The organism is Rubrobacter calidifluminis, from assembly GCF_028617075.1.
Taxonomy (GTDB): domain Bacteria; phylum Actinomycetota; class Rubrobacteria; order Rubrobacterales; family Rubrobacteraceae; genus Rubrobacter_E; species Rubrobacter_E calidifluminis.
On the sequence record NZ_JAQKGV010000009.1, the window covers coordinates 1 to 57,671 of the forward strand.

The 57,671-nt window shown below is 63.6% G+C and carries 55 protein-coding genes, 1 tRNA gene, 1 other RNA gene and 1 pseudogene (1 of these 58 running past the window's edge); 18 read left to right on the forward strand and 40 right to left on the reverse strand.

Annotated features, from left to right (window positions below):
- A pseudogene (locus tag PJB24_RS08460) lies at positions 1-203 on the forward strand (GDP-L-fucose synthase); the annotation flags it as partial.
- Here PJB24_RS08460 and PJB24_RS08465 read toward each other — a convergent pair.
- From PJB24_RS08465 to PJB24_RS08605, 29 genes are all read right to left on the reverse strand, one after another.
- Positions 194-1,744 carry a right-handed parallel beta-helix repeat-containing protein gene (locus PJB24_RS08465; protein ID WP_273844787.1) on the reverse strand — a complete coding sequence of 517 codons (1,551 nt, stop codon included), beginning with the start codon at positions 1,742-1,744 and terminating at the stop codon, positions 194-196. The pseudogene PJB24_RS08460 and the gene PJB24_RS08465 overlap by 10 nt on opposite strands.
- A 169-nt stretch (positions 1,745-1,913) precedes the next feature.
- Positions 1,914-3,005 (reverse strand): outer membrane protein assembly factor BamB family protein, encoded by a 1,092-nt coding sequence (locus tag PJB24_RS08470; protein WP_273844790.1) that lies wholly within the window; start codon positions 3,003-3,005, stop codon positions 1,914-1,916.
- A 46-nt stretch (positions 3,006-3,051) separates the two neighbouring features.
- A complete protein-coding gene (locus PJB24_RS08475) occupies positions 3,052-5,262 on the reverse strand; it encodes a WD40 repeat domain-containing protein (protein WP_273844793.1) in 2,211 nt (736 codons plus the stop codon).
- A gap of 14 nt (positions 5,263-5,276) precedes the next feature.
- Positions 5,277-6,374: an outer membrane protein assembly factor BamB family protein gene (locus PJB24_RS08480; RefSeq protein WP_273844794.1), complete on the reverse strand. Its 1,098-nt coding sequence runs from the start codon at positions 6,372-6,374 to the stop codon at positions 5,277-5,279.
- Between the two features lie 178 nt (positions 6,375-6,552).
- The gene (locus PJB24_RS08485) at positions 6,553-8,031 is read right to left on the reverse strand and encodes a right-handed parallel beta-helix repeat-containing protein (protein ID WP_273844796.1); all 1,479 of its coding nucleotides are present in this window, start codon (positions 8,029-8,031) and stop codon (positions 6,553-6,555) included.
- A 177-nt stretch (positions 8,032-8,208) separates the two neighbouring features.
- Positions 8,209-8,979 (reverse strand): glycosyltransferase family 2 protein, encoded by a 771-nt coding sequence (locus tag PJB24_RS08490; RefSeq protein WP_273844797.1) that lies wholly within the window; start codon positions 8,977-8,979, stop codon positions 8,209-8,211.
- Between the two features lie 4 nt (positions 8,980-8,983).
- Positions 8,984-10,528 carry an O-antigen ligase family protein gene (locus tag PJB24_RS08495; protein ID WP_273844798.1) on the reverse strand — a complete coding sequence of 515 codons (1,545 nt, stop codon included), beginning with the start codon at positions 10,526-10,528 and terminating at the stop codon, positions 8,984-8,986.
- A 192-nt stretch (positions 10,529-10,720) separates the two neighbouring features.
- Positions 10,721-11,443, reverse strand: coding sequence for a hypothetical protein (locus PJB24_RS08500; RefSeq protein WP_273844799.1), 723 nt, complete (start codon positions 11,441-11,443; stop codon positions 10,721-10,723).
- A gap of 19 nt (positions 11,444-11,462) precedes the next feature.
- The gene (locus tag PJB24_RS08505; protein ID WP_273844800.1) at positions 11,463-12,470 is read right to left on the reverse strand and encodes a sulfotransferase family protein; all 1,008 of its coding nucleotides are present in this window, start codon (positions 12,468-12,470) and stop codon (positions 11,463-11,465) included.
- The gene (locus PJB24_RS08510) at positions 12,471-13,343 is read right to left on the reverse strand and encodes a sulfotransferase domain-containing protein (RefSeq protein ID WP_273844801.1); all 873 of its coding nucleotides are present in this window, start codon (positions 13,341-13,343) and stop codon (positions 12,471-12,473) included. It abuts the gene before it with no gap.
- Positions 13,337-14,296 (reverse strand): sulfotransferase domain-containing protein, encoded by a 960-nt coding sequence (locus tag PJB24_RS08515; protein ID WP_273844804.1) that lies wholly within the window; start codon positions 14,294-14,296, stop codon positions 13,337-13,339. Before PJB24_RS08515 ends, PJB24_RS08510 begins: the two co-directional genes overlap by 7 nt.
- Positions 14,286-15,719 carry a lipopolysaccharide biosynthesis protein gene (locus PJB24_RS08520; protein ID WP_273844807.1) on the reverse strand — a complete coding sequence of 478 codons (1,434 nt, stop codon included), beginning with the start codon at positions 15,717-15,719 and terminating at the stop codon, positions 14,286-14,288. Before PJB24_RS08520 ends, PJB24_RS08515 begins: the two co-directional genes overlap by 11 nt.
- Before the next feature lie 4 nt (positions 15,720-15,723).
- Complete coding sequence (locus tag PJB24_RS08525) at positions 15,724-16,431, reverse strand: CpsD/CapB family tyrosine-protein kinase (RefSeq protein WP_273844809.1); 708 nt, start codon at positions 16,429-16,431, stop codon at positions 15,724-15,726.
- Between the two features lie 37 nt (positions 16,432-16,468).
- On the reverse strand, positions 16,469-17,230 hold the full coding sequence (locus PJB24_RS08530) for a YveK family protein (protein ID WP_337959013.1): 762 nt from the start codon (positions 17,228-17,230) through the stop codon (positions 16,469-16,471).
- 185 nt (positions 17,231-17,415) lie between these two features.
- Positions 17,416-19,974, reverse strand: a complete 2,559-nt coding sequence (locus PJB24_RS08535; protein WP_273844813.1) for a PA14 domain-containing protein — start codon at positions 19,972-19,974, stop codon at positions 17,416-17,418.
- Positions 19,975-20,188: 214 nt separating this feature from the next.
- On the reverse strand, positions 20,189-20,899 hold the full coding sequence (locus PJB24_RS08540; RefSeq protein WP_273844814.1) for a response regulator: 711 nt from the start codon (positions 20,897-20,899) through the stop codon (positions 20,189-20,191).
- 217 nt (positions 20,900-21,116) lie between these two features.
- The gene (locus PJB24_RS08545) at positions 21,117-21,419 is read right to left on the reverse strand and encodes a hypothetical protein (protein WP_273844816.1); all 303 of its coding nucleotides are present in this window, start codon (positions 21,417-21,419) and stop codon (positions 21,117-21,119) included.
- On the reverse strand, positions 21,416-21,901 hold the full coding sequence (locus tag PJB24_RS08550) for a hypothetical protein (RefSeq protein WP_273844819.1): 486 nt from the start codon (positions 21,899-21,901) through the stop codon (positions 21,416-21,418). Before PJB24_RS08550 ends, PJB24_RS08545 begins: the two co-directional genes overlap by 4 nt.
- A 101-nt stretch (positions 21,902-22,002) precedes the next feature.
- Positions 22,003-22,701, reverse strand: coding sequence for a response regulator transcription factor (locus PJB24_RS08555; protein ID WP_273844823.1), 699 nt, complete (start codon positions 22,699-22,701; stop codon positions 22,003-22,005).
- Between the two features lie 47 nt (positions 22,702-22,748).
- Positions 22,749-24,671 carry a PAS domain S-box protein gene (locus PJB24_RS08560; protein WP_273844826.1) on the reverse strand — a complete coding sequence of 641 codons (1,923 nt, stop codon included), beginning with the start codon at positions 24,669-24,671 and terminating at the stop codon, positions 22,749-22,751.
- 148 nt (positions 24,672-24,819) lie between these two features.
- Positions 24,820-25,677, reverse strand: coding sequence for an SRPBCC family protein (locus PJB24_RS08565; protein ID WP_273844828.1), 858 nt, complete (start codon positions 25,675-25,677; stop codon positions 24,820-24,822).
- A complete protein-coding gene (locus tag PJB24_RS08570) occupies positions 25,674-26,285 on the reverse strand; it encodes a nucleotidyltransferase family protein (protein WP_273844830.1) in 612 nt (203 codons plus the stop codon). The genes PJB24_RS08565 and PJB24_RS08570 overlap by 4 nt, the downstream gene beginning before the upstream one ends.
- Positions 26,275-27,093, reverse strand: coding sequence for an XdhC family protein (locus PJB24_RS08575; RefSeq protein ID WP_273844831.1), 819 nt, complete (start codon positions 27,091-27,093; stop codon positions 26,275-26,277). Before PJB24_RS08575 ends, PJB24_RS08570 begins: the two co-directional genes overlap by 11 nt.
- Positions 27,093-27,410, reverse strand: a complete 318-nt coding sequence (locus PJB24_RS08580; RefSeq protein WP_273844833.1) for an XdhC family protein — start codon at positions 27,408-27,410, stop codon at positions 27,093-27,095. Before PJB24_RS08580 ends, PJB24_RS08575 begins: the two co-directional genes overlap by 1 nt.
- A 171-nt stretch (positions 27,411-27,581) precedes the next feature.
- Entirely contained in the window at positions 27,582-28,706 is a 1,125-nt protein-coding gene (locus PJB24_RS08585) for a vWA domain-containing protein (protein WP_273844834.1), read from the reverse strand.
- A gap of 10 nt (positions 28,707-28,716) precedes the next feature.
- Positions 28,717-29,646 carry an AAA family ATPase gene (locus PJB24_RS08590; protein WP_273844836.1) on the reverse strand — a complete coding sequence of 310 codons (930 nt, stop codon included), beginning with the start codon at positions 29,644-29,646 and terminating at the stop codon, positions 28,717-28,719.
- Positions 29,643-30,494: an FAD binding domain-containing protein gene (locus PJB24_RS08595; protein WP_273844838.1), complete on the reverse strand. Its 852-nt coding sequence runs from the start codon at positions 30,492-30,494 to the stop codon at positions 29,643-29,645. Before PJB24_RS08595 ends, PJB24_RS08590 begins: the two co-directional genes overlap by 4 nt.
- Positions 30,494-32,923, reverse strand: a complete 2,430-nt coding sequence (locus PJB24_RS08600; protein WP_273844840.1) for a xanthine dehydrogenase family protein molybdopterin-binding subunit — start codon at positions 32,921-32,923, stop codon at positions 30,494-30,496. The genes PJB24_RS08595 and PJB24_RS08600 overlap by 1 nt, the downstream gene beginning before the upstream one ends.
- Before the next feature lie 26 nt (positions 32,924-32,949).
- Positions 32,950-33,414 carry a (2Fe-2S)-binding protein gene (locus PJB24_RS08605; RefSeq protein WP_273844842.1) on the reverse strand — a complete coding sequence of 155 codons (465 nt, stop codon included), beginning with the start codon at positions 33,412-33,414 and terminating at the stop codon, positions 32,950-32,952.
- Between the two features lie 240 nt (positions 33,415-33,654).
- Between PJB24_RS08605 and PJB24_RS08610 the strand changes: the two genes are divergently transcribed.
- Both PJB24_RS08610 and PJB24_RS08615 read left to right on the forward strand, forming a co-directional pair.
- The gene (locus PJB24_RS08610) at positions 33,655-33,990 is read left to right on the forward strand and encodes a helix-turn-helix domain-containing protein (protein ID WP_273844843.1); all 336 of its coding nucleotides are present in this window, start codon (positions 33,655-33,657) and stop codon (positions 33,988-33,990) included.
- Positions 33,980-34,195, forward strand: coding sequence for a TOBE domain-containing protein (locus PJB24_RS08615; protein ID WP_273844845.1), 216 nt, complete (start codon positions 33,980-33,982; stop codon positions 34,193-34,195). Before PJB24_RS08610 ends, PJB24_RS08615 begins: the two co-directional genes overlap by 11 nt.
- 597 nt (positions 34,196-34,792) lie before the next feature.
- On the opposite strand, the gene PJB24_RS08620 is transcribed toward PJB24_RS08615, so the two are convergent.
- From PJB24_RS08620 to rpmH, 7 genes are all read right to left on the reverse strand, one after another.
- On the reverse strand, positions 34,793-35,680 hold the full coding sequence (locus PJB24_RS08620) for a ParB/RepB/Spo0J family partition protein (RefSeq protein WP_273844847.1): 888 nt from the start codon (positions 35,678-35,680) through the stop codon (positions 34,793-34,795).
- A complete protein-coding gene (locus PJB24_RS08625) occupies positions 35,673-36,434 on the reverse strand; it encodes a ParA family protein (RefSeq protein WP_273844849.1) in 762 nt (253 codons plus the stop codon). Before PJB24_RS08625 ends, PJB24_RS08620 begins: the two co-directional genes overlap by 8 nt.
- A gap of 34 nt (positions 36,435-36,468) precedes the next feature.
- Positions 36,469-37,146 carry a 16S rRNA (guanine(527)-N(7))-methyltransferase RsmG gene (gene rsmG, locus PJB24_RS08630; protein ID WP_273844851.1) on the reverse strand — a complete coding sequence of 226 codons (678 nt, stop codon included), beginning with the start codon at positions 37,144-37,146 and terminating at the stop codon, positions 36,469-36,471.
- Positions 37,147-37,275: 129 nt separating this feature from the next.
- Positions 37,276-38,055 (reverse strand): RNA-binding cell elongation regulator Jag/EloR, encoded by a 780-nt coding sequence (gene jag, locus PJB24_RS08635; protein ID WP_273844853.1) that lies wholly within the window; start codon positions 38,053-38,055, stop codon positions 37,276-37,278.
- Positions 38,052-38,894 (reverse strand): YidC/Oxa1 family membrane protein insertase, encoded by an 843-nt coding sequence (locus PJB24_RS08640; RefSeq protein ID WP_273844854.1) that lies wholly within the window; start codon positions 38,892-38,894, stop codon positions 38,052-38,054. The genes jag and PJB24_RS08640 overlap by 4 nt, the downstream gene beginning before the upstream one ends.
- Positions 38,895-38,997: 103 nt before the next feature.
- Complete coding sequence (rnpA, locus tag PJB24_RS08645) at positions 38,998-39,348, reverse strand: ribonuclease P protein component (RefSeq protein ID WP_273844856.1); 351 nt, start codon at positions 39,346-39,348, stop codon at positions 38,998-39,000.
- Between the two features lie 51 nt (positions 39,349-39,399).
- Complete coding sequence (rpmH, locus tag PJB24_RS08650) at positions 39,400-39,534, reverse strand: 50S ribosomal protein L34 (protein ID WP_273844858.1); 135 nt, start codon at positions 39,532-39,534, stop codon at positions 39,400-39,402.
- A gap of 388 nt (positions 39,535-39,922) precedes the next feature.
- On the opposite strand from rpmH, the gene PJB24_RS08655 reads away from it, so the two are divergent.
- From PJB24_RS08655 to PJB24_RS08695, 9 genes are all read left to right on the forward strand, one after another.
- Complete coding sequence (locus tag PJB24_RS08655; protein WP_273844860.1) at positions 39,923-40,633, forward strand: ATP-binding protein; 711 nt, start codon at positions 39,923-39,925, stop codon at positions 40,631-40,633.
- A gap of 14 nt (positions 40,634-40,647) precedes the next feature.
- Positions 40,648-41,991, forward strand: coding sequence for a chromosomal replication initiator protein DnaA (gene dnaA, locus PJB24_RS08660; protein WP_273844862.1), 1,344 nt, complete (start codon positions 40,648-40,650; stop codon positions 41,989-41,991).
- 549 nt (positions 41,992-42,540) lie between these two features.
- Positions 42,541-43,674, forward strand: coding sequence for a DNA polymerase III subunit beta (gene dnaN / locus PJB24_RS08665; protein ID WP_273844865.1), 1,134 nt, complete (start codon positions 42,541-42,543; stop codon positions 43,672-43,674).
- Between the two features lie 32 nt (positions 43,675-43,706).
- The gene (locus PJB24_RS08670; RefSeq protein WP_337959016.1) at positions 43,707-43,883 is read left to right on the forward strand and encodes an RNA-binding S4 domain-containing protein; all 177 of its coding nucleotides are present in this window, start codon (positions 43,707-43,709) and stop codon (positions 43,881-43,883) included.
- Position 43,884: 1 nt separating this feature from the next.
- Complete coding sequence (recF, locus tag PJB24_RS08675; RefSeq protein WP_273844870.1) at positions 43,885-45,003, forward strand: DNA replication/repair protein RecF; 1,119 nt, start codon at positions 43,885-43,887, stop codon at positions 45,001-45,003.
- A gap of 168 nt (positions 45,004-45,171) precedes the next feature.
- On the forward strand, positions 45,172-47,109 hold the full coding sequence (gene gyrB, locus PJB24_RS08680) for a DNA topoisomerase (ATP-hydrolyzing) subunit B (RefSeq protein ID WP_273844872.1): 1,938 nt from the start codon (positions 45,172-45,174) through the stop codon (positions 47,107-47,109).
- Positions 47,102-49,660: a DNA gyrase subunit A gene (gene gyrA / locus PJB24_RS08685; protein ID WP_273844874.1), complete on the forward strand. Its 2,559-nt coding sequence runs from the start codon at positions 47,102-47,104 to the stop codon at positions 49,658-49,660. Before gyrB ends, gyrA begins: the two co-directional genes overlap by 8 nt.
- 1 nt (position 49,661) lies before the next feature.
- Entirely contained in the window at positions 49,662-50,072 is a 411-nt protein-coding gene (locus PJB24_RS08690) for a hypothetical protein (protein WP_273844876.1), read from the forward strand.
- Positions 50,073-50,133: 61 nt separating this feature from the next.
- On the forward strand, positions 50,134-51,279 hold the full coding sequence (locus PJB24_RS08695) for an NYN domain-containing protein (RefSeq protein WP_273844878.1): 1,146 nt from the start codon (positions 50,134-50,136) through the stop codon (positions 51,277-51,279).
- Between the two features lie 15 nt (positions 51,280-51,294).
- On the opposite strand, the gene PJB24_RS08700 is transcribed toward PJB24_RS08695, so the two are convergent.
- Positions 51,295-51,582 carry a hypothetical protein gene (locus tag PJB24_RS08700; protein ID WP_273844880.1) on the reverse strand — a complete coding sequence of 96 codons (288 nt, stop codon included), beginning with the start codon at positions 51,580-51,582 and terminating at the stop codon, positions 51,295-51,297.
- Positions 51,583-51,753: 171 nt separating this feature from the next.
- Here PJB24_RS08700 and PJB24_RS08705 point away from each other — a divergent pair, with 171 nt between their 5' ends.
- From PJB24_RS08705 to PJB24_RS08725, 5 genes are all read left to right on the forward strand, one after another.
- A complete protein-coding gene (locus tag PJB24_RS08705) occupies positions 51,754-52,071 on the forward strand; it encodes a hypothetical protein (protein ID WP_273844883.1) in 318 nt (105 codons plus the stop codon).
- A gap of 15 nt (positions 52,072-52,086) precedes the next feature.
- An RNA gene (gene rnpB, locus PJB24_RS08710) (RNase P RNA component class A) lies at positions 52,087-52,473 on the forward strand.
- A 149-nt stretch (positions 52,474-52,622) separates the two neighbouring features.
- Positions 52,623-53,354, forward strand: coding sequence for a hypothetical protein (locus PJB24_RS08715; RefSeq protein WP_273844885.1), 732 nt, complete (start codon positions 52,623-52,625; stop codon positions 53,352-53,354).
- Positions 53,355-53,369: 15 nt separating this feature from the next.
- On the forward strand, positions 53,370-55,145 hold the full coding sequence (locus PJB24_RS08720; RefSeq protein WP_273844887.1) for an FAD-binding protein: 1,776 nt from the start codon (positions 53,370-53,372) through the stop codon (positions 55,143-55,145).
- Complete coding sequence (locus PJB24_RS08725) at positions 55,142-55,960, forward strand: succinate dehydrogenase/fumarate reductase iron-sulfur subunit (protein WP_273844889.1); 819 nt, start codon at positions 55,142-55,144, stop codon at positions 55,958-55,960. The genes PJB24_RS08720 and PJB24_RS08725 overlap by 4 nt, the downstream gene beginning before the upstream one ends.
- 70 nt (positions 55,961-56,030) lie before the next feature.
- Here PJB24_RS08725 and PJB24_RS08730 read toward each other — a convergent pair.
- Positions 56,031-56,103: transfer RNA gene (locus PJB24_RS08730), tRNA-Gly, on the reverse strand.
- An 80-nt stretch (positions 56,104-56,183) separates the two neighbouring features.
- Between PJB24_RS08730 and PJB24_RS08735 the strand changes: the two genes are divergently transcribed.
- On the forward strand, positions 56,184-56,507 hold the full coding sequence (locus tag PJB24_RS08735) for a DUF8011 family protein (RefSeq protein WP_273844891.1): 324 nt from the start codon (positions 56,184-56,186) through the stop codon (positions 56,505-56,507).
- A 290-nt stretch (positions 56,508-56,797) separates the two neighbouring features.
- On the opposite strand, the gene PJB24_RS08740 is transcribed toward PJB24_RS08735, so the two are convergent.
- Complete coding sequence (locus PJB24_RS08740) at positions 56,798-57,286, reverse strand: hypothetical protein (protein WP_273844893.1); 489 nt, start codon at positions 57,284-57,286, stop codon at positions 56,798-56,800.
- Positions 57,287-57,571: 285 nt separating this feature from the next.
- A protein-coding gene (locus PJB24_RS08745) for a hypothetical protein (protein WP_273844895.1) crosses the window boundary here: on the reverse strand, positions 57,572-57,671 show its 3' end. It continues 470 nt past the right edge of the window; 100 of the gene's 570 nt are visible here — the last part of the coding sequence; its start codon lies beyond the right edge, outside the window; its stop codon occupies positions 57,572-57,574.

The window sequence follows — 57,671 nt, forward strand, 5'->3', positions numbered from 1 at the left end:
AGCTAGTCCGGGAGGTGGTCGGCTACGAGGGAGAGATACGCTTTGACAGCACAAAACCAGATGGCACCCCACGCAAGCTGCTCGATGTGGGCCGCCTGCACTCTCTGGGCTGGCGGGCGAGGATCCCGCTGCGGGAGGGCATCGAGCACACCTACCGGTGGTATCTGGAGCGGTACGCCGCCACCCCCAGCGTCTACCGCTGACCCTGCGGCAGGTTCGGTATCCCGGCGCCTCGGATCACGCGCCTCTCCTCCAGTGCCGAGAGGTAACGCGCCCGCTGCTCACCGGGGGTCGCGTTGAAGTCCGAGAGGTACTTGAAGTTCGAACCCCACTTGTAGCGGTAGTCCGCCCCCTCGGGAGACGAGAACCAGTAGCGGTCCTCGTACCCGTGGTTGTCGGCAGAAGGCTCGTAGATGTTACCCCCCGGGTAGGCCTTCACCCAGGCAAGCGCCGTGTGGATGCCACCGTCGGCATGATCCCTGGCTATTATGTAGTTGTCGTGCACCTTTATCCCGGTGACCCTGTCATAATTTGACCCGCCGGCCTGGGAACGATCCTGGTTCACGATCGTTATACCGTCGTTGTTCCAGGCTAGGACGTTGTCGTAGACGTCGACGTTCTGGCACGAGGAGACGAGTATGCCCGCCTGCCCGAAGCTACTCCCCCGCGAAGACCACCCGTTACGCCAGATCTTGTTGCCGAAGATCTTCGAGTGGTCGCTGATCTCAAGGTGGATACCGTTCCTCGCGTTCCCGTGGATCCTGTTGTTCGAGTAGGTCGCATCGTTACACCCGTTGTCGCACCAGAATCCCACCGGGTCGTTGCGGTACACGTCGTTGCCCGTGGCGAGCAGCCGGATCATATGGTTGTTCTTCATCCCGCCGGCCTCCCAGCGGGGATCGAAGCCCTCGGTGTTGTTGTCGTGGATCCTGTTGTCCTTCACCACGAGGTCCGCCCGGCTGCCGGTGATGCCGAGCTGCCCGCCATGGTGGATGTTGTTCCCTACGGCGAGCAGCTCCCGCGCCCCACCGAGCTGGAGATCCGCGCCGTGCGCCCAGGAAAGGTTGTTGCCCCTGACGGTCCATCCGCTGTGACCGTTGTTGGTGAGCGCCCCGGTCTGGGCGGGGTTCGCAGCATACTTCATCGTGAAGCCCTCGATGGTGACGTCGTCGGAGCGGCCAACCACCCAGTATCTCCTCACGGTCACCTCGACGGCATGCCCGGTGGGATCGTTGGCGAGGATGACGTGCCGGCCGGCGTCGAGGGCGAACTGCCCGGGCCCGGGGTTCGAGGCGACCTGCTCGAGCGGCCTCCCGTCGATGAAGACCTGCTCCGGCCAGCGGCACCGATCGGTGCCGGGCCTGCAGTACCCTCCACTCTCGAACCGCGGCACAGAAGCATAGCTCACCCACACAGAACCCTCCCTGCGCCAGCGCCGCCACACGTCGGAGCCCCGAATCTCGGCACCCGGCCCCGCCTCGAGCGTGAGCGGCTTGTTCACGACGACGGTCTCGCGGTAGACGCAACCCCCGGGCACGTGCAGGATCGCACCGGCCGGCGCGGCGTCGACCATCTTTTGCAGCGATCGTTTGCAGGTCGGTTTGGTCTCCGTCGCCCCCCGGGCCTCCCGGGCACCACAGAGCATGCAGAACGCCGCCGCGGAGAAGACCAGAGCGATGGATGCCACCATCCAGAAACCCCTCGCCCTCCGGCCGAACGCCGCCGAACTTCGCCTCAACACCATACCCCCCTCCTGCTCGTTGTCAGGGAGCTCCAGAGGAGCCTGTAACCGGCCCAGCCAGCGAACCGGTCAGGAGTGTTATCGGCGTAGAACGCCCAAGACTTTATCCCGATTCCTCAAAATAGAGCCAGAGATGCCTGGTCCCCTGTGGAACAGCACGATGAGGAGGAGATCAGTTCGAGAAGCTGGCAAACCCCTGCTGAGGCTGTCCGCCTATGGAGGTGAAGTCACCCCCTGCGTAGAGCCTCCCGCGCAGGAAATCCGGCGTGAGCTCCCACACTCCAGCATCGGCCTTCGGCGCCCAGCCAGGATCCACAGCCCCCCTTACGGGATCAATCGCGGCGAACTTGCGTCTCAGCAGACCTCCGAAATGATCGTAGTGCCCGCCAACGAAAACCTCGTCGTCGAAGACGGTCACGGCCTGACAGTCACCGTCGGCGTGCCGGCTCCACAGGACGGAACCGGTCGTCGTGTCGTACGCCGAGGCCGCACCGCCTCCGGTTCCTCCCTCGGCGGTGAAGACGTAGCCCCCGGATTCCACCAGATCTATGACGGGACGCATGATCGCTGGCCTCCAGGAGAGCAGAGTCCCCAGGGCGGGGCTCAGGGTGGCCAGGTACCTCCTCGACTGGCCGGAGACGGCAGTAAAATACCCCCCGGCGTAGATCCGGGTGCCGTCGATGGAGACGGTGAGCTTACGCACGGTGTTGTTGGCAGATGGGTGCCAGTTCGGGGCGAGGCTACCATCGATGCCGTCCACCAGGGCGAGACGGGTGCGTGCCCGTCCGTCGACGTGCAGGAAAGCTCCTCCCAGATAGACCTCGTTCCCGGCCACGGCTATGGTGCGCACCGTGCCATCAGCTCCGGCTCTCCACCCTGCAACCGCCCTGCCGGTGGTCGGGTCGAGGGCGACGAGCCTCTCGTGCGGGACGCCCCCGACGCTCGTGAAGTCCCCTCCAGCGTAGATCTTCGTGCCGTCCGGGGAAGCGGCCAGCGTATAGACCGCCCCGTTCGCCCCTGGGTTCCAGCCCCTCAGCGCGCCTGTGGCGGCATCCATGGATGCCAGTCGGGTGCGCGGGACTCCGTTCACGTGCCGGAAGTTGCCGGCGATGTAGATGCGATCCCCCCACAGCAGGATGGCTGAGACCCGACCGTCGGTCTGCACGGTGTCATACGGGCTACCGGCCGGGGCAGCCCGCGCGGGAACCTGCAGGATGAAAAGGAACGCCAGGGCCACCGCACAGCCTGCCAGGGAAACCGCCATACGATCCACATCATTCCGGCAACTCGCGCTGTCCCTCACACCCCACTCACCCCGAGAACTGCGCGAAACCCTGCTGAGAACGCCCGGAGACCTTAGTAAAATCCCCGCCCATGTAGAGGCGCTGGGTGCCGAACGCCGCCAGCGCCCACACACCGCGACCACCCTGGGTGTTGCCCCCCACGTCCGGCTGCCATCCGGGATCCAGACTGCCGGTCGCCGCGTCGAGCGCCGCAGCCTGACTCAGGCTCTGACCGCCCAACAGCTCGAAGTGCCCGCCCACATAGACTCTATCCCCCACCAGGGTTATGGCCTGGCAGTCTCCATCCGCCGCCACGCTCCAGAGAACCTGGCCGGACGTGCCGTACGCAGACACCGCTCCACCTCCCGGCCCACCCTGAGCAGCGAACACCCCGGTGCCGGAAACTGCCAGATCGAGCACCGGCCGTTTCGACGCCGGCTTCCAGAGGGGATCGAGCGCACCCGTCACCGGGTCGACGGCGACCAGATACTTCCTCGTCTGCCCGGAAAATCCCGTAAAGTCGCCCCCGACATACAGCCGCCCGCCGTCAGGTGCGAGGGCCATGGTCCTCACGATGGCACCGGCGGAAGGAGCCCAGAGGGGATCGAGCGCACCCGTCGCGGCATCCAGGAGCGCGAGGCGCGACCTGCTCTGACCGTTCACGTTGAGGAAATCACCTCCGACATAGATCCTGTTGCCGGAGACCACGATTGAGCGCACTACACCGTCCGCCGAGGGATCCCATCCGGCGTCCGCAGCGCCGGTGGTCGGGTCGAGGGCGACGAGCCTCTCGTGCGGGACGCCCCCGACGCTCGTGAAGTTCCCTCCGGCGTAGATCTTCGTGCCGTCCGGGGAAGCGGCCAGCGTATAGACCGCCCCGTTCGCCCCTGGGTTCCAGTCGGGGTCGACCGTGCCCGTCGTGGCGTCGATGGCCGCGAGGCGGGACCTCTTGACGCCGCCCACGCTGGTAAGCCCGCCTCCGGCGTAGACGAGATCCCCGTCGCTGGAGGGGGCCAGCGCGATCACCGGCCCGTTGGCGTTCGGGTTCCAGCTCGTGATGGTACCGCTGGCGGCCCGCACGGCCGCCAGGCGGTTGCGCGAAGCGTGTCCGAAGACGGTGAAGTTGCCGCCCGCGTAGACGAGAGAGCCGTCGGGCGAGAGTGCTATCGCGTTCACCGTCTTGTTCGCCCCAGGGTTCCAGGCCGTCGGGAGACCGTTGGAGGCATCTATCGCGGCGATCCTGGACCGGGCAGCACCGTTTACGCTGGTGAAATCACCACCCGCGTAGACCAGAGACCCGTCGTTCGATACCGCCAGGGTGTTCACCGCGGCGTCCGCGCCGGGGTTCCAGCCGGGGTCAACCGATCCGTCCACCGGGCTGACCTCAGCAAGGTAGCCGCGCGATATCCCGCGTACGTTCGTGAACCTCCCCCCCGCGTACAGGCGAGAACCATCGGGTGAGATCGCCAGCGCGTAGACTGTGTTGTTGGCGTTGGCGCTCCAGGAACCATCTACCGCACCGGTGACGGGGTCGAGCGATGCCAGCCGGCCGCGTGCAACACCGTTCACCGAGGTGAACGCCCCGCCCACGTATACACGGCCGCCGTCGGGCGCGATGGCGATGGCGTCCACGGTCCCGTTGGTGGACGGGGTCCATGACTGGTCCACCTCCCCGGTGGCGGCGTCGAGCGCGACCAGGTTACTCCGGGCCTCGCCGTCCACCGTAGTGAAGTTCCCTCCGGCGTAGATCTTCGTGCCGTCCGGGGAAGCGGCCAGCGCGTCGACCGTCCCATCCAGCTTGGGGTTCCAGTCCGGGTCCGTGGTGCCATCCGAGAGGACGTGGGCGATCCCGGGCCTGAAGCTGCCCCCGACCCGCTGGAACTCTCCCCCGATATACCATCCGCCAGAACCATCGGGGGTCACGGCGAGCACCCGCCCGTTCACGTTCGGGAAAGCGCCGTCCAGCGTCCCACCGCCGGAGTACAGGGCGACGCCGAAACCCGTGTTCGGCCCGACCTGCCGGAAGTTGCCCCCGATATAGATCTCATCGCCGACACGCTCGATGGCCGAGACCCGCCCGTCCGTGACCCAGGTCGTGTCGGGGATGCTGAACGGTGTGGCGAACGCCGTGGCCTGCGGCAGGAAGATTCCGAAAGCACCAAGCAGGAACAGCAGGAGTAATCGGCGAACGGATGCCGGCCCCCGGCCACTGCGGCCCCGCTGCCCCGTACCCGGCATCCGGTATCCTGCTCTCATCGCATCGAAAACCGGGCGAACCCGATCCTCTGCCGGTTGTTTATGGAGGTGAAGTCACCCCCCGCGTAGAGCCTCCCGCGCGAGGTGTCGGCCAGCAGTTCGTAGGGACCGAGCTTGTTGGCATCGGGCGCCCAGCCTCGGCTGAGGCTCCCGGATCTCGGCACTATCGCGAAAAATCCCCCGCGATGCCGGCCCCCGACCCTGTCGAAGTGTCCCCCGAAGTACACCAAGCCGCTCATCACCGCCACGGCCTGGGTGTTGCCGTTGGTATGCTGGCTCCAGACGATTCTCCCGGAGCCCGTGCTGTACGCAGAGGCGGCCCCACCCCTCAGTCCCCCCTGCGCGGCGTAGACGCGCTTTCTGGTCACCGCGAAGTCTATGACCGGCCGGCGGGGATTGGGACTCCAGGCGGCAACCCTGCCGGAGAGGGGGTGGAGGGCCTCAAGGTTGCGCCGGTACGGTCCTCTGATGGTGGAGAAAGCTCCCCCGACGTACAGACGAGATCCAACGACGTCGATCCTGCGCACGGAGCCTCTGACCCCCGCCTTCCAGTTCTCGACGAGGGCACCATCGGCGGCCCCGAGTAAGGCGATCGAGTAGCGGGTTTTGCCGTCGACCTTCCGGAAGTCTCCTCCCACGTAGATCCTCGTTCCGTAGACCTCGATGGCGCGCACCGGGGCGTCGGCGGAGGCGCGCCAGCCGCCAAGTGTTCTCCCCGTCGAGGCGTCCAGCGCTGCCAAATCATCGCGGTACGTCCCATCCGTCCGGGAGAAGTCTCCTCCCACGTAGATCCTCCTCCCGTCGGGAGAGGCCGCGAGGGCGTACACGGGCCCGTTGGTGGTCGGACTCCACGGTTTCAGCAAGCCCGTGCTCGCATCGAAGGCCGCCAGGTTCGACCTCCGGACCCCGCCGACCCTGCCAAAGCGTCCTCCCATGTAGATGGTGTTCCCGACCCTCAGGAAGCAGTAGACCGTGCCGTCGGTTTGAAAGGTGCGGTCCGGGACGTTGTTCAGAGCGGCCAGGGCGGGTGGCGCCGCGGCGAGCAGCCAGAGTACGGCACAGCACCACATCGAAATTATGATACGGAGTCTCATCATCCAGCTCCTCTCCACGAATCCAGGTGCCATGCGGTGCATACTTCCTCCACCCCCCGGACTCCCATCGGCAGGACCGCAGCCATGTAACGAGTCTGACAGATAGTGCAAGAGGTCGCATCCCCCAGATGGCACATTAAGGCAGCAACCCGGCAGGATTTTCGCGCGGTGTGTTTAACTAGAACAGCCGCGATAGCCTGGACAGGATCCCCCAGGGTTTCTGAGGGTGCCTGCTGGGGGAAGCCGGGAGGCCGTTCTGCCTCAGCAGGGCCTCCTTCTCGGCGGTGGAGAGGTAGCGGCCGCCCTTCTCGGCCGGGGTGGCGTTGAAGCCGGTGAGAGACCTGCACCGCCCCTGCCACTTGAAGCGGCAGGCGCTTTCGCGGGACCCTTCGAACCAGAAGGCGTCCCCTACGCCACCATTGTTCATCGCAGGGTTGTAAAGGCTCGGGACGCCTCGTATCGCGGAGCCGCTACCGTTCCAGAAGATGGCCGCATGGTCGGACGATCCTGGCGGCTCGCTCTGTATGATCTTGTTTGCCTGCAGCCTGACGTCTCTGACGGTGTTATAGGCCTGCTCGTGGCTTCTCCTCCTCTCCTGCTGGACCACGCCGATGCCGGATGCATTCCAGGCCAGGACGTTGTCCTTCACCACCCCGTCGCGGGAACCGTTTATGGAGATGCCCGCACCGTTGTAGGAGTTGCCCTCCCCCCAGCCGTTCTCCCACACCACGTTGTCGCGGACACTGAAGTTCTTTGTTATCTCGACCCGGATGCCGTTCCTGGGGTTGCCGTGGACCCTGTTGTGCGAGATCTCCACGTTCTTCTGCGCCGGGTTCACCACGTCCGTCCAGATGCCTATGTCCCTGTTGTCATAGACGTCGTTGCCGGAGATCACCGCATGGCGGGGCTGGGTGACCTTCATCCCCCCGGCTTCCCAGCGGGGATCGAAGCCCTCGACGTTGTTGCGGTACACCCTGTTGCCCACGATCTTTACGCTGGCATCATTGCTCCCCAGGCCCAGCTGCCCGCCGTCGTGCAGCTCGTTGTCGCGGGCGACGAGGCCGTCGCCGAGGGTGAGGGAGAGGTCTCTGGCGTGTGCCCAGGAGAGGTCGTCGTTCTCCACGGTCCAGTCCGAATAACCGCCGTTCCAGAGGCCGTCCCCCGCGGCATCCTTCATGGTTATCCCCTTCACGGTGACGCCCGGCGAGGCGCCCACTATCCAGCTCTTCCTCACGGTCACCTCGACGGCATGCCCGGCGGGATCGTTGGCGAGGATGACGTGCCGGCCGGCGTCGAGGGCGAACTGCCCGGGCCCGGGGTTCGAGGCGACCTGCTCGAGCGGCCTCCCGTTGATGAAGACCTGCTCCGGCCAGCGGCACTCCCGGCTCGATCCCTCGCAGCGATAGCGGTGATCGACGGGGAAGCGCGGCACGGAATCACGACTCACCCACACAGAACCCTCCCTGCGCCAGCGCCGCCACACATCGGAGCCCCGGATCTCACCCTTCCCTCCGCCATCGAGCGTGAGCGGCTTGTTCACGACGACGGTCTCGCGGTAGATGCAGTTCCCGGCGAGCCTGACGGTGCTGCCGGGGCGCGCCGCGTCTATCTTCTTCTGCAGGGAGTCATGGCAGGTGGGCCGGATGTTCGCCGCCATCCCGGTCTTCGCACAGGCCTGTAGCAGGAGTATGAGAGCGCATAAGCTCGCCAACACGATCCCGACCGACGACATCCTGCGGCGACGCCGGGAACCCGCGCGTCGATCCGTCCCTCCATCCGTCGGCGCCCATGTGGCGGAAACCGGGCAGCGGGGACGTCTTCCGTACACAAGCCTCTACCAGTAAGCTCCGCGAAGCAGTTTCAGCGACACGCGCAGCCCCTTGGCGGCCGCCTTCCGGGAACCCCGTCCTAGAAGCCCCCGGGCGGGGAGGTAGCGGTTGCGGATCATCGCATCCTCCCTGTCGCTGTCCTCGCGCAACCTTCTGTTCTTCTGCTCCGGGTAGTAGCGCATCCTGGACCAGGGACGCGGGACGTGGTGAGGTATGGTATGCTCGGCGAACCTGGCCCACAGATCCGCATCCATCGCCAGGTTGAACCGGGCGTCAAGCCCTCCGACCCGCTCGTAGATCCCGCGCCGCCAGAAGGTCGAAGGCTGCGGCAGGTAGTTGTAATCGTGCATCCAGACGAAGCGGTTGAAAGCTATCTCCTTCTTCGGCCGGATAGGAAGACCTTCGGCGTCGATCCACAGGCTGTCGCCGTAGACCACCTGAAGTTCCGGGCGAGACAGGAAAATCTCCGCCACCTCGCGCAGGGTATGCGGCTCGTGCAGGTCGTCGGAGCACAGCCAGCACATGATCTCCCCGGTCGACCTCTCGAAGCCCTTTATGAGGGCGTCGGTCTGCCCGCCGTCCGGCTCGCTCACCCAGTAGGCCAGCCGGTCGGCATACCGCTCGATGATCCGCACGCTGCCATCGCTCGAGCCACCGTCGATCACGATGTACTCCAGGTTGGGGTAACCCTGCTCCAGAACACTCCTGATGGTCGCCTCGATGTATCGGGCCTGGTTGAAAGAAGGGGTCACGACGGAGATCTTCGGCCAGTCCAAACCTCTATCCTCCTCCCGAACCACCGACACGAAGTTCCAGCCTCTCTGGCCGCGGTATCCCGGCGTCGTTCTCCCGCGACGGATTCCTCACCGCCATCATCCCCAGCGTCGCGAAGACGAGCATGAACGGGAACTCCAGATATTCCTGCATGAGGGCGGTGGTCACGTTCAGCAGCAGATATAAGACCATCAGGGCGAGAGCGAACCACCCCATGCGGTCGCCCCCCCGCCGCGCCCTGTGGACCACCAGCGCCATCGTGGAGACCCAGAAGACCAGGAAGAGCGCCAGACCGATCATCCCGGTATCCAGCAGTTCCTGCAAAAACCCGTTGTGGGCGGAGACCACCGGGAAACCTACGATCTCCTGCATCCGGTAGAGGTTCTCGGGATTCCAGAAGGCTGCGAATCCGACCCCGAGCAGAGGATGCTGCTCGATCTGGGGGACTATCGCTTCCCACAGGGGGATGCGGCCCGTCAGGGACATCGAAAGCTGTGTGTTGTCGCGGGTCAGATAGGGAACGATGAGCCCGAGCATGCCGCTGGAATAGGATACGTATGCGCCGAGCGCAGCCGTAACCGCCAGACCGAGCTGGAAGATCCGATCATGCACGCGTGTCCTGTAGAGCAGGTAGACGATGACGAGCGCCAGCATCGCCCACAGAAAGGGCCCACGCGTCTTCAGCACGAAGACCGGCAGGAGGAGCACGAAGACGTAGAGCCAGTCCCGTGTCCTCCACTTCCTCAACCCCACCAGAGAGGTGATGAGCAACGTGACCACGGCGGTCATCACCGGGCGCGCGACCAGGGCGGTGAAATTGCCGTTTATCTCGAGCCGCTGCGCGGGATTGAGTGGATCGATCTGCCCCCAGTGGAGGGGCAGGGGGATGAGTATCACCAGCGCCGAGAGCAACCCGGCCACCGTGATGTGCCTGAAGAACATAGCACGCCCGTCCGGGCGCGCACCGTAAAAGCCTGCACCGAGGCCGAAGCTGCCGAACGTGACGAGGACGTAGGCCACCAGGTTCCTGATGGTCAGAGGCGGGTAGACGCTCCACAGGAGGCTGGCATAGCCCCACCCCAGGTACACCGCCCAGAGGACCAGGATCCACCGGAAAGCCACATCCATACGTTTTATGGCACCCATCAGCAGGATCAGCCCGATGCCCCCGAAGGCAACTATCATGATCTGGTTCTGCAGGGAGCCTGAAGCCGTGGCCTGGGCCGCATCCTGGCCACCCACCACGCGCGGGTCGTAGAGGGAGAGCGGTGCGATCAACACGACCCACCAGAAGACCAGGAAGACCGGCACCAGCCTCCCGGCGAAGGTGCTCCGCCGGGGCGGCGAGCCGACCACAGCATCCTCCGCGATGTCCCCCCGGCGTTGGAAGTAGCCTCTCGTCGCCAGCCACAGCCCGATGCAGAAGGTGGCCGCCACCACGAGGAAGGTCGGTGCCGGCACGAAGGCAAGCCCGGCGCCCCCGGCGCACGCCAGGAGCGAGAGGGCAAGGATGGTGCCCGGACGTGCACCGGTCCGGCCAGGGAAAAACACGGACCTCACCCTCTGCCCCAGAGCCCGAAGCGGGCGTTCACGATCTCTCTCCCCGGCGGAGGACCACCGTCCCACAATCCCGTATCACCACCAGAATCCACGAGAACGAACCTCATGGGAACATGATCTTCTGGAAAGTCGTACGCGGCATCGGCTGGGTGGCACATCTTTCGGCGCACGTTTCGACCCCGGCTAAAGGGCCGGGACCGTCCGTCCGGAGACCAGCTCTCCGTAGACCGCCCGAGCACGCTCCACGAGCGGCTCGAGCGCAGGATCGCGGGCGAGCTCCTTTCTGAGCCCGGCCTTCAGCCCGGCCTTCGTGGCGGAGGGACGGGCGACTTTCTCCTCCACAAGCACGCTGTTGCGCTTCGCCCTGTGTGCCTCCTCTATACGGGCAAACACATCCTTCACGGTTTCCCCGGTGTGCTCGAAGACACCGAAGGAGGTATCGAATCTGTCGTTGACCCTCTCGATGACCGAGCCGTAATCCCGGGTGACCTCTTCGAATGTTCCAAGGACGTAGGAGTCACGGAATCCGGCCACCGCCTCGTAGAACGATATGTAGTAGCTGAGCGCCATACCGGCCGAGAACCGCGGCTCACGCAGCATCAGGGAGACCACTGCGTCCATGGGGTTCCGGATTAGCACCAGGGCCGGTATACCCAACCTGGAGGCTCGGATCACCTGCGCCGGGGCGTGGAGATGGTGGGCGATGCGCACCGGAACCTCCTGTGCCTGTCGAAACGCGAACACGGCGAAGGTATTGCCGGATCTCGGGAATCCCTCTATAACGAGCCGCGTCTGCCGGCTCACCAGCATCTCGCGGTAGCCGCTCCTCACGCCGTAGATCGCAAAGAACAGAGAGGGGTGACGCCCCACCCGGATCCTGGTCCTCTCTCTGAGTTCGGTGATCATGTACCTTCCTCCGTGTGGCCTATTTGTGTACATGGATCCGCTTCCATTCAGGCAGGGCACGCAGCTTCTCCCGCAGGATTCCGGGCTCCGAGGTGTCGTAGGCGAGCCCGTAGCAGGCCCTGAAGGCATCGGAAGCGATCCTCTTTCCGGACACGCGGAGGGATGAGAGTTCAGCCATCAGCTCTTCGTAGTCGTACCCCATGATCCTCAGCCTCTCTGCCCCGATCCAATGCAGATACCTGCGGCACCACGCTTTTCGGAAGGGGGTGTTGAGGGTCTGTCTCCACCGCTCCAGCGAACTCCTGCTGACGCCGTCGTATATCCGCGTCCCGGTCGGGTCGCCCTTGCGCCCCTTCAGCTTGATACTCCCGAAAGAGTCGAGGACGGAGCCGTCGAAGGGCAGCCCCAGATAACGGAACACGCCCCTCCAGGTGTCCTCCGGGTCGGTCACCAGGTCCTCGTAGCGCACCGCATGGGCGCGATCCCCGGCCGTCGTGTAGGTCCTGATCAGGTTCTCAAGACCCTCGAACAGGTCTATCTTGTGCCGATAGAGGTTCCATCTCCCCCCGCCCCAGGTCTCGATGATGGAGGAGACCACGGAGAGGGGGTTGCGCCAGAGAAATATGTACCTCGCCCCGGGGAATGCCGAGACTATGTCACCGGCGATGAGGTGGTAACGAGGGGTCTTGTCCAGGAAGTAGCGGACGCCTTCCGGGGCGGCTCTGCCGTACAGCCTGAGCACCATCTTGCGTATCTCGGCGAGATACTCCTCCCTGCCCCCCGGCAGCACGCTGCAGAAATCCTCGATGGCGTTGACGAGGGCGGCGTGGTTGAACTCCGCGTACACGCCACCCCTCTTCAGCGTGTAGAAGTACGGCAGGAGAAGCCAGGGCTCCGAGGCGGTGGCCACATCCTCGTGCGCGGCGAGTATCCTCTGGGCCAGCGTCGACCCGGAGCGGGGCAAAGAGAAGATGAAGACCGGTGTCGGAGCCTCACCCAACGTCGACCCGGGTATCGTCGCGGACAACTACCATCTTCTGTCCCTCTCGTAGCCGAGATCCACCAGCAGATCCCCCGCCACCTCCTTTACCGCCTCAACGTGCTCGGCAGAAAACTCCTCCCGCCAGCCACCTCTCCTGCCCCTCCGAAACGTCCGACCCGCTCCAAAGAGCCCCTCGCAGATCTCCTCCACCCTCTCATCATCCAGCCTTATCCCCAGGTGCCCGGCAACCCTCACAACCGTCCGGCGCTGGGCCTCACCGCTGCCTCCGCCTTTGGGACCCACCAGATCCTCAAAACGCACCATCAGCGCCCCACCCTCCTCCTCCCACTCCATGAATCCCCTGTAGCGCTCCTCAAGAGAGCGCATCACGTGCCGGCCGAGACGACCACCACGGATGGAGAACATGAGGCGCTCATGGTCGCCGGGAAGAGACATGTACTCCCTGTAGGCGGGGTGCCGGGGGAGGCTCTTGAGGTAGTACATGTGCGAGAGGGCGGTATCGCGGGGGTCGCGCAGGATACACACCACCCTGAATCCCTGCTCGCGCAGGATCCCGGCAAAGCCCGGGCTGTAGACGCAGTGGGCGCTCACCACCGCCCCCTCCGGCACCCGCCCCAGCCTCCCTTCCAGCCAACGGCGGCTGACGTACTCGGGGAAATCTATCCCCACCGGCACCCTCTCGGAGCCGTACGCCCTGAGCAGCCGGCGCAGCAGAGGGTGTGACCCCGACAGAACGTCGCGCCTTATTCCCTTCTGGAAGTGTTCGAACCCGAGCAGGATGAGCAGGCGCAGCAGCAGGTGCGTGCCGCTCTTGGGAATGGAGTTCGCCAGAACCCGCGTCTCGAGCCCGCGCCCGGAGACAGCCCCGGCCGGTCTCGTCCGGGAGCGGATCACCATCTTCTGTCCCTCTCGTAGCCGAGATCCACCAGCAGATCCCCCGCCACCTCCTTTACCGCCTCAACGTGCTCGGCAGAAAACTCCTCCCGCCAGCCACCTCTCCTGCCCCTCCGAAACGTCCGACCCGCTCCAAAGAGCCCCTCGCAGATCTCCTCCACCCTCTCATCATCCAGCCTTATCCCCAGGTGCCCGGCAACCCTCACAACCGTCCGGCGCTGGGCCTCACCGCTGCCTCCGCCTTTGGGACCCACCAGATCCTCAAAACGCACCATCAGCGCCCCACCCTCCTCCTCCCACTCCATGAATCCCCTGTAGCGCTCCTCAAGAGAGCGCATCACGTGCCGGCCGAGACGACCACCACGGATGGAGAACATGAGGCGCTCATGGTCGCCGGGAAGAGACATGTACTCCCTGTAGGCGGGGTGCCGGGGGAGGCTCTTGAGGTAGTGCATGTGCGAGAGGGCGGTATCACGGGGGTCGCGCAGGATACACACCACCCTGAATCCCTGCTCGCGCAGGATCCCGGCAAAGCCCGGGCTGTAGACGCAGTGGGCGCTCACCACCGCCCCCTCCGGCACCCGCCCCAGCCTCCCTTCCAGCCAACGGCGGCCGATCTCGCGCGGAAACTCGACCCCGACAGTCACCTTCTCGGGGCCGCGTGTCCTCAGGACGCGTCGCATCTGGGGGAACCTCCCGGACTCCACCAGGTGTGGCCCGATGCCGAGGAACCGTCCCGGCTCCCGCGCTCCGGTCAACCTCCTGAGCAGCTTATCCACACGCCCACTTCCGCGCTCGCCGACCGGCCTGGGTCTCAATCCCCCGAAGTCGACCAGATCGAAATCCAACAGGGTGAGCAGGCGCAGCAGCAGGTGCGTGCCACTCTTGGGAATGGAGTTCGCCAGGATCCGGGGGCCTCTTACCGGGCTCTCTATTCCTACAACCTCAGTCTCCATCTTTTCCTCTCAGATCGGGTTTGGACAACAACCTCAGGACCGGCGCGGGAGAGAGGGTCATCTGGGTGCTGATGCCGGTCTTCCTCTTGGCCGCCACGACCATGGCCAGGTTCTGGATTATCAGGACGGCAGTCCCCACCCCAGCCACCCCCAGAGCACCGTAGCTCCGCGCCGCCCACAGACACCCGACGACGAAGAGGATCCCGGTCGAGACGGAGATCCACATCATGGTCCTCTGGTGTCCGGTCATCTGCAGGGTGAGCCCGCAGGATCCGGACCACACGGCGGACACCTTGCCCAGGCTCATGATTGCCAGCACCGCCGCCCCGCTGGCGAAGTAATGCCCGTAGACGAGCCCCAGTATCGGGCCTCCGGCCACAGCGAAGAGCAACAGAGCGAGCGCGGATGGTATGCCGGCGAGCGTGGCGACGGGGCGTATGGTCCGCTCCAGCCGGTCCTTCTCACCCCGGGCGTAGAGCTCGGCGATGATGGGCGGGAGCACGGCGTTGACTATCATGAGCGGCATCGTGACGAGGGCCACGAAGCGCGAGGCGGCACCGTAGACAGCCACCTCCTGCGGCGGCTGGAAGGCGGCGAGGATCCAGACGTCGGTCTGCAGGAAGACGAAGACGCTCAGGTTGCTCACCAGCAGCGGCGCGGAAACGCCGAGAACCTCGCGCAGGGGCACCGCCCGCACTGCAGGCGCCTCCCGGCCCCCGAGACGCCTGATCCTCCCGTACAGCGACCAACCCGACGCGAGCGTGGTGACCGAGGCGGTGCCCAACATCACCAGCATGACGCTGGCAAGGCTCGAATGCCCCCAGTACGTCCACATCGGCACCAGGCAGACCAGGATCAAAACCCTCATGAGCAGCCCGGCGCTGCTGCCTCCTGTCGATGCACCCCCGAAGATCGTGGTGAGCCTCACGTCATGGAAGCCCCGGAAAATCTCGGCGACGAGATCCTGCACGGTCGACACCCCGATCCAGGCGGCAACGAGGCCGGTGACCGACAGGATCACGGCCGAGTTCCTGAACAGGCTTCCAGCAAGCAGCCCACCGAACACCAGATACAGGATGCTCGCCACCGCGGCACCGGCCACCCCCAGTGCCACCATCGTCAGGGTCACGCGTCGCGTGCGGCCTAGCTCCCCCACCCCGAGCCCCTCGGCGACGAAGCGCCAGGCCGCCCGATTGAGCCCCATCTCTCCGACCACCGTCCCGAAGGTGACGATGCTCAGGATGATGAAGTACGCGCCCAGCTCGGCCGGCGTGAGCAGCCGGGCCAGAAGGGCGTTGGAGACGATGCCGAGTACGGCGGCCGCAGCCTTGCCCCCCATGGCCCAGGCGCTCCCCGAGAGCAGCCGGCGCCTCAGCGAGGGGATGGCGGGAAGCGGGCGGTCTGCCTGGTCGCTGCGAATCAAGGCCCTACTTCGCGCCGTAACCCGGGATGTAGCCGAAGCGGTCGGAGCTCCTGGAGAGTCGTGCCTTGTTCACGACGGTGCCGATCACGTTGGCCCCGACGTTGTCGAGAACCCCCAGGGCCTGCCTCAGGGCCCTCCGGCGGGTCTCCTGTGTGTCCATCACGAGCAGCACCCCGTCCCCGTGCTTCGCGAGGACAGCGGTCTCCGAGACAGCCCGGACCGGCGGGGTATCCAGCAGAACGTAGTCGTACTCCTGGCGGGCACGGATCAGAAACTCGGTCATGCTGCGGGAGCCGAGTATCTCGGCCGGGTTGGGCGGTATGTGGCCCGCGGTCACCAGGTGCAGCCCGGGCACGGGCTCGCAGCGTACCTCCCGCAATTCGAACCGTCCGACGAGCACGTCCACCAGGCCGGGTGAGATCTGAACACAGAAGAGCTGGTGCTGGACGGGCCGGCGCAGATCACAGTCGAGGAGCAGGACCCGCTTGTCGGCCTGCGCCAGCGAGACGGCCAGGTTGGCACAGGTCACGCTCTTGCCCTCGCGCGGTGCCGCGCTGGTCACAACCACCACCCTGGGAGGGGAGTCGACGTGGGCGTAGAAGAGGTTGGTACGCAACATCCTGTACGCTTCGGAGGCCGCCCCGTATGGGTCGTGGATGACGACCAGGCTCTCCGAGACCGCCTTCGCCTTCTCTCGGTCCCCACCGACCACGGAGAAAGACTCAGGCTTATTGGGAGACAGGCTCACTTCACGTTCCTTTCTTGTTGCCGGATACAGCAAACTGCGGGATCACTCCGAAGCTGGGCACACCGGAGGCACGCTCGATGTCGTCGACGGAGCGCCAGCTGTCGTCCGCATGCTCCAGCAGGAACACCAGCCCGAGGCCGAACATGACACCGAGACCAAGCGCCAGGGCGCCGTTGCGCAGCGGCCTGGGACTGGACGGGGCGACAGGGGTGGTCGCCCGCTCCCACACCGACGCGACGATGAGGCTGCCCCCGGCCGTCGAGTCGGTTATACGCTTCGCCGAGACGTCGGCGAAGGCGTTCACGATGTCGCGCGCCCGCTCCGGGTTGGTGCCCCTGTAGTCCAGCTGGATGAACTGGGTGCTCTGTACCTGCTCGGCCTTCAGGTTGTCCAGGAGCTGCTGAGGGCTCATCCTGAGGTGCAGGTTCTTTATTACCTGCTCGGCTATCGGCTTGCTGTCCACCGCCACGGTCATCGTCTGGGTGAGCTGCTGGAGACCCTGCACATCGCTGGGGGACAGGACGCTTCCCTTGGGATCCTTGATCTGCTTCTGCCCGACCAGCAGCTGCGCGGAGGCGTCGTAGACCGGCTTCTGGAGGTAGCCGATACCCGCCGCAGCCCCGGTGAACAGCGCCGCCACCAAGACGATCACCCACAGCCTCTTCCAGATCACCCGGAATATGTCTCTTATAGAGGAATAGTACTCGTTCTCTGTCGGTGCTCTCTCATACATCTCTGATCCCCTTGTCAGGCTCGCTGCCATACACCCTGAAGGATTCGCGGTCGCCTGCGTTGCCGTTCATCACTGTGCAGATGATGGCCCCGAAAAACCCCGCGAGCATCGGCCAACCGGCACATTTTGCCCGCAGGGCCGTGAGCTCTCCGCAGAGAGAAAGATCCCCCGGAGGATTCAACCCCGGGGGATCTTCTGAGATCCGCTGTCTACGCCTACTGCACGTAGACCGTGGAGACCGCGGTGTTGGAGCTGAGCACGCCGTCGTTGACCGAGAAGTAAACCGTACGGGTCCCGGCCGTGGGGTTAGCCGCGGTGTCGTTGTAGGTCACCGTCCTCAGAACCTTCTCGTAGTCAGCCTTGGAAGCAGAGCCGTTCAGATGAAGGACACCGTTCTGAGCATCGTAGGTGGCGGTTATCCCCGTGCCCGCCGTGCTGGCGGAGAGGCTCTCCGACGCTCCGTCTGGCATGCTCGTCAGCATGACCGTGGCGGACTTGATGTTGACGTCGTCGGCGTCGGCGACCACCAGGTTGTCGGGATCGACGATGGAGACGGGGCCGCCGCCGGGATTGAAGCTGGTTGAGTAGCCCGTATCACCACCGGTGTTGTAGAGGACGCTGGATGGGACCACCTGTTCCGGCTGACCGGGGTAGGACCACTGCAGCTTGGCCACCGCACCACCGCCGTCCTCGTAGTAGTCCATCTGGATGTCGTAGCGCTGCCCGGCCTGCAGCGTGATCGTCCCAGAGTCGTCAGTCGGCGCGTGATCCCCCCAGTCGTCGATCAACTCCTGGCCATTCACGAACAACCTCACCCCATCGTCAGAAGTGGTGGTGAAGGTGTAGTCCCCGCTCACCGGCGCCTCTATCTGTCCTGTCCAGCGAGCGCTGAAGGTGTCGGGGCCTATGGCTGGATCGGGGGAGCCGTTGCCCCAGTCGAAGTTCACCGTCGGGTCCACCCGGCTCACCTGCGTCCCGGTGAAGTCCTGGTTGTCGTAGTAGGTGGCATCGAGCCCGCCGTTGTCACCGGTGTAGAGCAGGTCGTTGGAGGGCACGACCTGTTGGGACTGGCCGGGATAGGACCACTGCAGCTTGGCCACCGCACCACCGCCGTCCTCGTAGTAGTCCATCTGGATGTCGTAGCGCTGCCCGGCCTGCAGCGTGATCGTCCCAGAGTCGTCAGTCGGCGCGTGATCCCCCCAGTCGTCGATTATCTTCTGCCCGCCGATGTAGAGGCGCACACCGTCATCAGAGGTGGTGGTGAAGGTGTAGTCCCCGCTCACCGGCGCCTCTATCTGTCCTGTCCAGCGAGCGCTGAAGGTGTCGGGGCCTATGGCTGGATCGGGGGAGCCGTTGCCCCAGTCGAAGTTCACCGTCGGGTCCACCCGGCTCACCTGCGTCCCGGTGAAGTCCTGGTTGTCGTAGTAGGTGGCGTTGAGACCACCACGCTGGAGGCCGTTTCTATGCTCGAACCCGTTCAAATCTATCGTGGGGGTGGCGTAGTCGACCGCGTGGTAAGTCGGGTCGTAGGTGAAACGTGCCAGGTTGTACTGCGGCACCCCGGAGACCCCGATGAACCCCCCGCCCACGTAGAGGTAGTTGCTCGTGGTGGTCAGCGTCCAGCCACCGTTGTAGTTGGGCCGCGTCTTCTCGTCGAGGGTGGGGAGCCAGTTGCAGTCTATGGTGCCGGTGTCGGGGTTGAGCGCGGCCAGCCCCTTGAGATAACTCCCGCCGCAGACCTGCTGGTCGAGCGGGTTGATACCGAAGTGTCCCCCGATGATGAGCCTTGAACCATCGGGAGAGAAGGCGACGCTCTGCACGTTTCCGACCGTGTTGTAGCGCCATACCTCGTCTCCCGAATTGCCGTTGTCCAGCCGGAAGGCGGCGGCGTAGTTCGGCTTGTCCCCGAATCCAACGTAGAGACGGCTGCTGGTGACGGTCATGTCCCAGGCGATCATCGGGTTCTCGATCGTGCCGGCAGGTATGGCCCAGGGATCGACGTTGCCGGTGGCCGTGTCGAAACGCGCCACGCTCTGCCTGGGTGCCGTGGTGCGATCGGAACCCACCACCGAGGTGAAGCCACCGGCCGCGAAGATCGTGTTGCCGTCGGTGGAGAACTTCAGGTCGTGCACCGTACCCCCCTTGGCCTTCGGCTTCCAGGAAGTGTCGAGCGCACCCGAGGGGAGCTTGAAGGCCGCCAGGTTCTGGCGGCTCACGCCGTTTACCGAGCTGAAGGTGCCGCCGATGTACAGCTCGGTGTCGCTGGGAAGAACAGCGTAGACGGTAGAGTTGCTGGTGCCGACCGTGGCGGAGAGCGGACTCAAGGCCCCGCTGCTCTCGTCGACAGCCGCCAGGTTCTGCCTCGGCTGGCCGTTCACCGAGGTGAACCTCCCGCCTATGTAGACCTGCCCGTTCCTGACGGCGAGGGCGCGTACGACCGGTGAGAAGCTCCCGTCGCTCGCCACGTTGGGCCTCCAAGTGGATACCGGCGTCCCCGTCGCCACGTTTATGGCGGCCAGGTTGTTGACCGCGAGGGTCTGCCCACCCTGCCCCGGAGGCTTCTGGCGCAGCTGGGTGAACCTTCCACCGATGTAGAGCGTCTTGCCGTCCTCCGAGAGCGCCGAGGCGTAGACGACCCCGTTGGTCATCCACACACCCGGGTCCGGTGTAGTCTTGAGCCCGATGGTGGCGTGGGCCGGCGCGGCGCCTACCGCCGAAACCACCGATACGACCACCACGGCCAAGAGCGCCAACAGGGATGATCTTCGTCGCACGTCCTTCTCCTTGCGTGTATACCTGCTACGTCTACGGCTCTCTCCGCGAGAGCCCGGGCAGGACCCCAGCCCGGCCACGCAAAGAACGATAGCTACGTCACGGAGCACGGCACATCCACCACATGGCCTATTTCTCCGCCCCATCCACCACAGAGAACAGAGACCAGCGGTAATTAATAGAAGGAGGCCCGGCCGGGAACCAGAGAGGAGCCGTCTAGCTCCCGGAAAAGTCGATCAGGCCGACCTCCAGAGCCCGGACGACCGCCTGGGTCCGGTCGGAGACGCCCATCTTGTTGATGATGTGCTCCACGTGGTTCTTCGCGGTCCCGACGCTTATGTAGAGCTCCTCGGCGATCTGCCGGTTCGTCCGCCCAAGCTTCAGCAGCTCCAGAACCTCCAGCTCACGGGGTGTGAGCTGCTGTATGCCCGCAGAATCCGGCCGCTTTCTGGCTCCCTCTTGCGCGGCAACCTCGCTCGCCAGCCTCTTCAGGAGCCGGGTGGCGAGCTGGGAGTCGATCGGGGAGTCTCCCTCCCGAACCCGCCTGATGGCTGCGATGATCTCCTGCCGGTCGGCGTCCTTGAGGACGTAACCGGCGGCCCCGACCTTCAGCGCCTCGAGCAGGTAGTCCGGGTTGTCGTGCACGGTCAGCATAAGGACGCTTATCCTGGGGTAGCTGAGTTTGATCTCTCGCGTCGCCTCAAGTCCGTCCATCTCGGGCATGCGCACGTCCATCATCACCATGTCTGGCCGCAGTCTGCCGCACAACCTGATGGCCTCCCGCCCGTTGGACGCCTCTCCGATGACACGGATGTCGGGCAGGTCGGCCAGCAGGACCCTGATGCTCTGCCGGGCGAGCTCGTGGTCATCTACCAGAACGAGGCGCGTGGGATCCCGACCGAAGGCCCGGCTCGTATCCTGGTTCACTCCGTCGCTCCCTCCCGTAACCGGACACACCAGCAAGTGAGATGCACCGCGGCCCCTTCCACCCCTTCCCCGGTGTCATCCCGGCCAACGTGGTCGTATATTGACACCGGGCATGCGCCGAAGCAACGCCCGGCTCACGAATCGCGATCCATCACGCGAGAATTCCGACCCCGGATTCACACCCCCCTGCCCCGGGGTGTCGCCCCTACGGCGACGGTCAGAGGCGCGTAAGGGGCCGCTCCGCCCCGGCGCCCGGCGCGAAGAAGCTCCTCGATGATCTCCTCCGGCGGGTATCGTGGATGCGGGCCGGGGCCTCGCCCATCTCAGAGAGGCGGGGCTCCACGAGTCCCGGTTCGTCCGGGGCGAAGAACCGTTCGGCTTCGATCGGGAGGACGAGCTCCACCTCCCCGTCCGGGTAGCGCTCGCCAGCGGCCCTGAGGGCCTCCCCGATGCTCCTGGCTCGCACGGCCACCCAGGACCGCTCCCTCTCGTCCACCACCTCCAGAATCACCCTGATCACGACCCGCTCCCGGTCCTGCGATTGCAGGGCGAGTCCCAACGGCTGTTGCCCTCAAGGATCATCCTCTCTATCCTTTGCTTGATGTCCTCTGTCCCGCTCGGCCACCTCGCCGAATAATCCGCCGAATGTCGCGCACCCTCCGGGGGGGTACCCAGCTCGAGCACGGATATCCTTCGGTAACGCTCCTCCTCCCTGAGACGCTCCAGGAAAGTGTCTCTCAGGCCGGCATCGATGCCGGGAGCGAGAACGACCACCACCACACCCTCGAGGATGTGTACCATAAACGCCGGGTCCTGCAGAGAGCCGACCGGTACCTGTCTGATACCGTAATCGCTCCCCCTGAGAAGCAGCGCAAGGGCCTGCCCCACAACGGGATCCCCATAGACTACAGCGATGGCCGCAAGATCGCGGTCAGGGCTTTTTTTCATCTCAGACCCCTGTCTAATCCTCACAAGAAGGCTCTCTTGCCCGTTCTTCTCCATACACTCTCAGGCAATGATGGTAGAAGGGGGAGCGATGGGATACCGGCCGGGCGGCGCATATTGGGCCACCGAACGGCACATTTACGCCCCATGAGGCTTCTTCAGAGTTCCGAAGGGGAGATTATCCCAAGCTCGAACGCCTTTACGACCGCCTGGGTGCGGTCGGAGACTTCCAGCTTGGCGAAGATGTGCTCGACGTGGTTCTTGACGGTCCCGAGGCTTATGTAGAGGGTCTCGGCTATCTTGGGGTTGGTGTAACCTTTCATTAGAAGTCCGAGCACCTCCATCTCCCGCGGCGTGAGGAGTTCCTTGATCCTCTCACGCTCGGGGTTGAGGTCCACCGGCCGAGTTATCTCGGTGCTCTTCGCGAGCTGCTGCAGCAGGCTGGTGGTAAGCCTGCGGTTGAGAGAGACCTCGCCGTCGAGCACCTTCCTTATCGCGGTGGCGAGCTGCTCTTGGGGCGAATCCTTCAGGACGTACCCTGAGGCCCCTGCCCTTATTGCTTCCAGCATGTAGTCCTGGTTCTCGTGTACGGTGAGTATCAGCACGCTCGTCCTGGGATAGCGCTGCTTTATGGCCCGTGTCGCGCTGAGCCCATCCATCCTAGGCATCCTGACGTCCATGAGCACCAGATCGGGATCCTCGCGTCGGCAGACGGCGAGCGCCTCCTGCCCGTCGGAGGCCTCCCCGACGACCTCGAAATCGGGCTCTGCCGAGAGCATGGCCCTGAGCCCGGCACGCACCAGGTCGTGATCGTCGACTATAACCAGCCGGGCCGGCCGATCGGATTTTTTCTCCAATCTGTCATCCCCCCGCTCTCTCTGAAAGTCCTTCCATGAGGCCGCAGCTAGAGAATCTTAGTGCCTCGTGCGCCCGGCCGCGAGCCCTTTCCTCCAGCCAGAGACCCATCCTGCCACGCAACGGGCACCCGGGCGGTTATCGCCGTTCCCCAACCCTTCCTGCTGAGAAGGTCGAAGCTGCCGCCGAGCAGAGAGAGCCTCTCCCGCATCCCGGAAACCCCGACCCTCTCCCCCGGTCCTTCCCCTACCAGATCACCGGGATCGAACCCGCACCCCCAGTCCCTAACCCTGAGGCTTACCTCGTTCCCCTTCCGCGCGAGCTCTATCTTCACCTTTCTGGTTCCGGCGTGCTTGCGCACGTTGGTGATCGCTTCCTGGAACACCCGGTAGAGCGCGGTCTCGACCGTGGGGGAAAGTCGCTCTCCGCCGAGGTTCTCTTCATAGGATATATCCCACCCCTCCTCCCGCAGGGCCTCAGCACGGAGGCGGATGGAAGCGGCGAGGCCGAAATCGTCGAGCTCGGTGGGACGCAGCTCTGCGATGACCCGCCTGGACTCAGAGATGGTCCTGCGCACCATCTCGATCCCCTGCTCCAGGAGCCTGCTTCCGCCCCGCGCTTCCTCCGGAAGCGCCGCGTATGCCTGCAGGTGCTGGTACGCGGCGACCGCCATCTGGGTGAGGTCGTCATGCACCTCGTAGGCAATCCTGCGCCGCTCCTCCTCCTGCGCCGTGAAGAGCTTGCCGACGAGATCCTGCAGACGCTTCTCCCTCTCGGCGAGCTCCCCGTAGAGCCGGGCGTTCTCCAGAGCGCTCGCCGCCTTACTGGCCAAACTGATCAGGATCTCTACCATCTGTCCCTCGGTCAGGTCGTCCGGACCGTAGACCTCCAGCACCCCGAGGGTGTGCTCGTGTATCCTCAGCGGCAGATAGAGCGTGCTCAGCTTCTCCTCCGGATTCCGGGAGTGATGCAGCTCGATAACCCGGTGTTCCCCGCTGCGCAGGACCTCGTAGAGCGCTCGCTGGGCCTCCGGCGTGTAGCGCGCCTTGTTCCAGAGGCTCTCGAACCCTATCGCCCGCCAGACCTTGAGCCTCCCGTCCTCCGCGGGAACGCTGATGACGGCCGTGGTGAGCGTGGAGATGCGCTGCATGATCTTGAGCAACCTAGTGCCTATCTCCTCGAACTCCAGTGTGGAGCTCAGGAGCTGACTCGCCTCGTATATCGCCAGCAGGGCGTCCACGCTGCGCCTGAGCTGATCCTCCGCCCATTTCCTCTCGGTGACGTCGTAGACCACGAAGCAGAGAACCCCACGCCCGGCGTGGGAGATCACGCTGAGGCTCCCCTCGACCTTCTTGCTCGAGCCGTCCGCGAGGCGGTGGGTGTAGCCGACGGAGAGGTGCCCCTCCTGCTCGAGGCTCTCCCCGGCGAGCTTCCTGATCCGGCCGATGTCCTCCAGCTCTACGACCTCCTCCAGACCGACGCCGGAGAGATTCCCGGTCCCGTAGCCGAGCATCCGCTCGCAGGCCGGATTCGCCTCGATGATCCTCCAGCTTTCTGGCTCGACCAGGAATATGGCCTCGGCGGCCTGCTCCACCACCCGATGGTAGAGTTCTTCCTGCTCCCTGCGCCTGCGCGAATCACCTCCCTTGAGGATCCTCCAGACGGCATCCACTATCCGCTCTGGACTCCGCAGAGAAACGTAGTCCTCGGCCCCCGCTCTCATGGCTTCGACCGCAGGTCCCTCCCCGGCCTGCTCCCCGAAGGCTATCACCGGGCAGCCGGAGAGGTTGAGGCCGGCCAGTTCATGAAGATCGGGCCCGATCTCGGCAAGTACGAGATCGAACCCGCCGGATTCGGGCCCCACACCGGATCCCCCGCGAATCGAGACCCGGTGGCCAGCCTCGCGAAGCCGCTGCGCGAGGATCCCGGTCTTCTCCACGGGTGAACCAAAAACCAGGATGCGCAGGTTCATCGCCGGGAACACCTTTTTACAACCGACAAACTGGAACCGCGAGGATATTCTCGGATCACGCCACCTTCTTCCCTTCCGGCGCCCGCCACCCTCCGCCGGTTGGCGGCATTCTAACCTCCGCCACGAACCCGCGCCAGCGGGGAGACGCCTACCTCCTCGCGCGAAGGATCAGGACGATCAGCGCGATCGCCCCGATCCCGGCGGCGACCGGAACGAGACGCTTCATGAGGGCCTCCCGGCTCGCCGCACCGAGGTCGAGCGGCTCGGGCTCCTCGGGAGGCTCGCGCCGGGGGGTTTCACGGGTGGTCGAGCGCTGCTGCTCCCCGGCCTTCTCCTCCCGGGCAGCCTGTTCGGAGTGTTCGGAGACGACGGATCCGACCGTGATCGCGCCGAGTGAACTCCCAGCCGTCACCATGGGGTCTTCGCTCACGACGTTCCCGAGTGTCGAGAACCCGGCGACGGGGGCCCCGGCAGCCTCGCCGCTCGCCGGGGTTGACCCCGCGCCGCCACTCGATGACGCCCCGGAGCCACCGTCCGCTTCGGATTCGCTGGTCTCTTCTCCGCCCGCTATCTCGCGCTCGAGGCAGTCGGCGAACTGCTCGAAGATCTTCGAGGCGACGTCCTGCGCCACACCCCGGCCGAACTGGGCCGCGCGGCCCGTGAGGCGCATATCGGTCTCCACGTTCACCCGCGTGCCTCCATCGGCCTCTTCGAGGGTGGCGGTTATCGTGGCCGAAGCGGTGCCCTGCCCGCGGGCGTCCCGTCCCGTCGCCTCGAGCACGGCCCGGTGGCCGGAGTCGTCTCTCTCTTTGTAGGAGACGGTCCCTCTGTAGTTGGCCGTGATCGGACCGATCTTGACCTTCATCGTGCCCTTGTAGGTGCCGTCCTCCTGCTGCTCCTGTATGGAGGCCCCTGGAAGGCACGGCGCTATCCGCTCGAGATCGAGCATCACATTCCAAGCTCGCTCCACCGGCACACCGACGGTGAACTGGTTTTCTATCTTCATCTTCTCTCCTCCTCCTTCGATTTCGAGAGCCTCACAAGGTCTTCTTCGGTGTCCACGTCCTCCGGGCTGGCCACCTCCCCGCACTCTACATCAAAGACCATCTCCGGGTGCCGCCGCAGAAAAGGCCTCGCCCCCCTGTCGCCGGAGAGCTCCATCTCGAGTGAAGACCACACGTCCCTGCGGAACAGTACGGGGTTGCGCCGCTCCCCGCCATAGGTGGCAACAGCCACCCTTGCCCCGCGCTCGTAAGCCTCTACGAGCCTACGCACGGCCCCGGCCCCGGCGAAGGGTTGATCTCCGAGCATCACGACGGCGGCACCTACCTCCGGGCCGCACGCCGCCAGCCCCGCTCGCACCGAGGTGGACTGGCCCTCCCGCCAGTCGCGGTTCTCCACGATCCGCACCCCGTAATGCCCGCAGATCCCGCGCATCCTCCCGGCTTCGTATCCGACGACGACGATCACCTCATACACCGGCGACTTCAGCGCCTCCTCGACGACGGCGCACACGAGCGGTTTTCCACCGAAGTCGGCGAAGAGCTTCCCGCCGCCGAACCGGCTCCCCTCCCCGGCGGCAAGCACGATGGCGGCCACCGTCTCACCCGGCACGCTCTGTGGCAGCCTCCTCGTAGCGCTGCAGGTGTATCGGCCCCTTCCGCTCCGCCAGCCTCCCGCCACGATGTCCGGTCTCGAGCGCGATGATCTCGGCGGCGATGGCCACCGCCGTCTCCTCCGGAGTCCTGGCCCCTATATCCAGCCCGATGGGGCTCGAGATGCGGGAGAGCTCCTCATCGCTGACCCCCTCCTCCCTGAGCCGCGCCGTCCTCTCGTCGTGGGTGCGACGACTGCCCATCGCCCCGATGTACCCGGCCTCCGTCTGGAGTGCGGCCTTGAGCACCGGCACGTCGAACTTGGGGTCGTGCGTGAGCACGCAGATGACGGTGCGCCTGTCCACGGGAGCGCTCTTGAGGAATTCGTCCGGCCAGGCCACAACCACCTCGTCCGCCGTCGGGAAACGCTCCCGGGTGGCGAAGACCGGCCTCGCGTCGCACACAGTGACCCTGTAGCCGAGAAATTTCCCGATGCGCGCCACGGCGGAGGCGAAGTCTATCGCCCCGAAGACGTACATCGCCGGAGGAGGAGCGAACGCCTGGATGAAGACGCCCACGTCATCCATCCGGCGCTGCCCTCGAGGCCCGAAGTGGCGGGTACCCGTGACCCCGCTCGCCAGCATCCCGCGTGCCGATTCGACCACCGCGCGGTCGAGGTCATCGTTGCCTGTACCCCCCAGGTGCTCTTCCTGGAAGACGAGCATCTTCCCGCCGAGATACTCATCCGGCCCTTCTATGACGGTCGCGACGGCGACGGGGACTTCACCTTCGAGCGCCTCCTTCCAGCGTGCGAGCAGCTCGCCCATCAGAAGTCCACCCGCTCGACGAAGATGTGGATCGTGCCCCCGCAGGTGAGCCCGACCCCGAAGGCTTCGTCGTCGGAGATGCCGTAGGTCAGAAGCTTGGGCTTCCCGCTCCGGATCACGGACATCGCCTCCTCGAAGACGGCGGGCTCGACACACCCCCCGCTCACCGAACCCACCACCTCCCCGTCTTCGCTGACGGCCATCGAGGTTCCAGGACCGAGGGGACCTGACCTCTCTACCTTGACGACCGTCGCGAGCGCAGCTCTCTTTCCTTCTTCACTCCAGCCTGCGACTTTGTCTATGACCGGGTTCCGCATCTGGCCTCCTCTGCCTTTCCAGTCTTATTCTATCCGCTATCCCCCGCTCCTGGTAAGCACAGTTCCGATCCGACACCGCTCCACCAGGCTGGCGGCCTGCTCACACCCTGGCCAAGCATCGAGAGCAACAGGCACAACCGGGGCAAAGACCTACCAGGGAGCTGAAACGGGCTACGCTCCGTGGCGATCGCGCTCCGCCGCGTCGGAGATGGCTCGCGCGAGGCGGCGCAGCGACTCGAAGTTGTTGCCAGAGAGGAAGGTATCGACGTAGGGCAGCGCGGCGGCCATCCCGGCGGCGAGCGGTTGGTACCCCGGACGGGCTTTGAGCGGGTTGACCCAGATGACGTGGTAGGCGAGCCTGTGGATCCGGGCCATCTGCTCGGCGAGGACGTCCACGTCCCCGCGGTCCCACCCGTCAGAGAGTATGACGACTACCGCACCCCGGGCCATCCCTCTCTGACCCCACCGGTCGACGAACTCCTTCAGGGCGTCCCCGAGCCGCGTTCCTCCGGAGAAGTCTTCCATCGCATCCGCCGCCCTCCTGAGCGCCGCGTCCGGGTCGCGGATGGCGAGCTCCCTGGTGAGCCGGGTGAGCCGGGTGCCGAGCGAGAACGACTCGAAGGGGGCGCCGGAGATCACCCCGGCATGCAGGAACCTCAAGAGAGCCCGGCTGTAGGGGGACATCGACCCCGAGACGTCGCACAGCACCACGACCCGCCTCGGTTCGCTCCGCGCTCTCCTGAACCGGTGCCGCACGGTCTCCCCCCCGGTGCGCATCGCCCCGCGCATCGTCCGGCGCGCATCGTAGTGTCCCCTCCTGGCCGGCTCGAGGCGGCGTGTCTTCCTGAGAGCTCCCCCCAAACTCAGCTCCTCCAGCAGACGGTCCAGCTCCCGAAACTCCTCGGGCGTGTACTCCGAGAAGTCTTTGCGTCGCAGGACCTCGACGGGGCTGTAGCGGAGCGTGACCGCCTCCCGGTCTCCCTCGCGGTTGGGCCTTACGGTCTTCTTCGCCGGGAGCACGGAGTCCTTCGGGGGAGGTATCCTGAAACGCATCTTCGGCACCGGTCTCTGCCTGTACTCCCCGCCTCTCTCCCAGAATATCTCGAAGGCCCGATCATAGGTCTCGCCGTCCTCCGGCCGCGAGGTGAGCGTGACCTTCCCGGCCCAGTAGACGTCCTCCCGCCTCCCGGCGTCGAGTTCCTCAAGGGCCCGGACGAACTCCATCACCCGGTCGGGTCCAACGCTGAGACCCGCCCCGCGCAGCACCCGCCCGAAGGCGACGGCTGCGTCCACCATGGAGGGCCCTTCAGGCACCCCTTGCCCCCGCTACCAGCGCGGCGAGGCCCGCCGCGGTGGTGCGCTGCTGATCCTCGTGGTACTTCAGGACCGAACCCAGCGTGGCCTCGACCAGCCGCTCATCGAGCTCTCTGGCTCCCAGCGCGACGAGAGCCCGCGTCCAGTCTATCGTCTCCGCCACCCCAGGAGGTTTGTAGAGGTCCATCCGACGCATCCTGCCGACCGCGGCGGCGACCTGCCTCGCCAGCCGCTCCTCGGCCTCCGGCACCCGCACGCGCACTATTTCGACCTCCCGCTCGAAGCCGGGGTGCTCGATGTAGAAGTACAGGCAGCGCCTCTTCAGGGCGTCGTGCACCTCCCGGGTGCGGTTGGAGGTGAGGACGACGATGGGCGGTCTCTCGGCCCTGATCGTACCTATCTCGGGTATCGTGACCGAGAAGTCGGAGAGGATCTCTAGCAGGAACGCCTCGAACTCGTCGTCGGAGCGGTCCACCTCGTCGATGAGCAGGACCGGGGGGGTCTCCCCCTCGTGCTCCAGCGCCTGCAACAGGGGTCGGCTGATGAGGAACTCCCGGCTGTAGAGGTCACGCTCCAGGTTCTCTCTGTCCCCGCCGAGCGCCTCGGTGGCCCGGATGTGCAGCAGCTGTCTCGCGTAGTCCCACTCGTAGACCGCCTGGTAGACGTCTATGCCTTCGTAGCACTGGAGCCTTATCAGCGGGGTATCGAGGATGCGGGAGAGGACCTTCGCCACCTCGGTCTTCCCCACACCGGCCTCGCCCTCGAGAAACAGCGGCCGCCCGAGCCTGAGCGTGAGGTAGATGGCGGTGGAGAGCCCCTCGTCGGCCAGATAATCGTGCTCCCCGAGCTTTTTCTGCAGCTCCACGGCATTCGTGACGCCGGGAGGCATTGCCCCCCGGCGTCCGTTCGCACCGCTGCTCACCGCTGCAGGGCTTGTTCCACCGCTCGCCGGGTGAGCACGCGCGCCAGATGCCGCCTGAACTCGGCCGATGCGGCGACGTCGGAGGAGGGACTCGTACCCTCGTCCGCAACCCGGCAGGCCTCCTCCAGGGACCTCGTGTCCGCTCCGGCGAGCGCCTCCTCCACGGCCCGCGCCCTGAGTGGTGTGGCTCCCATGTTGGTCAGCGCCACCCGGGCTGATCCTATGGAACCGTTCGAGCGCTCGACGACCACGCAAGAGCCGACCACGGCCCAGTCCTGGGCCCGGCGGTTGAACTTCTGGTAGTCCCAGCCGGTTCCGGAGCCGAGCTTGGGAACCCGGATCTCCGTGAGCACTTCATCCGGGGCCAGATCGGTCTGCAGGTAGTCTTTGAAGAAGTCCTGCGCCCTCACGGTCCTCTCCCCGCTCGGCCCCTTCACCCTCAGTTCAGCCTCAAGCGCGAGCAGGGCGCTCGGCAGGTCCGAGGCCGCATCCCCGTGCGAGATGGAACCCCCGATGGTTCCGCGGTGGCGCACCTGCGGGTCACCGACCAGCGAGGCGGTGTAGGAGAGGAGCCCGCAGTGCTCCCTTAAGGTCTGATCCCTCTCAAGCTCACAGTGGCGGGTCATCGCGCCGATGGCGATGTGATCTCCCTCGTCGCGGATGTACCTGAGCTCGTCCACCCTGCCAAGGTCGACGAGCATCGAGGGTGCCGCCAGCCTGAGCTTCATTATCGGGATCAGGCTGTGCCCGCCGGCGAGCAGCTTCGCGTCCTCCCCGTTCTGGCGGAGGAGGTCTATCGCATGCTCCACCGACTCGGCAACCTTGTAGTCGAAGGCAACCGGTATCACTACGCCTCACCTCCTTGCTCGGTCTGGGCGGGTCTGCCCGAGAGATTCGCCTCCCGGCTGCCCGCCTCGCGCCCGCGAGCCTCCTGTATGGCCTGCCAGACCTTCCACGGCGACGCCGGCATGTCTATGTGGGTCACACCGAACGGCGCGAGCGCGTCGATGATCGAATTGATCACCGCCTGCGGTGAGCCTATCGTCCCGGCCTCGCCTACGCCCTTGACACCGAGCGCGTTGGAAGGCGAGGGCGTCACCGTACGCTCGAGGGTGTAGTTCGGGAGTTCCGGTGCCGCCGGCACGAGGTAATCGACCATCGATCCCGTTACAAGGTTCCCGTCCTCGTCGTAGACGGCCTCCTCGTAGAGGGCCTGCGCGATGCCCTGCGCGATCCCCCCATGCAGCTGACCCTCGACGATCTGCGGGTTTATGATCGGCCCGCAGTCGTCGACCGCGAAGTAGTCACGGATCCTGACCTTCCCGGTCTCGGTGTCCACCTCACTGACGCACAGGTGCGCCCCGAACGGGAAGGTGAAGTTCGGCGGATCGAAGAACTGCTCCTCACTCAACCCCGGCTCCATCCCCTCGGGGAGCCCGACGCCGAGGTAAGCCCTCCCGGCCACCTCCTGCATGGAGACGGATTTCTCCGGAGATCCTACGACGGAGAACCTGCCTCCCTCGAACTCTATGTCCCCCTCGGCGGCCTCGAGCATGTGGGCGGCAATCTTCTTGGCCTTCTCGACCACCTTCTGGGCCGCCAGATACACCGCCACCCCTCCTACGGGGAGGCTGCGCGATCCATAGGTGTCACGTCCCCAGGGTGCCGAGGCGGTGTCGCCGTGGATCACCTCGACGTCGTCCGGGGAGACGCCGAGCACGTCGGCTGCTATCTGGGACCAGCTCGTCACGTGCCCCTGGCCGTGCGGCGAGGTCCCGGTTACGACCTCGACCTTGCCGCTGGAGAGCAACCGTACCGAGGCGGCCTCCCAGCCCCCACCGCCGCCGCCGAGCGAAGCGACGACCTGCGAGGGTGCTATGCCGCAGATCTCGGTGTACGTCGAGAAACCGAGCCCGAGCTGTACCGGGTCGTTCTGCTCCCGACGGCGCCGCTGCTCTTCCCTCAGCTCTTCGTAGTTGGAGATCTCGAGCAGCTTGTCCAGCGCCCCCTGCATATTCATCGAGTCGTACTGGATACCCGCAGGGGTCGTCGTCGGCTCATCGAACGGCTCGTAGAAGTTCTTGCGCCTCACCTCGACCGGATCCATGTCGAGCCTGCGGGCGAGCGCGTCGATGATCCTCTCGCAGGCGTAGGCCGCCTCGGGACGCCCGGCTCCCCTGTAAGCGTCCGTCGGGGTCTTGTTGGTGAACACAGCAGTACAGGTGAACGAGTAGGCGTCGAAGTTGTACACCCCGGGGTACATGAAGGCGCCGAGCAGCGGCACCACGGTGGTCCCGAGCTGCAGGTAGGCCCCCATGTCCGCCAGGATCTTGACCCTCATGCCCAGTATCTTTCCGTCCGATGTGGCCGCGACCTCTATATCTTGTATCTGGTCGCGGCCGTGTATGGTCGCAAGATAGTTCTCCGAGCGGTCCTCTACCCACTTTATTGGGGTGTTGAGCCTCCTAGCGAGCGCGAGCGCGAGCGCCTCCTCGGCGTAGATGTTCAGCTTGGAGCCGAAACCTCCGCCGACGTCGGGTGCGACTACCCGCAGCTTGTTCTCGGGCACACCGGATACCGCGGAGAGCGTGATCTTGAGCAGGTGGGGAACCTGCGTCGAGGAATAGACCGTGAACCCGCCGGTCACGGGGTCGGGCTGCGCCACCACCCCTCTGGTCTCGATGGCGTTGGGGATCAGCCGCTGCTGGATGTACCGCTCCTTGACGACCACATCGGCCTTCTCGAACGCTCCCTCGACGTCCCCTACCTCAAGGGGCCACGTGTAGCACTCGTTCGTACCGAGATCCTCGTGCACCACGGGGGAGCCGTCCCTGAGGGCCTCCTCCATGTCCGTGACCACGTCCAGCGGTTCGTAGTCGACCTCGATCATGTCGACCGCGTCGCGTGCCCGGTAGCGGTCGACCGCAACCACGACCGCGACGGCGTCTCCGACGTAGTTGACCTCTTCCCTGGCGAGCGGCCAGTGATTCGGGATCCTGAGATCCTCGGTCACCTGCCAGCCGCACGGCAGCGGCGCGGCCCACTCATCGGCGAGATCGTCACCGGTGAACACCGCTACGACCCCCGGCTGCTCCTTCGCCGCCGAGGTGTCAATAGACCTTATCCTGGCGTGTGCGTAGGGGCTGCGCAGCACAGCCGCGTGCAGCATGCCGGGGAGCCGCATGTTGTCCACGTAGGTGCCCCGCCCGGTTACGAGAGCAGGGTCCTCCTTCCGCAGCACACCACCGCCGACGTACTTCTCCGGTGCCTGGGTCACCTCTATGTCCTCCTCTTTCTCCAGGTTCAGGAAGCCGCAACCTGGCGCATCTCACGAGACGCCTGCTGCACGGCCCTCACTATGTTCTCGTAGCCCGTGCACCGGCACAGATTCCCTTCGAGCGCCTCCCTGATCTCCTGCTCGGTAGGCTCGGGATTCTCCTTGAGGAGGCTTACGGAGGCCATGATCATACCCGGCGTGCAATAACCGCACTGCAGGCCATGGTTTTCGTGGAAGGCCTTCTGGACCGGATGCCACCCGCCGTCGCTCGCTATACCGCGCACGGTGGTTATCTCGCAGCCATCGGCCTGTACAGCGAGTATCGTGCAGCTTTTCACCGACTCACCGTTGAGGAGCACCGTGCAGGCCCCGCAACTGGTGGTGTCGCATCCCCAGTGGACACCACCTATCCCGAGGTTCTCCCTCAGATGGTGCAGCAGGAGAAGCCTCGGCTCCACCTCCGCCACGTGTGTGCGGCCGTCTACGGTCATCTGGATCCTTCGCACAAGCCTTCCTCCTTTCCCACCTGTCCGCCATGCTCCGTCAGAGCCATCTGGAAAACCCGGCGAAGCGAATACCTGAAGGCGATCCAACCGAAACCCTGAGGAAACGTTCGCGCACGCCTTTCCTTTCGCTCCACCGATCATTTTCAGTTTAGCACGAGGGCTTTTTCTCGTACACACGCTGAAAACTCCCCTCCGGAGACATCAGCGTATAAAATCCGCTCGGTTATGCTTGAGAGGGAACATCACCTGGCTCTCCTGGAGGAGTTGTCGTGTTCCAGGGCCCTGCTCCCGTTCCGGGGGTTGATCTCCCCGCTCGTCTCCTACGACAGGAAGCACAACAGCGACCTCGTGCGTACGTTGCGCGTCTTCTTCGAGGCTAACGCTAACGCGAGCGAGGCGGCTGAGAGACTCTTCCTGCACCGTAACAGCATGACCTACCGACTAGCGCGCATCAGCGAACTGACGGGGTTAGACTTAAAGGACCCTTCAGCTAGGCTGGCCCTGCAGCTGGGACTCCTTGCTGAGAAGCGACAGGGAAAGGAGATAAGCGATGAGAGCTAGCACCAGAAACCGACTGCCCGGCACAATAACAGAGGTGGTGAAGGGTACCGCGGCGACGAAGGTCTCCCTCCAGGTCGGCGACAACCACATGGTGGCTCTCATTACCACAGAGAGCGCCGAGGAACTCGGCCTGCGGGTGGGCCAGCATGTCACCGCCCTCGTAAAGGCCACCGACGTCATGATCCTCGCAGAAGACGGCGAATAGAGATTCCAGGACGAATCGACATATAGGGCAAGATCTGCTTTCACTCGAAGGGCAAGCCAACGAGCGAAGTAGATGTATAACCGCACGCTGCAAACCACCGGAAACTCAATGGCACCAGATCAGAGATTTGCTTTCGGGCAAGCCCAAAGAAAGGGTTCGCACGACCAGAGATGACCGCATCTTCGTAACAACGGCTGTTTGCCGGTGCCTTGCTCAGCGGTGCAATATGCCCGAGCGTTATGGCAACTGGAAGATCATCCACAAGCGATTCACTCGCCGGGTAAGGGCTGGTGTACGGGAAGAGGTCTTCGAGGTCTTGACGAGCGATCCGGATAACGGGTACACCTGATCGGCAGTTCAATCGTAAGGACTCACCGGCAGGCGGCTACAGGAAAAAGGAGACTCCAAATGAGGCTTTGGGACGTGGTCAAAGAGGTTGGAGTACCAAGGGTTACATGACGGCCAAGGCTCCGGAGCGTCAGATGCACTTCATCATAACTGCGGGTCAGGCTAGCGACTCGCCTCAAGCGGTCGTTTACTTGATGAGCTCAAAAACCGGCCACGCGATTGCAGACAAGGGCTACGACACCGAAGGATCTATCCCTGATCCTGCCCGGTGATCCTGGCGAGGAAGGATTCGAGTTCTTCTGCTCTGGAGAACCTTATCTCGATCTTCCCCCCCCTCTTCAGTGCCCTGACCCGGGTGGGTAGTGATAGTGCCCGTTGTATGTCTCGAGAAACTCTTTTATAGTCCTCTTCACGAGAGGGAGGATTGTTTTCTTCTCCCTCTCTGCCCTCCGACCCTTCTTTCTCCCGGACCTGCCCCTGGTTCAGCAGCTCTCTGGCCCGCCGTTCGGTCGCACGAACCGAGAGCTTCTCTCGCACCACCTGTTCCGCCAGACGCCTCATCTGGTCTTCGTCCTCCAGTGACAGGAGCACCCTGGCATGCCCCTCCGAGAGCTTCCTCTCCACCAGCATCGTCTTGATGGAGTCCGGTAGCTGCATCAGGCGCAGCGTGTTGGAGATTGCAGCCCGGCTCTTTCCCAGCCTCGCCGCGAGCTGTTCTTTGGTGAGCCCGAAGCTGTCCATCACGGCCTGATACGCCCCCGCCGTTTCCAGCGGGTTGAGATCTTCGCGCTGGATGTTTTCTACCAGGGCGAGCTCCACAGCCTCACCTTCTCCAGCCTGCCTTATGAGCACCGGAACACGGTCCAACCCAGCCTCTCGGGCGGCCCTGAGGCGCCTCTCCCCGGCTATGAGCTCGAACCCGCTCCCGGCCGGTCTGACCACCAGCGGTTGGAGTATCCCGACCTCTCTGATCGAGGCAGCCAGCTCCCGTATCCCTCCCTGAGGGAACTCGCGCCGCGGCTGGCGGGAATTGGGACGTATCGCCGTGATGGGGAGCTCTTCGAACCTGAACCCCGCGACGCTCTCGCCCGTAGCGATGAGCGCGGAGAGTCCGCGCCCCAGTCCCCTCCTACCCACGACTCTTCACCTCCTCCGCCACCGCAGCGTAGGCCTCAGCTCCGATGCTCTTGGGAGCATAAAGAATGATGGGCAGACCGAAGCTAGGCGCCTCGCTCAGCCGGATGTTGCGCGGGATCATGGTCCTGAACACCCTGTCCCCGAAGAAGGCCCGGACGTCCTCGGCTACCTGCTTGGCGAGGTTCGTGCGGACGTCGAACATCGTGAGGAGAACACCGCCTATCTCGAGCCTGGGGTTGAGATACTTCCGTACCTCGTCTATCGTTTCCCTCAGATGGTTCAACCCTTCGAGCGCGTAGTACTCGCACTGCACCGGTATGAGTGCCTCGTCCGCCGCCGTGAGGGCGTTTATGGTCAGAAAGTCGAGGGAAGGCGGGCAGTCGAGTAGTATCCTGCCATACTTCCCCTCCGGAAGCTTTTCTATGGCTTTCTTGAGCTTGAACTCACGTGCGAGCGCGGAGGTCAGCTCGACCTCCGCTCCAACCAGATGGACGCTCGAAGGCGCGAGATACAGTCCCTCGATCCTGGTGGAGACGGCTATCTGATCCAGAGGCTTTTCTTCGAGCAGCACGTCGTACATGCACGGGCCATCACCGGGTGTTACCCCCAGCCCGCTGGTGGCATTGGCCTGAGGATCCATATCGACCACCAGCACCTTCTCCCCCATCTTGGCTAGATATGCACCCAGGTTTATGGCCGTAGTGCTCTTCCCGACCCCACCTTTCTGGTTCACTATGGCTATTACTCGCCTCACCGTACGCATCTTAACACGGCCGACACCTCCCACCTCATCGTCCTCCGCCTAGGGGCGCCCTGCGTATCCGTCCGGAAGCCCTGGGAAAGTCCCCCGGCGTCCCGCTCTCTTTCCTGACGAGAACCAGCCGGTGCCCGACGTTTCCCACCTCGGGCAAAAACTCGACCGGGCGCACCGAAGGTCTACCTCCACCCAGGATCGCGGCGGCCCGCTCCCCCCCACTCAACTCATCCTCAGATACCGCTCCCTTCATAGCAACGGCCATGCCACCGATCTCCACGAGAGGAAGGGAATACTCCAGTACCACATCCAGAGCCCCCACCGCACGGCTCACGGCCACCTGGAAACCTTCCCTGCTCCGAGTCCGCGCCAGCTCTTCCACCCTCCCCATCCAGACCCTGGCATTAGAAATGGAGAGCTCACGGATAACACGACACATGAAGGCGGCCTTCTTTCCCGTCGACTCCACGAGAAGCACGTCGACCTGGGGGAGCAGAATCGCGAGCGGTATGCCCGGGAGCCCTCCTCCACTCCCGATGTCCACCAGATCGCGGACATCGTCCATTAACCCGCCAGAGGCACAGGAGAGAGAGTCGAGCAAATGCCGTTTCACTATCCTTTCCGGGTCGCGGTCCCCGATCACGTTGGCCCTCTCGTAGGATGCCAGAATCTCCACGTAACGGAGAAGCAGACCCAGCTGCCCACTCCCCAACTCCCATCCCCAATACCCCAGCTGCTCCTCAATGAGGAGACCCCAGTCCTCCCGTTTCACGTGAAACGCCGTCCAAACCTTCGTGACGAACTATCGCGACAGATGTTTGTTTTTACAAACCATTGTCGCCTACCGACGTGTTTCACGTGAAACACGCCGGCGGACCGGGGCTATCTTGACGCGACGATTTTCGCCGGATCCCTCGCTGAAGGTGGTCACACGTTCATCGTCCCGCAGGAAGAGGTGAACGATTCTCCGCTCTGCGGAACTCATGGGCGGGAGTTCGATGGTTCTGCGCTCACGCACGGCTCTGCGGGCGCTACGGTGGGCCATACCCTGCAGGGCTTCGATCCTGCGCTGACGGTATCCCTCCGCGTCAAGGATGATTCTCTTGGTAAAACCGTGACGCTTTGCCACGGTCACGTTGACAAGGTACTGGAGGGCATCGATCGTCTCACCCTTCTGTCCAATAAACAGGCCTGTCTCCACAGCGTCGACGTCGGCGGCTATGTAGTCACCAGCGTCGTAGACTTCAACGCGTCCCTCAATGCCCATTTTCGAAACCGCTTCAGAGAGGTAGTCTCTTATGTCATCCAGAATCTCTGCGGGGACTTCGCTTCCGGAGGCGGATACTTCTGGTTCAGGCTGGCCATTCTCCTCGAACTTCTCTTCCTTTACGAAGTCCGCGGTGGGGGAGATGAACGCCTGGCTACCGGTTGAGGTATGTTCCGCCTCTTCGGGTACCCTGACGGCGATACGTGCGTCTCTGGCACCTATACCGAGGAAACCCGAAGATCCCTCATCGAGGATCTCGTACTGCAAGACGCGCTCGTCGAGGCCCAGTGAAGCACGGGCCTTTTCAAGCGCTTCTTCGACCGTTGCTCCGTTGAACTCAAGCGATCGACTCATTTCTTCTTCTTTCTCCGCTTCCTCTTTGCTACCTTCCTGGCGTGAGCTGCCGCTTCCTCCTGAGTCATAGGCCTTTCTGGTTGCTGGCGATCCTCGCCGCCGGCCGGCCGGCCGGTACCGGCGATACCGTGGCCGTAGATAGCGTAGTTCTGAACTATCGTGACCAGATTGGTCGTGATCCAGTACATAAAAAGACCGGCCGGGAAATTCCACAGGAAGATCATAAAGACGAACGGCAGGATCAGCATGAGGACCCGCTGCTGGGCCGGAGCCTGATTCTCGCGCATTGTGATGGCCATACCGGCGGCCATGGTCAGAGCGGATATGATGGGTAGGATGTGGTATGGGTCAGCCTGGGAAAGGTCCGTGAACCACAGGAACCCGCCGGTCCTGAAACTCGGGACCTGGGGTGGCTGGCCGAAGTAACCGCCGAACTCCCGGATCACGTAATAGAGGCTCAGGAAGATCGGGAGCTGTATCACGGCGGGGAGGCAACCGCTAAGCGGGTTTATCCCCCGCTCTTGGAAGAGCCGCATTTGCTCCTCCCGCTGCCTCTGCGGGTCGTCCTTGAACCTCTCACGAATCCTCTTGAGCTCGGGCTGCAGCTGCTGCTGTGCCCGCATACTGCGAACCTGTCTTATGGTGAGGGGAAACAGCAAAAAGCGAACTATGGCGGTCACGACCACGATACACGACCACCACGGCAACCCCAGCGCGTGGAAGAATTTCAGCCCGTCACCAAGCGGGCTTATCAGGGGGCTCAGCACGTTCTCGAAGAACCGAACTATGCCGTTGTTGGTCGCGCTCGCAGCAAGGAGAATGTAGGTTGGATCAGTCATCTTCAGCTCTTCGTATCAACCGTCCGATCAATCAACCGCTCGTGGGGTGCACGAGCCGAAACTCTGGTAGGATGCAGTATAACCCCTCCTGGCAGGAGAATACCTAAGAATCACCACCACTTACCTTCTGCCCGACGTTCGTCAGACGCTCAAGGGCACGGTCAAACTCGGATTCAAGGTCCTCAAATTCGGCCGAGGCCGCCGCAGGACGGACTGAGACCACGAGGTCGTATCCCTCACCCCCGAGATTCGAACTGCGTGCTGAGAATATCTCCCTGATCCTGCGCCGGAGCTTGTTGCGGACCACTGCCGTCCCGACGCGTTTCGATACGGCCATGCCGAGCCGGGGGTTCTGCAGGCCGTTGGGGTAGAGGTGCACGGAGAGAAGCCTCCCCCTGTACACCCTACCCTCACGGTAGACACGCTCGAAATCCCGAGAATCGGTGAGACGCATCCTTCTGGCCCGGGTCAACCTCGTGCCGGGGGACCGGAGAACGGTGGGCGATCAAACGGTCAGACGGCGACGTCCACGCCTGCGACGGGCGGCAAGTATCCTGCGACCACCCACGCTGCGCATCCGCCGGCGAAACCCGTGGGTTTTGGCACGCTTGCGCCGGTTGGGCTGATAGGTACGCTTCATGTAAGACCTTCCCTTCTCGGTACGTCCATCAGAATACGTTCTCCCGGTCAGTATATCCAAAGAGCATAACGGCATCCAAGCGCACACGAGAACACAAAGACGATCCCTTTCACGCGATGCTGGCAAGAAAGTGCTGCAAACAAGCGGCTATACCGCAAGTTTCAGGCGGCGTATAGAGGATGTTGCGCTGGAATAAGCGAGATTATCCACAAAGTTATCCACAGCCTGTGGATAAACCTGTGGATAATAAGATCAATAGGCTGCAAAAGGGGATTTTTTTATCTCAGATTCTGGCATGAGCAAAGACAGTGCGTTAAATTCCGTGGCGGGGATGATCAGAGCGGAGCAGACATCAGGTGAACCGGGACGGGCTGAGGTAGCGATCAGGGTGGCCGTCTATGGCGAAGGGGGCAACCCGGAGATAATGGAGATCTCCGCCTCCGGTCCCCGTGCGGCCACCTCGAAGTTCACCCGTCTGATCATGGAGCACGTGGCGGGTGGGTTTCCCGAAGAAGCGCTGCGCGAGATACTTGAGAACCTGATACACGCGGACTACCGGGGCGTCGTCGTCTCGATTCTGGATGGGGGGAGGACAGTGAGGGTCTCCGACAGGGGGCCTGGGATAAGAGACAAGGTGAGGGCGATGGAGTTTGGCTTCAGCGGAGCCAGTCCGGAGGCTCTGAGACACATCCGGGGGGTCGGGGCGGGGCTGGGTATCGCACGCGAAGCCGCGGTGAGGGCTGGTGGAAAGATAGAGATAGAAGACAACATAGGCACCGGTACGGTCGTCACCATCTCGACGAAAAAGGAAGAGGGTTCCCGTTCGAAGGAGAAACCAAGCCGGCCGCGCTACCCGGATGCCGTGCCGAAGATAAATCTTTCCGAACGACAGCAGAAGACCCTGCTGACGGTAATGGAAGAAGGGGAAGCGGGTCCATCCACCGTGGCCGAGGTGCTGGAAGTAAGCGTGAGCACGGCCTATCGCGACCTCTCCGTGCTCGAGGAGCAGGGTTTGCTCCTGTGCGAGGAATCTGGAAAGCGCGTCATCTCACCCCTCGGACGAGATCTCGTTCAGGCCATAGTCTCCAGCTGGGTGTAAGGGGGCAGAGAGTCGTGGCGCGCAGGGTAGAAGAAGTCTGGGCAGAAGTACTCAACCGCATCGCCGAGGAGGTCGACGAGTCCTCGCTCAAGGTGTGGTTCGAGAGCATCGTGCCGGTGGGGCTGAGCGACGGCAGACTCGAGATCTCAGTGCCCAACTCGTTCGCCAAGGAATACATAGAGAGCCGTTTCCGACCCACGCTCGAGGATGCTCTGGACCACACCCTCGGACGCAGCGGCAGCACTGTCGAGGTCCTCGTGGGAGGGACGGGCAGAGAGAGCGGGCTGGAGCGCGGCAGCGGCGTCGAGCACGTCCTGAGTGCCAGGACACCGAGGCCTTTCAAGGCGAAGTACACCTTCGACACGTTCGTAATCGGGGCTGGCAACAGGTTCTCTCATGCGGCGGCGATGGCGGTGGCCGAGTCCCCGGGCGTGGTATATAACCCGCTCCTGATCTACGGAGGGGTGGGCCTCGGCAAGACACATCTGCTGCACGCAGTCGGTCAGTACGTCGAAGAGCAGGACCCCAGCATGCGCGTTCGTTACGTCACCTGCGAACAGTTCACGAACGACTTCATCAACTCGATAGGGGAGAACGATCCTTTAGGCTTCCAGAAGCGTTACAGAGAGAACGACGTACTCCTGATCGACGACATACAGTTCCTTGAGAACAAGGTCGAAACCCAGGAGGCTTTCTTTCACACCTTCAACGCGCTCTACGAAGAAAACAAGCAGATAGTGATCACCTCCGATAGACACCCGCGATACATCCAGACCCTCGAAGACAGGCTCGTATCGCGCTTCGAGTGGGGACTCGTCACGGACATAAAACCGCCCGACCTGGAGACCAGGATAGCCATCCTGCGCAAAAAGGCGGCGATGGACAAGCTCGAGGTCGACGACGACGTTCTGACCTTCATCGCCTCGAAGGTCTCGACGAACATCCGGGAGCTGGAAGGGGCTCTGGTACGTATCCTGGCCTACTCATCACTCTACGGAAGGGAGGTCACCGTCGCACTCGCCGAGGAAGTACTCAAGGACATATTGCCCGACCAGCCCTATCGCGAAATACCAATAGAGCTGATCCAGCACGAGGTGTGCAGATACTTCGGCATCGCCCGTCAGGACCTCATAGGCTCCAGCCGCTCCAAAGCCTTCGCCTATCCCAGACAGGTAGCCATGTACCTGTGCCGTGAGATAACCGACGAATCCCTCCCAAAGATAGGACGTGCATTCGGGGGTCGGGACCACTCAACGGTCATGCACGCCACAAACAAGATAGCCAACCTCATCAACAATGATCGGGACGCTTTCAACCAGATCCACGACCTCACACAACAGATAAAGTCAAAGAGGTAGAGAAAACAAATCCCCTCTGCCTACACCGATTCGCTGATGACCCCATTACCCCAGGGGGGTACTTTGCAACACCGTAAGAAACGCACGTTTCTTTAGTTATCCACACTCTGTCCACAGGAATGCACCCAGCCTGTGGATAACTCGCCCGTGTTATCCACAGAAGTGGATGAGTTATCCACAGAAACTGTGGATAACCGGCCTTGTCTGTGGATAAATCCATACGGTTGATCGTATAAGTTACAAATTTCAGGCATACTTTGCATGCCGACTTGTGGATAACCCTGTGGATAAGAGGGGTACAAGCTGTGGATAACCCTGTGGATAGAATTGTGGATAACACGGGCCTGTGGATAACTCGCGAGTTATCCACAGGATATCCACAGGGCGGGGTGGGTTATCCACAGATTTTATCCACAGGAGGTTTGGGTGTTTTCCTGCTCTGGAAAAGGGTTTTCCAGAGTTATCCACACTATCCACAGGCCTTATTAATATTATTATTCTAACTAAGATAAGGTTGAGTATTAATAATAAGGTCGAGAGGAAGGTCGCATGAGAGCTGTTTGTAACACGGATCAGTTTGGCAGGAAACTCGCGCTGGTCTCGCGGGGGGTGTCTACGCGATCAACGGTTGACGTATTGGGAGGGATACTGGTCGAGGGGACCGAGGGGGAGCTCAGACTCTCGGCGACCGACATGGACGTATCGATACAAACCACCTCTCCTGCGGAGGTGGAGGAAGATGGTCGGGTAGTCATACCGGCACGCATCTTCAACGACATAGTACGATCGCTGCCCATCGGGGATCTTGTGCTGGAGTACGAGGCTGCTGAGGGGACGGTGAGGCTCGCCGCGGGCAGGAACGAGTACCGCATCAGGGCTTACGCGGCGGACGAGTTCCCGGGGCTGCCGGTATTCGAGGCCTCCGACGCCTTTGCCATTTCCGGGGAGGTTTTGGTAGAGACCGTGGAGAAGGTCTCCCGGTCGTATTCCAGGGACGAGACCCGTCCGGTCCTTACCGGGATACTCGTGAGCTTCGAGGGGTCACGGTTGAGGATGGTTACGACCGACTCCTACCGGCTTTCCATAAAAGAGACGGATATCGTGAGCAGCTTCGAGGGCAGGAGGGATGCGATAATCCCTGCCAGGGCCATGCAGGAGGTGGGCAGGATCTTCTCTGGATCTGAGGAGGAGAACATAGAGGTCGTGCTCGGGGAGAACCAGGCGCTTTTCCGGGTGGGCGACGTGTTGTTCGGGACGCGGCTCATCGAGGGGAATTTCCCCGAGTACGGCAGGCTCCTTCCCGAGAGGTTCGAGCGGGAGATATCCGTTCCGCGCGAGGATCTGATGGGCACCCTGCGCAGGGTTAGCCTCTTTGCGCAGCGCCAGACTCCGCCCGTTCCGGTGACGCTTTCCTTTTCTGAGGGGGAGGTCGAGGTTTCAGTACGGAGCCAGGAGATAGGAGAGGCCCACGAGAAGCTACCCGCCACGAGCGAGGAGGAGTTCCAGATCTCGTTCAACCCTGGATATCTGCTCGACGGGGTCTCCGCCGTCGACTCGGAGCGGGTGCTCTTCAGGTTCAACGAGTCGCTCAAGCCGGCGCTCATTGTGCCGGGAGGGGAGAAGGAGGAGGACGACGACTTTCTCTATCTCATTATGCCGATGCGCGATCCTGCACACGTCTGAGACCGGGAGGAGTCTTGCAGCTGCCCGCCGGCATGACGCTTGGACAGGCCCTGAAGGCGGCTGAGGTCGTCAGCAGTGGGGGGGAGGCCAAGGTACTGATCCAGAGCGGGGAGGTGCGTGTCAACGGTGCGGTGGAGACCCGCCGGGGGCGCCGGATGAGGGGTGGCGACGTGGTCGAGGTCGCCGGGCGCCGCATAGAGTTCCGCTGATATGCGCTATATCCGTGCGATACGGCTTGTGAACTTCCGGAACTACGCGGATGCCAGCGTCGTTTTCTCTCCCGGGCTCAACGTCGTCTACGGCGAGAACGCGCAGGGGAAGACAAACCTGCTCGAGGGCGTGGCGTTCGCCGCTTCGGGCTCTTCTCCCCGCACCGCCAACGACTCGGAGGTGGTGCGGTGGGGGGCTGGGTTTGCCCGGGCGGAGATGAGGGTCTCCCTGTGGTCTTCCTGTGAGCGGCGGGTGTCCGTCGGTTACGCACCGGGGCAGAGGAAACGCCTGATCGTCGATGGTGCTCCGGTCGGGTCTCTGGCGGAGTATGCGGCCGGTGCCGCGGGGGTGCGCGCGATAACTTTCTTTCCGGACGACATAAGGATTGTCAAGGGGGCTCCCTCCGACCGGAGGGAGTTCATCGACTCTCTGCTTTCCACCCTCAAGCCGTCCTACGCCCGCGCGGCCTCCGAGTACACCAGGGCCGTACAGCAGCGCAACCAGCTCCTGCGCCGCATACGCGACGGCCTCTCCTCCCGCAGAACCCTCGACACGTGGGATAGGAAGGTGATCCAGCTTGGCCTGACTCTGCTCAAGGAGCGCTCCGGTGCGTTCCCCGCCCTCGCCGAGCACTTCACACGTTCTCTGAGGGCGTTGTACGGGCCTGAGAAGGCCGCCGTGCGCTATCGCTATAGTACGACCCCGGAGACGTACGTGCAGGCCCTCAGAGACGCGCATGAGGGCGATATAGAGCGGGGGACCACCTCGATCGGTCCCCACCGGGACGACCTGGAGGTGCTGCTCGGCGGGGTGAACCTCACGACCTACGGGTCGCAGGGACAGCAGAGGCTTGCGACCCTCGGCCTCAAGATCGCCGCCAGGGAGTTCATCAGAGAGCTTGCCGGTGAGGATCCCATCTTGCTCTTCGACGACGTGATGAGCGAACTCGACGAGAGAAGAAGGCGGTACCTCGCCGAGTATTTTCTCGGGAGTGCACAGGCTCTGGTTTCAACTACCAACCTCGAATACTTCGAGGGGGAGACGCTCTCCAGGTCCCGTGTGGTGCGGGTGAGGGGAGGAGCGATACTCGAGGTTGCAAAAGGAGAGATGTCGCCCTGAGGTGGGTTGCCTGAAAGCCGCTTGCGAATGCAGCAAAGAGCCCCACGAGTGGTGTTGGGAAGACGTACAAGTTATGTTACAATCCTCAGGTGCAAAGCTATGTGTACAGTGTCCGGCCCGAACGGGTTCTCGCGGTTCTGGTAGCAATTGGAAGGAAGGGGATCTCTCTTGACGGTTGATCCTGCCCTGAAAAATTCCAAGGGTGACTATGATGCCAGTTCCATACAGGTTCTGGAGGGACTCGAGGCCGTAAAGCGGCGGCCGGGGATGTACATCGGGTCCACGGGACCTAGGGGTCTGCACCACCTCGTCTGGGAGATAGTGGACAACTCGATAGACGAGGCTCTGGCCGGATACTGCACGAGGATAGACGTGACCGTACACAGGGATGGTTCCGTGAGCGTCGACGACGACGGGCGCGGGATGCCCGTCGGAGTGATGGAGAAGTACGGACGTTCGGCGGTCGAGGTGGTGATGACCACGCTGCATGCCGGCGGCAAGTTTGGCGGTCGAGGCTACAAGGTCTCCGGCGGTCTGCACGGAGTGGGAGTCTCGGTCGTGAACGCCTTGAGCGAGTGGCTCGAGGTCGAGGTGCGGCGTGATGGTCACGTCTGGAGCCAGCGGTACGAGCGTGGTTTCCCGGTGAGCGAGCTCGAGAAGGTCCGGAAGATGAGGGATGGCGAGCCGACCGGGACGCTCGTGCGCTTCAAGCCGGATCCGGGAGTCTTCACCGAGACGGTGGAGTTCTCCTTCGACACCCTGAGCCGTCGTTTCAGGGAGTCCGCTTTCCTCAATCGGGGGCTTGAGATACGGCTGGTGGACGAGCGTGAAGAGGGGCGGGAGGTCACCTACCGCTACGAAGGCGGGATACGCGACTTCGTGGCGCACATAAACCAGTCCAAGGACCCGGTGCACAAGACGATCTTCTACTGCCACCGCGAGGACAAGGCGGGGGACGTGGAGATCGCCCTGCAGTGGAACTCCGGGTACCAGGATTCGGTCTTCACCTTCGCGAACAACATCAACACCCACGAGGGAGGGACGCACCTCTCGGGATTCCGTTCGGCGCTCACGCGCACCGTAAACGACTACGCCCGGCAGAAGAACCTGATCAAGGAGAAGGAGGAGAACCTCACCGGGGACGACATCCGGGAGGGGCTCGCGGCGGTCATCTCGGTCAAGCTCCGGGAGCCGCAGTTCGAAGGGCAGACCAAGACCAAGCTCGGGAACACCGAGATCAAGGGTCTCGTCGAGAGCACGCTCGGGCGGGCTTTTTCGGAGTTCCTCGAGGAGCACCCTGGCGAGGCGAAGGCGATCGTCGGGAAGGCGTTGCAGGCGGCGAGGGCCCGGCAGGCGGCGCGCAAGGTGCGCGATACGATCCGCAAGGGGTATCTGGAGAGCTCGACCTTGCCGGGCAAGCTCGCCGACTGTTCCTCCAGGGATCCGGCGCGCAGCGAGCTGTACATCGTGGAGGGGGACTCGGCCGGGGGGTCGGCCAAGCAGGGTCGGGACCGCAACTTCCAGGCCATCCTGCCGCTGCGCGGCAAGATCCTGAACGTCGAGAAGGCCACGATGAACAAGGTCCTCTCGAACGCCGAGATACAGGCCATGATCAGCGCGATCGGCGCCGGGGTCGGCGACAGCTTCAACCTCGATGACGCCCGCTACCACAAGATCGTGATCATGGCCGACGCCGACGTGGACGGCAACCACATAAGGACGCTGGTCCTGACCTTCCTCTACCGCAACATGCCGGAGCTCATCGAGGCCGGGTACGTGTACATCGCCCAGCCGCCGCTCTTCAAGGTCACCCACAACCGGCGGGACTACTACGTCAAGAACGAGGCCGAGCTCAGGGAGCTGATGGACCGACTGGGGGCGAACGGCAACGCCGAGGTCAGCCGGTTCAAGGGGCTTTCGGAGATGAACCCCCAGCAGCTGTGGGAGACGACGATGGACCCGTCGCGCAGGACGCTTTTGCAGGTGACGATAGACTCGGCGGCGGTGGCCGACGAGCTCTTCACGGCGCTCATGGGCGACAAGGTCGAGCCAAGACGCGAGTTCATCGAGGCCAACGCCAGGGAGGCGAAGAACATAGATGCTTGATACGTTCTCGGGGAACATCCAGCCCCACCCCATAGAGGACGAGATAAAGGAATCCTTCCTCTCCTACGCGATGAGCGTGATCGTCGCGCGGGCTCTGCCGGACGTGCGCGACGGGCTAAAGCCGGTGCACCGGCGGGTGCTGTATGCGATGCATGACCTGGGGCTGCAGCCGAACCGGCGCTACCGCAAGAGCGCGACGGTCGTCGGCGAGGTCATCGGTAAGTACCACCCGCACGGGGACCAGGCGGTCTACGACACGCTGGTCAGGCTCGCGCAGGACTTCTCGCTCAGGTATCCGCTCGTCGACGGGCAGGGCAACTTCGGGAGCGTGGACGGAGACTCGGCGGGGGCGATGCGCTACACCGAGGCCAGGCTAGCGCGCATCGCGACCGAGATGCTCAGGGACATAAACGCCGACACGGTCGACTTCGTTCCCAACTTCGACGAGCAGCAGCGCGAGCCCGAGGTTCTGCCCGCGCGCTTCCCAAATTTGCTCGTGAACGGCGCCGACGGCATCGCGGTCGGGATGGCGACCCGCATCCCGCCGCACAACCTGGGCGAGGTCATAGACGCCACGGTGGCTCTTATCGACGACCCGGAGATGGAGGACGAGAGGCTCCTCGAGTACATCAAGGGGCCCGATTTCCCGACCGGCGGCGTGATCGTGGGCACCTCCGGGATCCGGGAGGCGGTGAGGACCGGGCGCGGTTCGATCCGGGTGCGGGCCAAGGCCCACACCGAGAACATCCGGGGTAACCGCACCCAGATCGTCGTCACCGAGATCCCCTACCAGGTCAACAAAGCGCAGCTGTTGCAGAAGATCGCCCAGCTCGTCAAGGAGCGCAGGATCACCGACATCTCCGATTTGCGCGACGAGTCGGACCGCAACGGGATGCGCATCGTCATAGAGCTCAAACGCGAAGCGGTCCCGAAGGTCGTACTGAACAACCTCTACAAGCATACCCAGCTGCAGCAGAGCTTCGGGGTTAACATGGTCGCGCTGGTGGACGGCGTGCCGCGCACGCTCTCCTACAAGCAGGCCATAAAGCACTACATAGACCACCAGTTCGAGGTCGTGACCCGCAGGACCCGCTACGAGCTCGAGCGCGCCCGCGCCCGGGCGCACATCCTGGAGGGTCTGCTCGTCGCGCTCGCCAACCTCGACGAGGTCGTCGAGACGATCCGGCGTTCGCGCAGCGTCGAGAGCGCCCGCAACAACCTGATCCGCCGTTTCCGCCTGTCGGAGCGGCAGGCGCAGGCGATCCTGGACCTGAGGCTGCAGCGGCTGACCGGGATGGAGCGCCAGAAGGTCGAGCGGGAGCACCGGGATCTGGTCGAGAAGATCGAGTACCTGGAGGGCGTGCTCGCCGACGAGTCGAAGGTCTACGAGATCATCAAGGCCGAGCTGCTCGAGATAAAGGCCGCCTACGGCGACGAGCGGCGCACCCAGATCACGCTATCCGAGGACGCGGACTTCGAGATAGAGGATCTCATTGCCGAGGAGGAGGTGGTCATCTCGATCACCGGGGCCGGCTACCTCAAGAGCGTACCGGTCAACTCCTTCCGCAAGCAGGGCCGCGGCGGGGTCGGGGTCAACGGGATGGAGCTCAAGGAGGGCGACTTCATCGAGCACCTCTTCATCACCACGACCCACCACTACATGCTCTTCTTCACCAACAAGGGCAAGGTCTACCGGCTCAAGGTGCACCAGCTGCCCCGGATGAGCCGGACGGCCCGCGGACGCCACGTGGCCAACCTGCTGCCGCTCTCGCAGGACGAGCACATAGCCGCGGTCATCGCCACGAGGGACTTCGGCGAGGCGGAGTACCTGCTCTTCGCGACCCGGCGCGGGATCGTGAAGAAGACCGAGTTCTCCGAGTACAACACGCCGCTGAAGAACGAGGGGATCATCGCGATCAAGCTCGCGGAGGGCGACGAGCTCATCGACGTGCGCCACGCCTCCAAGGGCGACGAGGTCATCCTCGTCACCCGGGAGGGCAAGGCGCTCAGGTTCCGCCAGGACGAGGCGCGGGCGATGGGCCGGGCCACGGCGGGCGTCAAGGGGATAACCCTCAAGGAGGGTGACGACCTCCTCTCGATGGACGTCATCTCCGACGATGCCGCGGACCTCTTCTTGATCACCGAGAAGGGGTACGGCAAGCGCACCCCGCTCTCCCAGTTCAGAACGCAGGGCCGGGGAGGGCAGGGTGTGATCGCGATGAAGACCGGGGAAGAGAGGGGACGCCTCTCCGGCGTGCGGGTGGTCAAACCGGACTTGCATGAGCTGGTGATAGTCTCTAACCTTGGGACGACCATACGTATAGACGCGGGCTCCGTCTCCCGGCAGGGGCGCAGCGCCCAGGGCGTGCGGGTGATGAACCTCCACGCCGGGGATTCGGTGAGCGCCGTGGCGAAGGTGGTTGCTTCCCGCAGTTCCACAGCCGGGGAGGCGGGGGTGAGCGACGAGCTCTCGCTGGAGGACATCGTCGGCGAGGAGCCAAGGGGGGCCTCGGAGGCCGGGCTCCCCGAAGCCGATCGAATGGAGGGGTGAAATGGACAGCTGTGACGGCGTCGTTGAGTGCACGGCACTCGTACTAGCCGAGAGCTGCACGGAGCTCGATGGCCGTCTGACCCTCTTCGGGGTGCTCGACGAGATCCTGACCGGGCCGGACGGGTCCGCATCCTTCGTCGTCTATGCCAAGTTCGAGGGGTGTGAGCACGCCGGGGGCGAGAGGCGTACCGCCCGCATCCTCGCCACCGACGATGACGGGTCGATGGTGGAGGAATCGGAGGAGTTCGACATCTGGCTCGACGGGCCCGAGAACTCCGCCACCATCGTGGCGTCCTTCGATCTGCCCGAGGGGTTCGAGCGGGAGGACGAGGTTTTGTGGATCGAAGCCGTGCTGGACGGCGAGACCGTGGCCCAGACGGCGCTCCCGGTCCGCGAGAGGTACAGCGTGTGAGAAGAAATATACAGGGTAGCCCGACCAGGCGCTTCTCTGTTCCGATCTAGCGAGGGAACTTATGCCCGAGGATCTGGCAATCTTCATCGACTGGGAGAACATCTACATCTCCACGGTTACCGAATACAACGCCAAGCCGAATGTCTCGGCGATCCTGGAGAAGGCGCGGGAGTTCGGCAGGATAGTCTCCGCGACGGCCTACGCCGACTGGACCGACGGGGACTTCAGGAACGCCCCGCCCACGCTCTACTCGAACGGGATCGCACCGCGCTACATCTCTGCCCGTTACTTCCCGGGGGGGAAGTCCTCGAAGCGTCGCACCAATTCGATAGACGTGATGCTCGCGGTGGAGTGCTCGGATTTCCTGCACAATCACCCGCAGGTGGGCACCTACGTGCTCGTGACCGGAGATGGGGACTTCATACCGCTGGTGAACCTGCTCCGGAGCCAGGGCAAGACGGTGGTCGTGATCGGGGTCTCCGAGGCGGCTTCCTACCACCTGATCGAGTCGGCGGATCACTTCATCTCCTACGCCTCGCTGCTCGAGGAGGAGCGGGCGGCCAAAGCCCGCGACCGGGAGAAGAAGAAGCAGTTCGACCCCTTCAAGGAGCTCGTGCGCGCGGTCGAGGCGCTAAAGAAGGGCAACAAGGCGCGCGTGCTCGGGCAGGTCAAGCAGCAGATGATCGTTCAGCTCGGATCGTTCGACGAGCGGGAGGCCGGCTTCAAGAAGTTCAAGGACTTCGTGGTCGAGGCCGAACGCCGGGGGCTCGTGAACACTGTGGACCAGGACATGGAGCTTCAGGTGTACCTCCCCGGCGAGAAGCTTCCCGAGCAGGGTGGACGTACCGAGGATAACGGTGTCAAGCACGAGGAGGAGGCCGAAGAGCGGGAGATCGAACGGGATGGGCTGGACCTCTACGAAGACCTCACGCCTTATGAGCTCAAGACCATCTGCGAGAGCGTGGACAGGCTCGGTGAGAGGGCCTCAATGGTCGAGATCGTCGGCGGCATCCGGGAGCTCGACGAGCGCGGAGAACTGGAGCTCTCCGAGGAAGAGATCGAAGAGGTCGTGGGAGCCCTGCTCGAAGCGGGCTACCTGGAGAAGGTGCGCGCCAAACCCTACGGGGCGGCTCTCTCCAGCATGAACTTCTACAGGCTCAACAAAGATCTCAAAGAAGTGAGAAACATCCTGAAAAACGCCGCCTGAGCATGCCCTGGCTCCTCAGTCCGCCAGTCTGTAGACCGTGAGGTTGGCGAAGAGCAGGGCTACCGCGATCTGGGCCACCGACAGCGCGAAAGTCTCGAGATCCTGCAGGATGCTGGCGTCGAGCATGAGCCGAAACGCCAGGATCAGACCGAAGCCGACGACGAACCACAGCCCCGCCTTCACCCTGTACGCCCGGGTCCTCTCGCGCCAGATAGCCATCCCGAACAGAGCCGGTATGTAGAACGCCAGCGCGAACGGGACGAAGTCCGCTATCCCACTCAGTATCCTCAGCAGTATCTCCATGTGCCCGATTTTATACCAGAGTGCTTACACTAAAATTTAGAGGTTACTGGAAAAATCTGATATGGTTGTGTACCCTAGGGCACCACATGTTCGGAGTTCGAGGGGTCTGTCGAGATGGGAATAAACCAGAGGGTTTCACTCAGGAAGTTCAAAGATGACATACGCCGTTGGGTGGAGGAAGGCAAGTCGGACGAATGGATCGCGAGTGCTCTCGGTACGAGTGCTTCTTCGGTCCAGTCCTTCAGGTCCCGGAACTCCATCTACCGCAGAGAGGTAGTTCCAGCGATCTACAGCCCCCGGGAGTACAGCCGTTACGAGGGTGTGCTGGAGAAGGGGGGAGAGCCTCCGGGGTGCCCCGGGGTCTGGTTCGATCCCGCCGTGGCCGACGATTTCAGGTGGAAGAGCGTCTGGGAGGGTACGGCGGAGGTGGAGGTCCGCATCACGCCGAGCCGGATAGTGCTGGTGAGGAAACAGAGATCGGATATATAATTACTCTTTGGAGGTCGGGCCGCCTGACCCGCCGCTGTATCCGTGACTGACGGATGCAGAGGAAAGTCCGGACTCGTAGCAGAGGCCGCCCGGGCTAACAACCCGGGGGGCGGCGGGCGTAAGCCCGCCGTCACGTCAAGTGCAACAGAGAGCAGACCAGCCGATGGCCGGTGCTCCTGCACCGGCACAGGTGATGGGTGAAAGGGTGGGGTAAGAGCCCACCGGCGGCAACCCGTAAGGGTGCCGGCCAGGTAAACTACCGGTGCGAGCAAGCCAAATTTGCCCGGTTTATTCCGGGCATGGTAGGCGCGGCCCCTCCCAGAGGGGCCCGGAAGGGTAGGTTCCCTTCCGGAGATGGATGGCGGGTTAAAACAGAATCCGGCTTACGGGGCGGCCCGGTCCCCTCTTTCGTCGTTTTCCCGAGCGGCGGTTTTGCTGCCGATCCGGCCGGTGAGAGCCAGAAAATGCGTTCACAGCTTGGTGGCCAACGATACTTTATACTGCACGGGTGTCGTGAAGTCTGACCAGAAGTCGCCTAGAGGGGAGAAGAGGTGTCGAGCATAGCAGCGGCCTGGAAGAGGTTACCCTGGTGGGTAGAGCCGATGACCGTGGTCATCGTTTTGGCGGGGTTTGGTATCTACTCGTTCATCGTCGTGGTCTTTGCTCAGAACAGCAGCTATCATAATCTCCTTTCCCCTTTCTATTCTCCGCACGTCGATTCGCCGGCAAGCTGGCTCTCCCCGGCGATGTTGGTCGCCTGGATACCGCTCGGGTTCAGGATCACCTGCTATTACTACCGCAAGGCGTACTACAGGGCGTTCTTTTGGGATCCACCGGCGTGCATGGCCCAGGCGCAGAGGCTCGAGCCCAGGCAAAGCTACAGGGGTGAGCGAGGCTTTTTCGTGTGGAACAACATCCACCGCTACTTTCTGTACGCCTCGAGCATTGTGGTCTTGTTTCTCTGGTACGACGCGATAAGGGCGTTTTTCCCCGGCGGCTCTTTCGGATTCTCCATAGGGTCGCTCATACTGCTCATCAACGTGGTGCTGCTGTCGATGTACACCGGGTCATGCCATTCGTTCAGGCATCTCATCGGGGGCGGCAAGGACTGCTACACGTGCATAAGGGGCGGGATGGCCCGCCGCAAGGCGTACGGGTGGGTGAGCCGGCTGAACACCCGCCACGCGCTGTGGGCCTGGCTCAGTCTGTTTTCGGTTCTGATCTCCGACATTTACATCCGGCTTCTTATAGCGGGCGTTATAACTGACATAAGGATCGTCTAGGAAAGGGGAAATCAGGTGGAAGGCAACGGACATCCCGGGAGCACTGCCCGCGAGGAATACGAGGTGCGCGAGCACGACGTCCTGGTCATCGGGGCCGGTGGCGCCGGTCTCCGGGCCGCGATCGCCTCGGCCCAGAAGGGAATGTCCGTGGGGGTCGTCACCAAGAGTCTCCTGGGCAAGGCGCACACGGTCATGGCCGAGGGTGGTATAGCCTGTGCTCTCGGCAACGTGGATCCCGATGACAGCTGGGAGCAGCATTTCATCGACACGATGAACAGCGGCAAGTTCATCAACAACTGGCGCAAGGTCGAGATATACACCAAGGAGGCGCCGGCCGGCGTCATAGAGCTCGAGCAGTGGGGGGCGCTGTTCAACCGCACGGAGGAGGGCAAGATCCACCAGCGCCCCTTCGGGGGGCACACCTACCGCAGGCTCGCCCACATCGGCGACCGAACCGGGCTCGAGATGATCCGGACCCTGCAGGAGAAGCTCCTGACCACCGACGCCGAGGTCTACATGGAGACCACGGTGACCAAGCTGTTCAAGGACTCTCAGGGCAGGATCTCTGGAGCCCTCGCGTACACCCGCGAGTCGGGGAAGTTCATCTTCTTCAAGACCAAGGCGATAGTCATGGCGACCGGAGGATGGGGTCGCATTTACAAGGTAACCTCGAACTCGTGGGAAGGTACGGGGGACGGGCTCTTCCTTGCCTACGACGCCGGGGCGGAGCTCGTGGACATGGAGATGGTGCAGTTCCATCCCACGGGGATGGTCTGGCCTCCTGGTGTGCGCGGTATCCTGGTGACCGAGGGCGTGCGCGGCGAGGGCGGAATCCTCAGGAACGCCAACGGCGAGCGCTTCATGGAGCGCTACGATCCCCAGCGGATGGAGCTCTCCACCCGCGACGTGGTGGCGCGGGCGAACTACACAGAGGTGCAGGAGGGACGGGGGACGCCGCACGGCGGCGTCTACCTGGACATCACACACCTCGGATACGACGAGATCATGAAGCGGCTGCCGACGATGCACGAGCAGTTCCTCAAGCTCGCCGACGTGGACATCGCGAAGGAGCCGATGGAGGTCTTCCCGACCGTCCACTACAACATGGGCGGGCTCAAGGTCGAGCCGGAGGATTGTTCGACGACGATACCTGGGCTCTTCGCCGCAGGGGAGGTCGCGGGCGGGCTGCACGGCGCGAACCGCCTCGGCGGGAACTCGCTCGGTGACCTGCTCGTCTTCGGCCGCCGGGCCGGAGAAGGAGCCGCTGAGTACGTCGAGCAGAGCACGCACGCCGCCGGAGCCCCCGACGAGGAGGTGCAGGCGGAGATACGGCGGGTGCTCGAGCCGCTCACGAAGAAGCCGAGCGACCGCGACGAGAGCCCGTACCTTCTGCAGGAGGAGCTGCAGGAGGCGATGATGCAGCATGCGAACCTCATGAGGGACGAGGACTCCCTCAAGGAGGGGCTCAGGAAGGTGCTCGCGATCAAGGAGCGCATCCCCCACGTCAGGGTCGGTGGTAGCAGGCTCTTCAACCCCGGCTGGCACGCTGCGCAGGACATCCGCTACCTCACAAATATCTCGGAGATCATCATCCGCTGCGCGCTCGAACGCAAGGAGAAGCGGGGAGCCCAGTGGCGGCTCGACTGCGACGAGCTGGTCGAGGAGTACGGGAAGATCAACTTCGTCGTGAAGAAGAACGAGAAGGGGGAGCCGGGCATCGAGCGGCGTGAGATCCCGCCGATGCCGGAGCATCTGGCGGCGCTGTTCAAGAAGGAGAAGACCAAGGTATGAGCGAGGGAGACGTCACGTCCCGGGCTCACGCGCCGGTTGGCGAGGAGGAGCTCGGCGGCACGGATCGGACGATAAAGCTGAACATCTTCCGCGGCGACGCCGGGGGCGGCGAGGAGGTAGAGTACGAGATCCCCTACGTGGAGGGGATGGTGGTGCTGGACGCCGTGCTCTACATCCAGGCCCACCAGGCGAACGACCTCGCTGTGCGCTGGAACTGCAAGGCGGCCCACTGCGGCTCGTGCAGCGCCGAGATAAACGGGATGCCGAAGCTGATGTGCAAGACGCGCATCGACGAGTACGAGGGCAAGGAGATACACGTGGGGCCGCTTCAGGCCTTCCCTCTGATAAAGGACCTCGTCACCGACGTCTCCTGGAACTACGAGGTGTCGAGGGGGATAACGCCTTTCACCACGAGCGAGAAGGCTCCCTTCACGCTCTACGAGGAGGACGTCGAGCGCCTCTACGAGCCGAAGAGCTGCATCGAGTGCTTCCTGTGCCAGGACGTCTGCCACGTGCTCCGCACCCACCACAAGCATCCGGAGTACGCCGGGCCGCGCTTCTTCGTGCGCAACCAGTGGCTCGAGATGCACCCGCTGGATGAGGCGAACCGTCTGCACGATCTCAAGGAGAAGGACGGCATCGGATACTGCAACATCACCAAGTGCTGCACCGAGGTCTGCCCGGTCGGAATCCACATCACGGACAACTCGATCATCCCGCTCAAGGAGCGGGTCGCGGGCGAGTACTACGACCCGGCCAAGTGGCTGATGCGCAAGATCCGGGGCCGCAGGAACGGAGATCGGGCCGCGGGTTAGCCTCGGAGCGGAAGCATTCACCGGAAGAGGCGGGGTATTGCCCCGCCTCTTTTCTTGCGGCATAAAAAAGAGCGGACGACGGGCTTCGAACCCGCGACCTCCAGCTTGGGAAGCTGGCGCTCTACCAACTGAGCTACGTCCGCGACCGGGCGTATTTTATCATGACGGAGAGGCGATTCGCTGCCCCTCCCTGCACCGGGGACGTATAATCCCGGGCATCGCGATGATCAGGAAGCTCTTCAACCGCGTGTTCCTGCACGAGCCGAGGGGCGGGGTGATCTACTTCGTCCTCCTCTCCGTGGGCGTGATGGACCTCTTCTACTCGCTATACCTCTACGCGCTGCGGGGCTCTTCCTTCGCCTCGGACCCGACGAGCGGGGTGGAGGCTATGGCCCTCTGCGGCCTCTTCCTGGTGCTTCTCGGTGGTGCGGAGCTCGTGCCTGGAAAGGCCGGGGCGCTGGCCGCGCTGCTCCGGGCGGGGAGCTTCCTGTGTCTGCTCGCCGCCGTAGTCCTGCTGGCGGCGGTGGTCATCTCTCCGGGCGGCTGAGATCATCTCCCGGTGCATGCGATGACGGCGTCTTCGGGATACCGTCCGACTGGCCTGGGGCACTGGTTGGATCTGGCTTGCTCTCAGAAGCGCTCTGCTGCGAGCCGCAGGCCGCTAAGGCAAGCACGGACCATCAGACCGACCGCCGTCTTTCTCAATGCGCATCCACCACCCTGGAGACTTCCATGATCACCTCATTACAATTCGATCGCTATCGTACCTGCCAGGCCGACGAGAACGAGCTGGCAGGCTGCGATAGTCGGATCTTCGCCAGATGCGTGTATGACGGTCTATCGGCTAGAGCCAGTGCAAGCCACGATGGCATTGTCCTGGTTCCGACCGTCCGGCTTGGGACACTGAAGGGTAGAGGCGCGCGTGTACTTCGGTTTGACGGGGAGCGTTGTAAGGGTCAAGAGCGTGAATTTTTGCCGACGGCAGTCGATAGCGCCCTTGCCCTCCACGAGCCGTTCGGTCCCCACCGAGCCTTGTTCAAGATCGTCGGCGCGCCGTGCTAAAGAGTAGGCTATACCTCCTCTTGGTTGACCACCGCTGATGCCGCTGTTGGGGATGACCTGGATGGAGAGCAGCAGCATCCGGTCGTGTTGCTCGTGCCTATGGGCGAAGTAGCGGAGCAGGTCTTTTCTGTTATCAACCCCGACCTCTACCTTTCTGCCTCGGGACATGGCGTAGAGCCAAGGTGTCTGTTCCCATTTGGCTACGAAGAAGCGACTCAATCGATCCTGGTCGCCTTTGTTGTAAGCCTCAAGGAAGTGCGTCATTAGCCCCGCAGCTTGGCGCGGGCCACAACCCGGAGGTAGCTTCTGAGCATTGCGTGTCACCACCACCCTGCCCAATGGCTTGTAGGGCCGAACTGCGAGTGTCTTGGATCCCTCGGTGCTGTTCGATCTCGCCGCAGAGCCCGATGTTTGGCTGGCTTGTGCGGTTCCCGTCTCCTTGCTGGAGGCCCGCTCCTGCTGCCCGCAGCCCGCCAAGCCTGGTGCCAGCAAAACCAGGAGCACCGCAATCGCTACGCTGCTCGAAGCCCGCACCGTTAACCACCTTCCTCATAATCCGATCGCTATTGTACCCGCCAGGCCGATAAGGAAGAGCTGGCAGGCGGCAATAGTCTGTGCTGTCGGCATCCGCAAGACGAATCTGTCTTCC

Excerpts from the sequence above, each read along its gene's own strand:
- rpmH (WP_273844858.1), bottom strand. The coding sequence starts at position 39,534 with ATGAAGCGTACCTATCAGCCCAACCGGCGCAAGCGTGCCAAAACCCAC.
- PJB24_RS08585 (WP_273844834.1), bottom strand. The coding sequence starts at position 28,706 with ATGGTGGACGCAGCCGTCGCCTTCGGGCGGGTGCTGCGCGGGGCGGGT.
- PJB24_RS08515 (WP_273844804.1), bottom strand. The coding sequence starts at position 14,296 with ATGGAGACTGAGGTTGTAGGAATAGAGAGCCCGGTAAGAGGCCCCCGG.
- PJB24_RS08510 (WP_273844801.1), bottom strand. The coding sequence starts at position 13,343 with ATGGTGATCCGCTCCCGGACGAGACCGGCCGGGGCTGTCTCCGGGCGC.
- PJB24_RS08615 (WP_273844845.1), top strand. The coding sequence starts at position 33,980 with ATGAGAGCTAGCACCAGAAACCGACTGCCCGGCACAATAACAGAGGTG.
- recF (WP_273844870.1), top strand. The coding sequence starts at position 43,885 with ATGCGCTATATCCGTGCGATACGGCTTGTGAACTTCCGGAACTACGCG.
- PJB24_RS08465 (WP_273844787.1), bottom strand. The coding sequence starts at position 1,744 with ATGGTGTTGAGGCGAAGTTCGGCGGCGTTCGGCCGGAGGGCGAGGGGT.
- PJB24_RS08640 (WP_273844854.1), bottom strand. The coding sequence starts at position 38,894 with ATGACTGATCCAACCTACATTCTCCTTGCTGCGAGCGCGACCAACAAC.
- PJB24_RS08695 (WP_273844878.1), top strand. The coding sequence starts at position 50,134 with ATGCCCGAGGATCTGGCAATCTTCATCGACTGGGAGAACATCTACATC.
- PJB24_RS08485 (WP_273844796.1), bottom strand. The coding sequence starts at position 8,031 with ATGGCGGCGAACATCCGGCCCACCTGCCATGACTCCCTGCAGAAGAAG.
- PJB24_RS08700 (WP_273844880.1), bottom strand. The coding sequence starts at position 51,582 with ATGGAGATACTGCTGAGGATACTGAGTGGGATAGCGGACTTCGTCCCG.
- gyrA (WP_273844874.1), top strand. The coding sequence starts at position 47,102 with ATGCTTGATACGTTCTCGGGGAACATCCAGCCCCACCCCATAGAGGAC.
- PJB24_RS08725 (WP_273844889.1), top strand. The coding sequence starts at position 55,142 with ATGAGCGAGGGAGACGTCACGTCCCGGGCTCACGCGCCGGTTGGCGAG.
- PJB24_RS08575 (WP_273844831.1), bottom strand. The coding sequence starts at position 27,093 with ATGGGCGAGCTGCTCGCACGCTGGAAGGAGGCGCTCGAAGGTGAAGTC.
- rnpA (WP_273844856.1), bottom strand. The coding sequence starts at position 39,348 with ATGCGTCTCACCGATTCTCGGGATTTCGAGCGTGTCTACCGTGAGGGT.
- PJB24_RS08605 (WP_273844842.1), bottom strand. The coding sequence starts at position 33,414 with ATGACCGTAGACGGCCGCACACACGTGGCGGAGGTGGAGCCGAGGCTT.
- PJB24_RS08530 (WP_337959013.1), bottom strand. The coding sequence starts at position 17,230 with ATGGCAGCGAGCCTGACAAGGGGATCAGAGATGTATGAGAGAGCACCG.
- PJB24_RS08560 (WP_273844826.1), bottom strand. The coding sequence starts at position 24,671 with ATGAACCTGCGCATCCTGGTTTTTGGTTCACCCGTGGAGAAGACCGGG.
- PJB24_RS08610 (WP_273844843.1), top strand. The coding sequence starts at position 33,655 with ATGCTTGAGAGGGAACATCACCTGGCTCTCCTGGAGGAGTTGTCGTGT.
- PJB24_RS08580 (WP_273844833.1), bottom strand. The coding sequence starts at position 27,410 with ATGCGGAACCCGGTCATAGACAAAGTCGCAGGCTGGAGTGAAGAAGGA.
- PJB24_RS08670 (WP_337959016.1), top strand. The coding sequence starts at position 43,707 with ATGACGCTTGGACAGGCCCTGAAGGCGGCTGAGGTCGTCAGCAGTGGG.
- PJB24_RS08475 (WP_273844793.1), bottom strand. The coding sequence starts at position 5,262 with ATGCCGGGTACGGGGCAGCGGGGCCGCAGTGGCCGGGGGCCGGCATCC.
- PJB24_RS08565 (WP_273844828.1), bottom strand. The coding sequence starts at position 25,677 with ATGAAGATAGAAAACCAGTTCACCGTCGGTGTGCCGGTGGAGCGAGCT.
- PJB24_RS08500 (WP_273844799.1), bottom strand. The coding sequence starts at position 11,443 with ATGATCACCGAACTCAGAGAGAGGACCAGGATCCGGGTGGGGCGTCAC.
- jag (WP_273844853.1), bottom strand. The coding sequence starts at position 38,055 with ATGAGTCGATCGCTTGAGTTCAACGGAGCAACGGTCGAAGAAGCGCTT.
- PJB24_RS08550 (WP_273844819.1), bottom strand. The coding sequence starts at position 21,901 with ATGGAGAAGAACGGGCAAGAGAGCCTTCTTGTGAGGATTAGACAGGGG.
- PJB24_RS08735 (WP_273844891.1), top strand. The coding sequence starts at position 56,184 with ATGATCAGGAAGCTCTTCAACCGCGTGTTCCTGCACGAGCCGAGGGGC.
- PJB24_RS08690 (WP_273844876.1), top strand. The coding sequence starts at position 49,662 with ATGGACAGCTGTGACGGCGTCGTTGAGTGCACGGCACTCGTACTAGCC.
- PJB24_RS08740 (WP_273844893.1), bottom strand. The coding sequence starts at position 57,286 with ATGACGCACTTCCTTGAGGCTTACAACAAAGGCGACCAGGATCGATTG.
- PJB24_RS08470 (WP_273844790.1), bottom strand. The coding sequence starts at position 3,005 with ATGGCGGTTTCCCTGGCAGGCTGTGCGGTGGCCCTGGCGTTCCTTTTC.
- PJB24_RS08480 (WP_273844794.1), bottom strand. The coding sequence starts at position 6,374 with ATGAGACTCCGTATCATAATTTCGATGTGGTGCTGTGCCGTACTCTGG.
- dnaN (WP_273844865.1), top strand. The coding sequence starts at position 42,541 with ATGAGAGCTGTTTGTAACACGGATCAGTTTGGCAGGAAACTCGCGCTG.